The organism is Brevibacterium mcbrellneri ATCC 49030 (genome assembly GCF_000178455.1).
GTDB classification, from domain to species: Bacteria; Actinomycetota; Actinomycetes; order Actinomycetales; family Brevibacteriaceae; genus Brevibacterium; species Brevibacterium mcbrellneri.
Window position 1 is genome coordinate 57672 of sequence record NZ_ADNU01000023.1, and the last position, 57671, is coordinate 115342.

The following is a 57671-nucleotide window of genomic DNA, read 5'->3' on the forward strand; positions in this document are numbered from 1 at the left end:
TGAGGCGACTCCGGGTGGCTCAGGTAGCTCTGGGGTCTTCGTCTCACTCATGCTGGGGATGCTCCTCTGTCTTCTCGGTGTCCAGCGCGCCTGGGCATTGAGAACGAGTGACAACCATTGGAAGAGCGGAGCCGCTGCCGCAGCTTGGACGGGGGTGCCAGTTGTCTCCGATTGTCTGGATTGTGCTGATTATATTCGGTACCGTTTTGTTTACGATTTCCGCGCTACCGTTCGGTGAGCTCGCGAAGTATGTGTGACCAGACCAACTATGAGGGAGCACCACAAGTGCCTTACGAGCAGCGCCAGAATCCAGTAAAGGAGACGACCGCACGCTACTGGCAGGTGCTCGGCGAGTGGCTGTCGCAGTCGGCAGTGCCTCCCGGCCGGCCATCTGCTGGCCTCATCGCAGGCGTGATCATCTGTTCCAGTTACCAGACCTTCTTTATTGCGCGTCTTCTGTTCGTCGGTACGCCCGCGGATGGCACCGCCTTCCACCTCAGTGGCGTCTGGTACGGCGCGATAGTGCTCGCCGTGGCTGTCATTGGCTCCGCTGCTGTCCTGATAGCCTCATCTCGCGCTCCACTTACAGTGCTGGGGGTTGAGTGTGTCTTACACGTTGTGGGCTCGGCTCTTGGAATGGCGAACTATTTTGTTTTCCCTCTGTTATTCGCTCTGTTTAGCTGCATCACCAGGTCATTGGCGTGGATTGCCGCAACTGGGATTCTGACGGTCCTTGTCGCGATGGCCGCCAGCTCTCTCATAGTCGCACGTCCGGGAACCTTCGGTGCCGAACTCGTGGGCCAACTCATCACTGCGGCCGCCTTCGCTGCCGTTGGAATTGCGACCCGCAGCGTCCGTGCGTGGCGTAGCTCAAGTAGAAGGGTTCGCACTGCGCAGGCCCAGGCTCAACATTACGAGTACGAAAGAGATGAGGCCATCGTTCGGGCACGCATTGCGGAAGAACTGCATGATAGCGTCGGCCATGGTTTAACCACCATCGCCGCGTTGGCTGAAGGACTAAGTGGCGTGACCGGTGACGCCCGGTTCGACGAGGTATTAGACGGCATCAATCAGGTAGCGCGCGAAAGCCTGGAAGATACCCGTCGCGCAGTACATCGGCTTTCAGCAGCTACTCACGTATCCGAATGCCTCGACGTCGCACATATCGAGACGGGAGCCATCGTCGATGCAGGAAACGGTGAGAGCCGGTTCCGGTACCGTCACTGGGACGACATAGTACCGATCCTCGACCACGTACGGTCCCTCGGCGTGACCGTCATATTTACAGAAACCGGACGTCGTCAGGAACACCTGGAACACTCGCATCTGTGTTTTTCGATTACCCGAGAAAGTCTGACTAATGCCATACGCCATACCACTTGTCTCGAGCGCGTGACCGTGTCATGGGACCATTCAGAAAAAGCAACACGCATTACTGTGAGGAACGACGGAGTTGAGCGGTCGCTACCGTCGCGAGTCGGCTCCCAGCACGCGCCCGGGACCGGGGTCCGGAGGTTGCGACGACAGGTTGAGCAAACTGGGGGTTCTCTATCCTCTGGCTACGAAGACGATGCGGACTGGGTACTAGTGGCCGACGTTCTAGTTCCCGACAAGGAGGTCGGTCACCCATGAAGGATTCAACTATGACCGCAATGCACCACCGGACGTTGAAGGTTATGATTGTTGACGATCAGCGGCTAGCTCGCACCGGATTCTCCTTGATGCTGGCGAAGACGGGAGCGGTCAACGTGATAGCGGAGGCCTCCGATGGCCAGCAAGCAATTCAGGTGCTGGATTCGCGCTACCGCAGTCGCGACCCCCTCCCCAACGTCATACTCATGGATGTTCGGATGCCAGTTATGGACGGCATCGAGGCAACCAGACGCATCACGATCGATTACCCCAGCGTAAAAGTACTCGTACTGACGACTTTTGACGAGGATGACTATGCGTTCGGAGCACTCGCCGCAGGCGCTTCGGGCTTTCTACTCAAGGATGTTCGAGCCACCCAGCTTGCCACGGCGTTGCAGGCTGTGGCGCAGGGGGACGCGATCTTGACTCCACGCATCACGCGCCAAGTCCTCGAACGTGGCATAGTTAGGGCTTCTTCCGCTGGCGAGAAGCGCGCCCGGCAAGCGCAGTTCGCACAATTAAGCCCTCGCGAATTCGATATTGCACGTTTAATAGCCGATGGCCTTTCAAATGCTGAAATAGCGCAGAAACTCGTTCTTCAGCCGGCATCGATCCGCCGAAATGTAAGCCGAATCTTGGCAAAACTGGAACTCCGCGATCGGGTACAGATCGCTGTCGAATGGTATAAGTCAGGCATGTGACTTCTGTCCCCTGCGTCTATGTTGCAACCGGCTACAAAGGCGAGCCGCCGAGTTACGCCATGCCTATCCGATACGAATATCAACATTGTAGGTACGCAATGAAACTCCGTCCCGGGGAGTGACAAGTTGAGAGTATTCTCTCGACCCCACATTCCTCGACTTCGTCACTTACGACTCGCGTACCCGTCATGTTGCGCCTAAGGTCTACGCCGGCAACGGTCTGCCCTGGTAAGGAGCTCAGGCACAACTGTGAGCACCGTCAGAGCAGGATCTGGTCCGTAGCTTAGGGCTTCCTGAGACCGGCCTCAGCCATAATCACACCGGCGCCTACCGATCTCGGTCATGAGACCACTAGGAGGGGCTCGCCCAGTGGCCATCTGGAAAAGGGCTAATGACACTCCTCTTGCGCTTGGCGCATACTCGCTACGCTTCGAGATGGAAGCCCCATTCCCCGGCATGCCCCGTATCTTCAACACGTGGGATGGTGCGAGACGACCGGCACCGAGCTGAGCCAGGTGGCGCACGACAACCTGCGCTAACCGACCCTGCTCTCCTATCGGGAGAGATCCGAATCATTTCAGTGCATTCGTGCCCTGCTGAAACGCCCGCAACGACTTCAAGTATCTGCGCTCAATATCGACGCGCTCACAGGCGTGCTGGTCACAAACAGCCGTGGACGCTACACCGTGTCATCAATCGTTCATCATCGTGCCTGATGGGCCAGCAAGCAGACAAGGGCCATCGTCGACATGGGGCCGCGCCCTCGCCGTTCACTCTCTTGGCGGGACAGACGACGGTAGCTAGACGAACGCGGGTTGGGGCGGAGGCACTGGGTTCCCATTGGGTCAATCCCGCTTCAGACTGTCATTTCGCGATGACAGTTCCAGCCATCTCCTGGTCTAGCTACTGCACGCGTGGTGAGCTTGCAACAACAGGGAATTCACAGCGGAGCCATAAACGACGAGGAGGTCATCTCGTGCCAATCGATCTGAGATATGTGCCGTATTGCCACCCGGAGTTCGCATTTTACACTCCGATTGATAACGCACCGTCAGCGCGCTTGGACTCGAACGTGGTGATTCCCAGTTCATGGGAGATCATCAACGGTCAACCTTGGACTCACGCCAAGCCTCGGAACGTCGACCTGCCGCGCCAGGGCTGGAAAGTGCACGTTTCTGCCACACTGGCCAACAGAGAGCATGTTCTCGAGACCGTAGCAACATTCTGCGTTGACCGCGAGATTTCCTTCAAATATCTCTCGACGCACGCTGATTATCTTGCCTTGAACGGCAAATACACAAACCGCGGTTCTGCCGGAAAATTCGTGACGATCTATCCGTGCGATATCGATCAGTTCGAAGATACGTTGCTGGGTCTCGAAGACTGCATTGGAGCAGAGGAGGGACCCTACATCCTTTCTGATCGGAAATGGGGATCGGGCCCCGTCTTCTACCGCTACGGTGCTTTCTTGCCACCCGAGCAGCCTACTCAGTTCGAGAGCACGCTGATCGACCCACAAGGCAACGTAGTGGAAGACGTACGGCGACCAATTTTTACCCTGCCCTCATGGGTTGAAGAGCCAGCATTTGTCAAGGAGAGGAAACAGAACGCCGCCATTGATGCGCAGTTCCCCTTCGACATGAAGACTGCCCTACACTTTTCCGCCGGAGGTGGCGTCTACGTTGCCGAAGCAAACTCCTCTGAGTATGTGCCAGAAGGAACGCGTGTAGTCCTGAAGGAGGCAAGGCCCTTTGCTGCGCTCGATACAGAAGGCAAGGACGCGGTCGCACGCCTCCGGCATGAACACCGCGTACTTTGTGAACTTGCACATACGTCATATGTGCCTCGTACATACGCGCTTTTCAAGGCATGGGACAACTTGTACCTGGTAATGGATTACGTAGACGGCTCAAGCCTAAAACGTGAAACGATGCTTCGAACACCAGTACTTAAGCCCGCTCCGTGGAAGCTAGAAGATGCAGCTTTCAATACATGGCTCACAGGTGTGGTGCAGGAGACCGACAAAGCAGTCCAAGCTTTTCACGAGGCAGGATGGCTTCTAGGCGACATTCACCCGAAGAACATTGTTCTGGAGGGAGGCACACGACCGGTCTTTATCGATTTCGAATTCGCACATCCGGTGGACCCTGACTGGCGCATAGGTCAAGTCGCACCTGGGTATGGACCCCGTAAGGGTTTATCGGGGAGCGACGCCGACCTGTGGTCACTGGGAATCACGCAGTTGGACATGGTCCTCCCTCAGGCTACGACAGCAGATCAGGGCAATGAGGGGCTTTTATACAGGCTCCTTGACGAAGCAGATCAGGAGTTGTCGCTCCCAGCGAGCGTGAGTCATTCGATCTCCCAAAAGCTTCCTACCGACGATGACGGAGGGGAGCAACAGACGTTGCAGGCTGCACCGCTGGACACGGTTCTGAATCTCCTGGTGTCAGGCGTTGAAAGACACATTAGGTTTACCGATGACAGCCCAGCGTTGCCAGGAGACATTGAACTCTTCGGCCGGGGAGGCGTGGAGGCGGCACTCTCATACCCGTACGGGATCGCGGGAGCTCTCGCCGTCACAGCGAAAGCCGGGCGTCCGTTAGACCAGAGGTATGTCGAGCTCTCCGTCCCGTGGATCGAGAAGAACCTTTCGCACGTGAGCACACCAGGATTCCGGGGACGGGATGGCCTCGACTACGGCCTCCGGCAGGCCGGAATGCGCGAGCTCGCCTTGGAGGTTTCATCGTTATCTGTCGCGGACCCCGTCGACCCCACGTATTGGTCGGGTTGGGCCGGATTAGGGCTCAATGCCCTGTCGTCGAACGAAACTGACAAGGCTCTCAGAGCCTCTGCAGGCCTCAGGCGGATGTTGCGTGATGGGCTACACCACGGAGTCAGCAGGTCTCCTGTATGGATGGTCCGGCGCGGCTATTTTCTGGTCTGAGCTCTACAAGAGGTCAGATCAAGAGGGTGAACTTGTAGACCTGGCTAAAGAGGCCATTGATCGCGAATTGCGCCGGTGCTCGCTGACGCAGAACGGAACCGTCGAGTACGACGAAGGATGGCGGACACTTCCGTACCTGGGTACGGGATCGTGTGGTATCGCCCTGGCGATTCACGAGCTTAGAGCTGCAACTGGTACGGATCTTTACGAAGACGAGTACCGCAAATTAATACGCGCGTGCACGTACTACCAATGTGCGCAAGGCACGTACGGATACGGGTTGGCAGGGTTTGCGACAGTGCTGAATCGGGCCAAGGCCTCACTGTCGCCTGATGCAGCCATGGCACTAAAGAAGGCCCCAGATACGTTGCGGCTCTTCCTTGTACCAAGGGATGGCTCTGCCTTCGTCAGGGGCAACCAAGGCCTCAAGCTTTCATGTGACTTCCTGACCGGGTCGTTGGGAGTAGTCGCGGCGCTTTCCGCACTACGAGGCGACTGGTCAGGGGTTCCGTTCCTCCCCGGGGGCGGAAACGACGCGAATGAACGAGAGGAGGTGTATTAGTCATGATGGAGCAGATTCTGAACTTTCAGACCATGTCCACCGATGGTGAGCGTGAGGACTTCGCTCGGGTGAGCACGTTGAGCTTCAACGGACCGTGCCCCGGTCTGCCGAGCGCTTTCACCTACAGCAACTGCTGACCCAACTGGTTGGGTGGCGACTGTAAGGCTGCCCTTGCAGTCGCCACCCTAACTGTCGCACGACGATTTGCACTGGGTCTTAGAACACGGTTTTCAGCACCATCAGTACAGATCGTAAAATGAAGGAGTCCTGTGAGCAGAATCGAGATTCCTAGTTTCTGCGTCGATGCGCGCGAGCTTCAGCCTGTTCTCAGCCCGCTTGTAGAAGAGTTGAAGGCTTTCGAAATAACGTCGCAATCGGTCCGGCCTGACGACCGAGGCGACGCGGCTTCTAAAAAGCCGAAGGTATCACCTGCTGTTGTTGGTGGACGCTTACTTTTGCGGATCGCTGACGAGGGCTCTACACGTGAGATTGTGTTGCCGGATGTGAGCGTACATCGAATAACCGGCCTTGTGGTGAGCACAGAGAACACCCTTGTAGCCGCAGTCCAGCAAGCAGTCAATGGTGACGACTTCGAATTGTACATATTTGATATTTCCGGAGAATCAGCTAAGACCCTCACCCAGAGCTCTAGCTCGGGTCGAGTCGTGACTCAGCTCGGCTCGAATATCGCGTGGCTGGAGCGCAATACAGCGCGGCACCCGGTACGACTTGTCATGTGCGATGAACAGGGGCACCGGTCCACACTCATTGAGATGACTGAGCCCGATCGGTGGCTGTCACTTCAAGCCGTGGACCCGGAGTTGCTTGTAGTCGCCGGCCACGGGCCGGATGGGACCGAACACTTCGTCATTGACATTCGTTCACGCGAGACCGTTAAGAGATTCCACTGCAGGCTAGATCCAGATGACTGTATTACCGCATGTGACGGATCTGTATGGACCATCGATTCAACTCGCAGGCTACTTCTCCGATGGGCAATGGATGGTACGCAATGGACAGACGCAAGCACGCCGCTGCCTCCGGGCTTCCTTCCGACCGACCTAAATTCCCGTGGCGGCGTGCTCTGGGCAGCAGGCCGGGTTGATGGTCGTGCCGCCGTTTGGATCCCACAGCTCGGTAGCGATAGTGTCTGGACGGCACCTCCGAGCGGCATCATCCGACTCATTGAAGTCCGCGACGGTTGCCCAGAGTTTATCGTTTCTTCCCCCATTCATCCTCCGGAACTTGCCAAAGGTTCCGACGGAGGCGCGTGGAGGCGCCCTCTTGCCGGTTTGCCCGGGGTATCTGCCCTTGAGGTTCGAGACATACCTGGCAGGCCCGCTGCCGTGGGTGCGACCCTTTTCTTCCAACAAATTCGGGCGCGGGAACTTCACTCTTGCCCTGTGCTGGCTCTCGTGTATGGGGCATATGGCCTTCCCAACGAAGGCGCTTTTGACCCTCAGCTCGCGGCGCTACTGACCTCGGGCGTCACTGTGGCCTTCTGTCATGTGCGCGGCGGAGGAGAATACGGGCCCTCATGGCACAAGGCCGGCAAAGGCGAAAAAAAGCAAAATAGTCTCGACGATTTCGTCGCGATCCTCGAGCATCTACGAAGCCAAGGACTCTGCGAGCCGACCCGGATCGGAGCAAGTGCGTCCAGCGCGGGCGCGCTAGTAGCGGCTAGTGCGGCCGTGGAACATCCAGATCTCATCGCGGCGGTGTATCTAAACCACCCATTCTTAGCTCCTGAGGTCCTCTCACACTGTCCTGGTGGCGTGTCTGCACCCATCGACTGGGACGAGTTCGGAGATTCAACGATCATCGGTCATCCAGTGCTTTCCGCGCTGATGAAGGCAGAAGAGGCGGTGCATCGGTCTGGGCGTCCCAAGGTGTGGATCACCGCTGGAGTGTCTGATCGCAAGGCACCTCTCTCGTCAGTTATTGAGTGGGCTGAAGCGTACTCCGACATCGCAGGCGACATGGATGTCATCTTGGATCTCAAGGACGGAGGGCATACCGCGCCCAGAGACCAGACGAGGAGTTGGCTGCCGATTGCATGGGTTCGGCAACAACTGACCGCGCCGGTCCCCACGGAAGGAGCGCCCCGTTGACTCCAAGGCTTAAACGGGCAGCCAGGCCCGCCCAGAGGTTGAACCTCGTTCGTCATCAAAAGGGGCGGGTGGTCGTCGGCGGACTGCTGACCCTCGCTGGATCAGGCGTTACACTTCTTCAACCTCTTATAGCTGGCCAGGTGATATCCGCAGTTGAGAGACAGGTCAGTGTTTGGGGATACGTCCTCGTGCTGGTCGGAATTTTCTTTGTGCAGGTGGCCACCCAGGCCGGTGGACAGTATGCGCTGGAAGTCGCGGGAGAATCTTCATCCAGAGCACTCAGATCCGACGGAGTAAGGAGAGTCCTTCATGCGAGTATGGACGCTGTCTCTCGCTTTAGAAGAGGAGACTTCGTATCGCGCCTAGTGAACGACACCACGGCCGCTCAGGAATTCGTCGCCCATGGTTACATCGGCGTGATCCTCGGGGCAACGACTCTCCTTGGAGCCGTTATCTTCATATACTTGATCAGCCCCATATTGCTTGTGACTATCGTCTGCGTTTTCCTGGTGGCAGGAGTGGGAGCTTTCTTGGTCCTCTCCCAGCTCGAATGCGTAGCAACCCGTCGGCAACAGGCCTTAGCGTTGCTGACAGCGGACCTTGAAGGAACCTTGCAATCACTGCGAACTGTCAAGGTAACGAACGCTGAGACGCACGAGCGGGAGCATCTCAACAGCTCTATCGAGTCGGTATTCACTGCGGCAAAGCGTCAGGCGGCGCTCGGTGCAATCATCACACCAGCCGCCCAGTTAGCTGCGACGGGATCACTCATCGCTGGCGTCGTCATCGGAGGCGCACAAGTCGCGAGTGGACACCTCTCACTTGCGGGCCTCGTCTCCGTCCTCCTTTACTCCACCTCAATGGTTCTGCCCCTCGCCAATCTTATGAAGGGGTACTCCGCGGTCATGACGGCACGAGCATCTCTAACCAGGCTGGAGGAGGTTCAAAGCCTTCCGTCTGAGCGCGCACGGAGGGACGATATCCGGCCGCACGTGGTGGCGAAAACGACATCACCGGCTATTGAGTTCGACGACGTTTCCTTTCGATACTCGCCTGATGCTCCGGCGATATCATCGCTAGACCTGTCGATCCCACGAGGATCGCGCTGCCTGTTGATCGGGCCGTCGGGAGTAGGAAAGTCGACCATACTCAACCTGATCTCTGGCCTCTATGTACCGAGTGCTGGCTCGGTCCGGGTCTTTGGGGAGCAGATGTCAGCGCACACGGTCTCGGCGTTACGTGACCACATGGCCCTCCTCGAGCAGTCCGCGCCCGTAATGTACGGTTCGGTTCGTGACGCCGTTGCGTACACAACGCCTGCAGTCTCAGATGATCAGGTGTTAGGAGTTCTTCACACTGTGGGACTTCGAGAGAAGTTCCCTGACGCGCAATCCCTCGACACGCGGATCAACGATTCAGGCGAAAATTTGTCAGGGGGCGAGCGTCAGAGAGTTGCACTTGCGCGAGCGCTCTTGAGGCGGCCCGATCTACTCCTCCTAGACGAACCGACCTCAAGCTTGGACGCAGAAACCTACGCGATGGTAATGGACGCGCTTTATCAACTGCCAGAAGACATCACTGTCGTCATGGTTTCCCACGATGCGCGTCAAAGGGAGTGGGCCGACTACACAATCGAACTCGAGTTCGGAGGTGGCGTCAACGTCTCAAGTACAGCGGACCAGCGCACTGCCGGTTAAACGCCCCGACCGCGGAACACATAACGAATGCTCGTGTTCATACATAGGTAGGAGATCATCGTCGACTTGATATATATGGATTACACTGTGCTCGATCATGAGTTCTATGGGTCGCCACCCGCTCGGTTAGGTGGGTGACAAAAGCTCCTCATCGATGTGCATTCCGACTGGTCTATGTGGGCTACCGCCGAATTCGACGATGGCGACGCTATCGTACTACCTCCACGTTGCTCTCGGTCGCATTCCCAGTTCTTTGCACCTTGCGATCTAGCGAAATGCCACTCTTTACCCGTCGGTACTCAGCAACGCGACGGCATACGGTAGGGCCACACGCTTCACCTGTGCATCGCACCATCCTGCGGCGGTGAGCTCGCCGGGGACGACGACCTGATTACCCGGCTTGCTCGCGAACGCTACTGTGGAGTGGAGAAAGGTGACGATACCACATCTACCTTCTTGCTCCTTGCCTTCAGGCCGAACTAGACGGCCGATGGTGTCCTTCGCGCGTGAATGAGAGAACCCTTGACCTAGTCAGCTGCAACAGGCGATGTCAGGTCGGTTGCCGTCACACACTAATGGACTGCGTTAACGGCATCGTCGCTTCATCTGCAACCTCTCAATAGTTCAATCTACTCGAGCTATTTGGGGTTAATGGTGATTTGTAGCCTCCCGAGCTGGAGTATGATTGAGCCTGACGTTTTACTGGCGTACTGATGGTGAGCGAGGAATGTGTCGGAACGCTCTAAAACTCGTCTTAGAACGGCGTCCTCTTCCTCAATGGAAGCCTTAGAATTCTGTGCGCAAGCCAATGCTGTTCGGGCGTCCTTAACTGCTTTACGGTTAATCCGATGCCACAGGCGGGCGCGGTTACCGCGCGCTACACAATAAATCAGAGTGGGCATAACTGCGATAGCGAGGTCTATCACCATGACTATGATTAGGTACCACCAATGTTTGATTTCAACGTTTGCGTACACGAGTCCGTACCAACTGCTTCCCGTGAGAAAGAAGAAGGCACCAAGCAGTGGCCACCCGAACCGCATGGGGAACTTGATCAATGCCGACTTGTAGACCGCGAGAGATGTGCCGATCCATCGCCACATACCATTGACATCTGCAGCCGTGTCGAGACTTTTCGTGACTCGCGATGCGTCAACTTCTTTCGCTATATTCAATGAGTGGCGAGGCATGCTACTCTCCCACTCGTCCAAGCGTTCAGTCAAGAAGTCTGGGTTGAGACACCCCTGTCTGGGGTCGTCAGAATATTCCTTTGCTGCTGCTCGTATGGCGAATGGATTATCAACCAGTTCCGAAGGATCGCCGACTCTGTTCATGACCAAACGAAGAATCACGACCAGTGCGGCCTCTGCGGCGAGAAAGGCAGCGATGCCAGCGACCAGGTGCCGGAAGAGCGTGGCTCCACTCAATACTTCGTAGAAGACTGAAGCCGAGATGCTAACTAACGAGCCTGAAATTAGTGCACCTAGGGCGGGTAGAGCGACCGTCTGGTACTGATTGGCTGCCAGTCGAATGTAAGTGAATGTCTTGTCCTCGGGAGGGCGAATTGTGCCGACTGTGGCCAGCTCTACTATACCTGCGAGTAGTTGGGCGAAGAGGAGCAGTCCGCCAATGACAATCTGTGCGGTTGTGAAGTCTTCCATGGTGCATCCCTTCTTGTTTTATGCTGCTCATATCAGATTCTGTGGCGACGCTTTGAGAGTTCTCCTGTCGGATGTCGTGATTGACTAATGGCGAGCACTCGGTCGGAGTCCAGATAATTGAGTCGATTCTCATGAACACGCCTCGGCCTTAAGCCTCGCCAGTGGCTCGGGCCGATGCTATACAGGGGAACCCGTGGACGTTTCCCGTTGACGGACGACTCCTCGGCCTCGATGACTGTGACGCCAGCAATGTGTGCCTCTGCGGTGACCCCGGGGGTGCTTTGCGTCGTGATGATGGTGCCGAGGTCGGCGATGAAGGCGGAGCGGAGGGCGGCCGTGTGGTTGAACTTGTCGGCTGTTGAGGCCAGGAGAACTCGCTGGGCCGAGGCGAAGGCCTGATCATCGTGGTCGATGAGCCCGCCGGGGACGACGACCTGATTACCCGGCTTTCTCGCGAGCGTTGATGCGGAGTGGAGAGAAGCGGCCATCCCGGACTGGCCCTTGCCTGATAGCTCTTTGGCGATTGCGAGTGCGGTGGTGCCGTTGTCGATGAAGACACTCTCTCCTGGCTCGATGAGCTCGGCGGTGGCCATGGCCAGTGCCTGCTTGAGGTCGATGTCTGAGGCTTGCTGTAGAGCGAAGGCGTAGTCGGCTCCACGGTGAGGCATCGGGGCGGCGCATCCACGGATGCGGCGGATGGCGCCTTGGTCGGCAAGTTCGACGCGGTCTCGCCGGATGCTCACGGAACTTGCTCCTGTCATTTCCGCGAGTGCGTCAATGGAGCGCGGGCCGGAGTTTACCGTCTCAATGATCAATTTCTGGCGATTTGATCGTTGCATGTGATCATCCTGGCACGTACCTTGAGCGAATGGTACTAAAATTCAGGACAGGGCCTCGTGGCGTCGCCGGTGTCGGAGTCTTCTTCATCAGTAGCGGGGCGGTCTTCGCGACCCCTGTCGACCCGGTGCCCCCCGGGATGAGGTGTCCCGCGCTCGGTCGCCTCAGACACTGACATCCACGGAGAGGACACCTACTATGTCGACGCTGCTCATCGACTACGCGCAAGTGCTCGCGAAACTGTTCCTCGATACGGCGAAGGCAGAACTCGCTCACCGTGCCGATATGCCTGTATCTGTCTTCTGACAGCGGTACTGGGATCACCGTGAACCCTACGACCGCGGCCAGTCCTCCCGTGACTACTGGCAGACCGTGCAAGGGGAACTGACGCCCAGTCAGCTCCTTGAGAAGCTGGGCTTGGGAGGCGTTCTCAAGTCGCGGGTGAAGGACCTTTCAGGTGGTCAGAAGCGCAGGCTTCAGCTGTTCATCGTCCTCATGGATGAGCCCAACGTTCTGATTCTTGACGAGCCCACGAACGACATGGACACCGACATGCTCGCTGCCATGGAAGATCTGCTCGATCAGTGGCCGGGCACGCTCATCGTCATTTCGCACGACCGCTACTTCACGGAACGCGTCACTGACTACCAGTACGCGGTACTCGGCGGGCACATACGCCACCTGCCCGGCGGAGTCGATGAGTACTTTGCCCTGCAGCAGCGGGAGGGGGCAGCACCTCGGCACGCGCAAAAGCAGGAAGCGCCCACTGAGGACGCAAGCGGGTTGAGCCCTGCTGAACACCGGCGAATCACTAAAGAGGTGCAGGCCGTGACGCGCAAACTTGAGCGGATCGACAGCGAAGTTGCTCGGTTGGACAGCACGATCGCAGAGCACGACCAATCTGATTTTGAGGGGCTGGCTGAGCTGTCTGCGTCACGCAATGAGCTGCTCGAAGAGAAGGACGAGCTGGAACTGCAGTGGCTCGAACTGTCGGAGCAATTGGAATAGAGAAGTGCCTCGGGGGAGTGGGTCCACCCGAAGCACATTTATGTACGGCCTTTTCTAAATGCTTTTGCAGAGGGTTTTCGCGACCAGGTTGAGGTGATCCGTCATTTGACTGACCTCATTGCGGTGGGACTCTGTAATGGGTTCGAGAGCGCGACCCACCCGGCGGTAAAAGTCAACGGCTAAGTGCGCAGCTTTTTCCGTGTAGTACAAAACGATGCGGCGTTTGTCAGCGGCATCGCGGTCACGCACAATCAGTTCGCGTTCAGCCAGGCGCTCAAGGATCGACGTCAAAGTCGACGCAGAAAGCGACAAGTGCTCCGAAATGTACCCCGGCGTGACAGTGATGTCTTTATCGCTTGCGGTCATCACTGACATGAGCACATAAAAGTCCGCTTGGTTCAGATCGATTTCACGCGCGAAACGGGCGCCAACGAGGCGCAGAATCGTGCTCTGGCGAACGAGAGCATGGGTAAGCCCGGCGAGTTCATCATCGTTGATGCCTGGTGAAGGGAAATCGTCGGACCCCGTTATGGCAAAAAGTTCATTAAGGGAATCAGGCAACATACGGCAATCATATGCAATGCCTGATCAGAAGGTATATCTGTCTCAATTTAAAGGACATGTGAACATGGTGTGTCTTTTCAGTGAATCCGCTATTATTGGAACTGTTGTAAAGTTTGCCAGTTGCGCCAATGTGGCACGTGGCCCCCGCTGGTAGCCCTGACGGGGCGAAGGTTTCAGTGTGCCCAAAAGTTTAGGAGAAAAGGTGAAGCGTAAGTTTCTTGCTCCCGTTACCGCCATTTCAGTTATCACCGCACTAGCAGTTTCTGCGTGTGGCCAGGCTCCCGAAGAAGGCGGGGGCGACAAGCAGGCCTCAGATTTCAAGTCGTGCATCGTTTCTGATGCCGGTGGTTGGGACGACCGTTCCTTCAATGAGTCTTCCAAGGACGGTTTCGATCGTGCTGTTAACGAGTTCGGTTTGCAGAAGGGTGAAGCAGAGTCCAAGGATGACTCCGACTACGTCCAGAACGTTGACAACATGGTGCAGCAGGGATGCAACCTCATCTACGGTGTTGGTTTCAACCTGGCTGGTGTTCTCACCGACTCTGCAAAGCAGAACAAGGATGTTCACTACGCGCTGATCGACTCGACCTTCGCAGAAGCAGATGGAACCCCCGTTGAAGTTGAGAACGGCAAGCCACTCCTCTTCAACACCGCAGAAGCCGCATTCCTCGCAGGCTACCTGGCAGCTGGTACCACGGAAACTGGAAAGGTAGCGACCTTCGGAGGAATGCAGATTCCTTCGGTTTCTATCTTCATGGACGGCTTTGCTGACGGTGTGAAGAAGTACAACGAAGACAACGGCAAAGACGTCAAGCTCCTGGGTTGGGACAAAGAAGCTCAGAAGGGCTCATTCTCTGGTGACTTCGACAACCAGTCGCAGGGTCAGGCCCTGACAGAACAGTTCCTGTCACAGGGTGCAGACATCGTCATGCCGGTTGCTGGTCCGGTTGGACTGGGTGCCGCTGCGGCAGTCGCTAAGGACGACAAAGCACGCCTCATCTGGGTTGACGCTGACGGTTACGAAGCAATCCCTGACTACAAGGACCGTGTTCTGACCTCGGTTGTGAAGCAGATTGCAAACGCTGTGTACGACACCACCGTTGAGTCCAAGGACGACAAGTTTTCGTCTGAACCATACGTCGGAACGCTTGAAAACGAAGGTGTGGGACTTGCTCCGTACCACGACTTCGAAAGCAAGATCGATGATGAACTCAAGTCAAAGGTTGAAAACCTGAAGCAGGACATTATTGACGGCAAGATCAAGGTCGAAACCCCGAACGCGCCTACGAAGTAATTCCATAGCGATACCCGGTCCGGAACTGTTCCGGCCCGGGTATTGTTGTGCTTGAGCCCTGTGAGGAGACACCGTGCAACTTGAATTACAAGGAATTACTAAGCGATTCGGGTCGTTTACTGCTAACGATTCGATTGACCTCACCCTTAAACCCGGCGAGATTCACGCTCTGCTTGGTGAAAACGGTGCAGGTAAATCTACGCTTATGAACGTCTTGTACGGGCTGTATGAACCCACAGAAGGATCAATCTTTCTTGACGGGAAGCCCGTAAAGTTTTCCGGCCCCGGCGACGCTGTCGCCGCTGGTATCGGAATGGTGCACCAGCACTTCATGCTTATCCCTGTTTTCACGGTTGCCGAGTCGGTTGCCTTGGGTTACGAACCAACTAAGGCGCTGGGACTTCTCAACCTTGACGAGGCTCGGTCCAAAGTGCGCGAAATTTCGGAACGGTTTGGGTTCGATATTGACCCGGACGCCGTTATCGGTGATTTGTCCGTGGGAGCGCAACAACGCGTAGAAATCATTAAAGCGCTGTCCCGTGACGCTCAAGTCTTGATTTTGGATGAGCCCACTGCAGTTCTGACACCACAAGAGACCGATGAACTCATCGAGATCATGCGTCAGCTCAAAGAGCAGGGCACGTCGATTGTGTTCATTACTCACAAACTTCGTGAAGTCCGCGCCGTAGCTGATGCGATCACCGTGATCCGCCGCGGAAAAGTCGTCGGTACAGCTTCACCTGAATCGACCGAATCCGAGCTCGCTGGTTTGATGGTGGGGCGTGACGTCAACCTCACAACCGATAAGCAGGATGCACAAATTGGCGATGTGAAGTTCGCCATCAAGGACCTCACGGTTCTAGACAAGTCAGGGTTCCCAGCGGTCAAAGACATTTCATTTGAAGTGCGTGCCGGTGAGGTGTTAGCAATCGCCGGTGTGCAGGGGAATGGTCAGACAGAACTGACAGAAACCATCATTGGCCTTCGAACACCGGCACAGGGATCCATATCGCTTGGCGGAAACGAACTCGTGGGCACATCGGTGAAACACCGTTTGGACGCCGGAATAGGGTACGTCCCAGAAGACCGGTCCACAGACGGCATGATCAAAAACTTCTCGATCCGCGAAAACATGATTCTCGACTGGTACAACCGCCCGCCATACTCACAAGGGCTTGCGCTGAAGCCACAGGTTATTCGCGAAGAAGCTGCGAAGAAAGTCGAAGAGTTCGACATTCGGCTCGGAACAATTGACGACCCAATTTCCACTCTGTCTGGTGGTAACCAGCAGAAAGTCGTTTTGTCGCGAGAGTTGGGACGTGAACTTAAGCTCTTGATTGCCTCTCAACCCACTCGAGGTCTTGACGTTGGGTCAATCGAGTTCGTGCACAAACGCATTATTGCGGAACGCGACGCAGGTACTCCGTGCATTATCGTGTCCACGGAACTCGACGAAGTTCGTAACCTTGCTGACCGTGTTGCGGTTATGTACCGGGGAAGCATCGTGGGGATTGTCCCTGCTGATACCCCGCGTGACGCGTTGGGCCTCATGATGGCTGGAGCGTCGGAAGAAGAAGCTATGGCTCGCGTCGCTGATGGATCAGCAGTGACGGAAGTCAGTGAGGCAGCGCAGGAGGACATCGTATGAGCGCGCCCGTAAAAGAAAAGAAGACAGAAGCGCAATCGACACCACAGTCACCTTCGGTCATGCGGCAGATTGTGACCGGGACGTTCGGTGTATCAGTCTTGTCGATTGTTCTTGCGCTTGTGTTTGGGGCATTTCTGATCGCGTTCGCCAACCCAGACGTACAGCGAGCCGCGGGGTATTTTTTTGCCCGCCCCACTGACCTGCTGTACTACGCATGGACGTCCGTCAGTGAGGCGTATGTGGCGCTTTTTCGTGGAGCGATCTTTGACTGGCAAGCGAATTCATTCACCCGCATGATTCGTCCTATAACCGAATCGCTCGTGCTGTCCACCCCACTCATCTTCACTGGTTTGGGAATTGCCTTGGCGTTTCGGTCTGGTCTGTTCAACATCGGTGGACAGGGACAGGTGATTCTTGGAGCCGTAACTGCTGGTTTTGTGGGTTATGCGATCAACTTGCCGCCGGTGATTCACCTTCTAGTTGCGCTTGTAGCCGGAACGCTAGCGGGCGCTGTGTGGGCAGGAATCGCAGGTGTCCTCAAAGCACGCACAGGTGCCAACGAAGTGATCGTGACAATCATGCTCAACTCGATCGCTGGATTCCTTCTGGCATATCTGCTCAAACAAGCGTGGTTTAGGCAAACAGGTTCAGCGAACCCCATCACTACGGAGATCCACAGTTCTGCGGCATTGTTCCCGCTTCTCCCGGCTCCTTTCCGTCTGCACTTCGGTTTCCTGATCGCGATCGCCGCCACCGTGCTCGTGTGGTGGATTCTGGAACGATCAACGATTGGTTTTGAGTTCCGCGCAGTGGGGTCAAACCCTGAAGCATCCCGCACAGCAGGTATTTCTGTTCAGCGCGTCACCATTCTGGTGATGGCGCTTGCCGGTGCACTCGCCGGTTTGGGCGGCGCGGCTCACGTGCTGGGAACTGAAATGAAGATTACAGGCGGTATTGCCGGGCAGATCGGGTTTGACGCGATCACGGTAGCGTTGCTTGGGCGGTCCAGGCCGCTTGGTACGTTCTTTGCCGGTTTGCTGTTTGGTGCTCTGAAGTCCGGTGGGTATCTCATGCAGGCACAGACTGGAACGCCCATCGACATCGTTTTGGTTGTGCAGTCAACGATCGTGCTTCTGATTGCGGCACCGCCGCTGGTCCGCGCGATCTTCCGTCTGCCAGCGCCCGTTGCTAAGGAGGCTGCATGAACACCCTAACTAAGGAAGCACAAATGCCTACGGCTCTGCAGCCCGTTGAGTGGAAGTACCCCATTGTCTACGGCGTTTTGGCTCTTCTGTCGCTTTTCGTGTTTGGGTTCGGGGCGCCTGGTGACGCTCAGACGACGTTCGCGTTTACCGCACCTGATGCGTTCATCTCTCTCCCAGATCTGGTGGTAGCTTCGAAGATTACTGCGATCGTGGTGGGTGTCATTCTCTTGGCACTTGCCGGTTTCAGTTTGTGGGCTACGCGTGCCCGGGCCGAGGTGGGAGTATGGCTCCCGCTGGCGTTCGGAGTTTTGTTTGTGTTTGCGTTCTTGACATGGGCCGGTGCGGGCCGAGGTGTCATTGCAACGACCTCGTTGTTGGCTGGTGGCCTGGCGCTGTCCGTTCCGCTGATCTTTGGTGCCATGTGTGGTCTAGTTGGGGAACGTTCTGGCATTATCAACATTGCGATTGAGGGTCAGCTTTTGGCTGGCGCTTTCCTTGCAGCAGTGGTTGCCAGTGTTGCTAAGAACCCGTACGCAGGTCTGGTTGCAGCGCCACTGGCAGGGGCCATTGTGGGTGCAATCCTGGTGTTCTTTGCCGTGAAGTACTGGGTGAATCAGATCATTATTGGTGTTGTTCTCAACGTGCTCGTGGTGGGTCTGACTAACTTCTTGTTCTCGACTCTTCTCACGCAGAACCAAGAGCTGTGGAACACGCGCCAGGCGTTGCCGGCTTTACCTATTCCTCTGTTGAGTGAAATCCCGGTGCTTGGCCCCGTGTTCTTTAAGCAGAACATTTTGGTGTACCTCATGTATGTGGTTGTCATTGTTCTGCACGTGGCTGTGTTCCACTCCAAGTGGGGCTTGCGGATGCGTGCAATCGGTGAACACCCACGGGCTGCCGACACGGTGGGTATTCACGTCAACCGTGGACGTGTTCTGAACACGATCTTCGCTGGTGCGATCGCAGGTCTTGGTGGTGCGTTCTTTACGATCGGCTCAGGTTTGGCTTTCGGTAAAGAAATGACTGCCGGTCAGGGGTACATCGCTTTGGCCGCAATGATTTTGGGTAAGTGGAACCCATTTGGAGCGCTGTTCGCAGCGGTTCTGTTCGGGTTCACCAAGAACCTGGGTAACTCGCTTTCCGCGATCGGAGCACCTATTCCGCAGGACCTTCTGTTCATGTTGCCGTATATCGTGACGATCTTTGCGGTTGCAGGGTTCGTTGGGCAGGTTCGCCCACCTGCCGCAGAAGGTATCCCATACTCCAAGCAGTAAAAGAGGTCAGGATGGATTGGGACGTTTTGCGTGAGCGCGCACGTGCCGTGATGGAGAACGCGTATGTCCCGTATTCGAAATACCCAGTTGGCGTGGCCGCTCTTGTTGACGACGGTCGCATCATCGTGGGGTGCAACGTCGAGAATGCGTCCTACGGGTTAGGCCTGTGTGCCGAATGTGGCCTCGTTTCGGAGTTGCACCGGACGGGAGGTGGCCGGTTGGTGGCTTTTGCGTGCGTTGATAAACACGGCAACAAACTGGTGCCGTGTGGCCGGTGCCGTCAGCTGTTGTACGAACACGGTGGGCCAGATCTTCTTCTGGACATGCCGTCTGGGATCGCGTCGCTGTCCCAGGTTCTTCCTGAAGCTTTTGGACCCGATCACTTAAGGAGCTGACATGATCGAACCGTTTGATGCCGTGGATGTGATTCGCACAAAGCGTGATCGTGCCGAACTCAGTGACGAACAGATCGCATGGGTCATCGACGCCTACACGCGTGGTGTTGTTGCCGATGAGCAGATGTCGTCCTTGGGTATGGCGATCTTCCTCAACGGGATGAGCCCACGCGAAATCGCCCAGTGGACGCACGCGATGATCGAGTCCGGTGAGCGGATGGACTTTTCCAGCTTGTCGAAACCCACCTCGGACAAGCACTCAACAGGGGGAGTGGGGGACAAGATCACTTTGCCACTGGCACCCTTGGTCGCAGTCTTTGACGTGGCCGTGCCGCAGCTGTCTGGACGTGGACTTGGGCACACCGGTGGCACGCTGGACAAGCTGGAATCGATTCCCGGTTGGCGCGCGAACTTGAGCAACGACGAACTCATGAGCCAGCTTGAGGACATCGGCCCAGTGATCTGTGCTGCTGGAACTGGCCTGGCGCCGGCTGACAAGAAGCTCTATGCGTTGCGCGACATCACCGGAATCGTCGACTGCATTCCGCTCATCGCGTCATCGATCATGAGTAAGAAGATCGCTGAAGGCACCCAGGCATTGGTGCTTGATGTGAAGGCGGGTTCGGGAGCGTTCATGAAGGACGTCGAACAGGCGACCGCTCTTGCCCGCACCATGGTGGAGTTGGGGAAGAACGCAGGTGTTGAGACCTCGGCGTTGATTACCGACATGTCGACCCCGCTTGGGCTCACGGTTGGTAACGCGCTGGAAGTCCGGGAGTCTGTTGAGGTGTTGGCAGGCGGAGGCCCAGCTGATGTCGTTGAGCTGACGGTTGAGCTGGCACGTGAGATGCTCGCACTGGTTGGGAAGACCGAGGTGGATGTCGAGGCCGCGCTGAAAGACGGTCGGGCGATGGACATGTGGAACCGCATGATTGAACGTCAGGGTGGCGACCCGTACGCGATCCTGCCAACCGCAAAAGAAACCCACACCGTGACTGCTGAAGAATCGGGCGTTGTCACAACCCTTGACGCGCTGAGTGTAGGAGTTGCCTCGTGGCGTTTGGGTGCTGGGCGCGCACGTAAGGAAGACCCAGTGCAGGCCGGTGCAGGTATTGAGTTGCACGCCAAACCAGGTGACACCGTGACTGCGGGCCAGCCTTTGATGACGTTGCACACGGACGAGCCGCAGCGTTTTGAACGTGCGCTCGAATCTCTCGAAGGTGCGTGGAGTATTGGCCAGCAGGCCGCGCCTCGCACTGTTATTTTGGACCGAGTTTCCTAACCGAAAGGACCCTCCCAATGATCACCCGCACTGATGTTGCACAGATGATCGACCACACGCTTCTCAAGCCCGAATCAACTCCTGATGACTTCGCTGCGCTGGTTGAGGCCGGTAAGGAACTGGGTGTGAAGGCTGTGTGCGTATCGCCTTCCGCCCTGCCAGTCACCGACACTGGTGACCTGGTGGTGGCCACGGTTGTTGGCTTCCCGTCCGGTGCGGTCAAGCCACAGATTAAGACTGCCGAGGCGGCCCAGGCTGTACGCGACGGCGCCCGTGAGATCGACATGGTGATCAACGTGGGGCAGGCAATCGCGGGCGACTTCGCCGGGGTCGAAGCTGACATCAACGGGGTAGTGACTGCCGTTGCCGAGGCGGCAAAGGACTTAGGTCTTCCGGTTGCGACCGGCCCGGAGTCAGCGACTGAAGGTGCCGCGATCGTCAAGGTGATTATTGAGTCGGCGGCTTTGAACGACGAGCAGATTGTGGGTGCGTGCGAGGCTGCTGTGCGTGCAGGAGCCCACTACGTGAAAACATCGACTGGGTTCCACCCGGCAGGTGGCGCAAGTGCTCACGCTGTCAAACTGATGCGCTCAACCGTGGGCGATGCCCTGGGTGTCAAGGCTTCCGGTGGGATCCGTGACGCACAGGCAGCACAGTCCATGATCGAGGCTGGGGCGTCGCGCCTGGGCCTGTCAGGAAGTGCTGCCGTGCTCGACGGTTTCACGGCGTAAGCACCGTAAACGGTTGAAGGGCGTTGTTTGGGTGCGCCTGGCAAGGAGGTCACCCAAACAGCGCCCTTGATTTTCTTGTAAAGGTATCTAGTCAGGGCCGTCGCAGGGAGACGATCACATACACAATCCAAAAGCTACCGAAAAGAAGGGTAAGTAGACCACTCCAAGGAAACAATAGCTCCGCTGGTGAGCCGTATATGTTTGCGTCGCGAGACATTCCTGTAATAGTTCCGCATGCAACAAATGTTGCCAAGCTCATTGCGAATGTAGCGCCCAAAACAGTGTTTGTGATAATTTTTCGCGACATAGGCTTCCTCACTTCGGGTTGCAAGCTTGTGCGATGGTCTGGGGCAAATCTGTAGGAGTGATTTTGTGCCTAGGCTTTTTATTCTTTTGCCCTCTACCACGGACTTAATGAGCGACGCTTTTGCTACTGCATAATCAGTGCGCGTGATCACTCATACCTTGCACCGCGGTGTGCGATAAGTGATATGCACAATTGTACGGTACATCAACGGCGCGTCAAGGCTTCCGGTGGGATCCGTGACGCACAGGCAGCACAGTCCATGATCGAGGCTGGGGCGTCGCGCCTGGGCCTGTCAGGAAGTGCTGCCGTGCTCGACGGTTTCACGGCGTAAGCAGCTCAGCCACGTATTACTGCAGGAACTCAGCGAGGTCTGCAGTAATACGGTCCAGCTTGGCGCGCGCTTCTGCAAGAGCCTGCGGGTACGTGCTCTCATCAGCCGTTTCAACGGCTTCCAGGTAGCACTTGAGCTTGGGTTCTGTTCCCGACGGGCGGATCACTACGCGGTCGCCAGATTCGGTTAAGAGAGCAAAACCGGGGGTACCCGGAAGGGACGCCGACCCTTCCGACAGGTCAACAACCTCGGTCACGGCAGACCCACCCAGATCAGCGGGAGGTGCCGACGCGAGCCGGTCCAACATCTTGTCAATATGCTTCAGGTTGGTGACACGAATCGTATAAGGCGCGGTGAGGAAAATACCGTCACGCACGCGAATGCGCTTCAGCTCGTCATCAACGGTGCGCCCTTGTGCGTGGAGTTCGGCAACAAGGTGAGCGATGACAACCGCGGCCGACACGCCATCCTTATCGCGCACAACCTGAGGGTCCACGCTGTAGCCCAGCGCCTCCTCGTAGCCGAATACCAGGTCGGTACCACGGGAAATCCACTTGAAACCGGTCAGTGTGGTGCGGTGCGGGACCCCGTGGAAGTCCGCGGCCTGGGCCAACGCGCGTGACGACACGAGCGAATTGGCCACGGTCCCAGGGGTCCGGGACGCAATGAAATCGCCCAGGAGCAAACCAACCTCGTCACCGGTCAGCTGACGGAATGCGCCGGGCGAATCCGGGATCGGAACAGCGATCGACACGCGGTCAGCATCCGGGTCGTTGGCGATGACCAGTTGCGCGTTCGCAGCTTTTGCCGTTTCAAACGCCAGGTCAAGAGCCCCGGGCTCTTCCGGGTTAGGGAATGTGACAGTGGGGAAGTCCGGATCGGGTTGAGCCTGCGCCTCCACCGGCGTAATACGCGTGAACCCGGCCTGCTTAAGAGCTGTGAGCGTAGTGTCGTTGCCCACCCCGTGCATCGACGTGTGGACAATCCGCAGATCAGCCGGTGCGTCAGACACTCCCAAACGCGACCTGACCTCGGCGATGCTGGCCAAGTATTCCTCGGTGACATCGACGCTTTCCCAGCCGGACTCAGCGCGGGCAACATCGGCGACACTTTCAACACGGGCAATATGTGACGCGATCTGCGCATCAAACGGCGCAACGATCTGGGCCCCTGCGCCGTGCGTGGCGCGTTCGTGAGCAACATCCTCACTCGCAGCCCCAATCCCAGCGAATGCCATTCCCGGTGCCCCCGCCGTAGCGTGAGCGACACTGGCTTGGGACACGGTTTCAGCCAGGTACACGGCTGCCTGCGGGCGGGCACCTAAGTACACCTTGTACCCATTGTCCCGAGGTGGATTGTGGCTGGCCGTGACCATTACCCCGGCATCGGCGTCGAGGTGGTTGACGGCAAACGCCAGCATCGGAGTGGGTTTGCGGGCTGGCAGCATGAGCGCACGGCCACCGGCAGCGGTGACAACGGTTGCGGTGTCGCGGGCAAAATCCTCTGACCCGTACCGGGCGTCACACCCGATCACCACGGTGAAATCTTCCCCTACGGTGTCACGTAGAAACGCGGTGAGCCCGGCTGCTGCGCGGATCACCACGGCACGGTTCATCCGGTTGGGGCCACCGCCTAGTTCGCCACGCAGACCCGCGGTCCCAAACTGCAGCATGCCAGAAAAGCGGTCGGCCAAATCATCGAGTGCCCGGGCCGACTCTTCACCCGGCTCCTGCGTCGCTTCGACCAGGTCAGTCAGCTGTTTCCGAGTTTCTGGGTCCGGGTCATCTGCGATCCATGCGCGTACAGCATCAAAGTCCACACTCATGATTCCCTCACTTCAGGATTCGACGAACAATGTCAGCCAACAACTGCGAGATCCGGGGGCCGGCCTGCTGCCCAGCCTCTAACACCTCGGCGTGGTTGAGCGGTTGTTCAGAAACACCGGCACCAAAGTTCGTCACCAGGGAAATCCCCAGGATTTCCATGCCTGCTTCACGTGCAGCGATGGCCTCCAAGGCAGTGGACATTCCCACCAGGTCAGCGCCCATGGTGCGAGCCATGCGAACCTCGGCAGGGGTTTCGTAGTGCGGGCCGCGGAACTGTGCGTACACGCCTTCGGCAAGCGTGGGGTCCATCTCTTTGGCAACTGCGCGCAACCGCGACGAGTACAGGTCGGTGAGGTCCACGAACGTGGCACCTTCCAGCGGGCTTGAAGCTGTGAGGTTGAGGTGGTCGGAGATGAGAACGGGAGTTCCGGGCGCGAAGTCCGTGTGCGTGGATCCGCACCCGTTGGTCAAAATGATGGTTGTGGCTCCTGCGGCCGCAGCTGTGCGCACTCCGTGGGCTACCGCGCGCACACCCTTGCCTTCGTAGAAGTGGGTGCGGGCTCCGAGGACTAGAGCGTGTTTGGGGCCTGCCTGCGTGTCCACCTTGATGGTGGTGAGGGTTCCTGGGTGGCCGGACACCTGCGAGGTGTGGAAGCCGGGCACCTGGTCTGCTGGCGTCGAGGCTACGGGGTCGCCCAGCAACTGTGCTGCTGACCCCCATCCCGAGCCCAGTACTAGGGCGATGTCGTGGCTGTCGATTCCGGCTGCGTCGTTGAGAACCTGGGCAGCCTGCTGTGCGCTTTCAAGCGGTGAGTCGTTCGTGCTCATACCAGTGACACTAGACGAAAACGGGTGGTGTTTTCATGTGATCTTCGCAAAAACGTGCCACGTTAGGATTTAAGCATGATGACAATCCGCCCGTTTGCCCCCGGTGATGACCTGGCGCTCAACAACATTCTGAGCGACCCCAACGACCCCGCGCACCACATGCTGCGTTCGCTTGTGTGCGAAGATTCGGATTCGGCGCCGGTGACGCGCACGGTTGTCGCCGAGGTGGCCTCCGGCGTGCTCGTGGGTGTTGCCGTGTGTGCGCAGTCGCCGGCGCACCCGCAGCGGGCGTGGTTTCATACTGAGGTGGCTCGCGAATTAGACAGTGAAGAGGCCGCCGAGGTGTCCGCCCAGTTGCGTGAAAAGCTCAGTCACGCTGTTGCCGGGACCGTTCTTGAAGGGCTTCCTTTGCGTACCAGAGTTGGTGTGGGTGCGGGTAGTTCAGACCCGGTCGTGGGTAGCGCGGGCGCGGGTAGCGCGGATGGTGGCACGGAGCTGTTCCGAACCCGGATCGTGCGCGTTGAAACCCTGGCGTTGGGTGGCTTGGGGGCTGACCGTTTGGACGACTTTGTTGTCACAGCTACCGGTTCGGTGGAGCTCACTCGCGCCTTTTCGGAGTGGTACACCGGAGTCAACAGGGCTGACCCTGCTGCGTCCATGACCTTGGGCGAGTTCAACCGGCGTTTCCTGTCCGAGGCCACCGGCGCACACGGAGCAGCCATGTTCAAACGCGACGGGCAGGTGAATGCGTTCGCCGTGTCGTACCCGCCAGAACAGTGTGGTGAAGGGGGCGCAACTCAAGAGAGCTCTGAGGCCACAGAACTCACCGTGGGTGTCATGGCTGATGCCGTTGAACCACGTCCGGAACGCGATTCGGCGGAATACCAAGCCGCACTCGGCGATGCGGGAGCACTCATTGCCCGCCTGTCCACGGACACCGATGTTGTGGTGGAAGTGACCAGCGAAATGCCGGTGCTCACCGAACTCATCGACGGCCTTATACAGGCGGGCAAAGCACACGTGCTCTACGAATACGCCACGCTGGGAAGCGCGCCACTCAACGCCTAGTCGCGCTTCTTCTGCACCCGCTGACGCGCAAAGTCCACATACCAGTCCACGGTGGCAACGTCCTCGGCGACGGTGCGGTTAACTGTGCTGGGGTCTGCTCCCTGGAAGATTTTCTTAATAGGCACTTCCATGAGCTTTCCGGTGCGTGTGCGCGGAACCGCGGGGGCCTCAATCATTTCATCGGGCACATACCGGGGCGAGATCTTGGTGCGGATCGCCTCAACAACTGCGCCCTTGAGGTCCTCATCGAGTGTGTGCCCGCGAGCCGGAACCACGAAAAGCGGCATGTAGTAGTCGCCGTCTCCCACCTCGGCGCCAATCACCATCGAGGTGGCAACCCCGGGCACCTGGTCAACAACGTCGCAAATGTCAGCCGAGCCCATACGGATGCCGCCACGGTTGATGGTGGAGTCGGAGCGACCGTGAATGATCCACGGGCCTTCCGGCAACTGGGTAGCCCAGTCGCCGTGGCGCCACACGCCGGGGAAGTCCACGAAGTAGGCGTTGTGGTACTTGCTGCCGTCCGGGTCGTTCCAGAACATGACTGGCATGTTGGGCAGAGGCTGCGTGAATACGAGCTCACCCACTTCGCCAATCACGGGCTCGCCTTGTGAGTTAAACGCGTGTGCATCGACGCCCAGCACCTTGCCTTGGAGTTCGTTGACGTACACAGGGTCGTACGGGTTGGCACCTAGGATGCCCGAACAAATGTCGGTTCCACCCGAGCTGGAGCCCAGCTGGAAATCGTGTTTGATCTGCTCATATGCCCACCGCCAGGTGGACCCGGGGAGGGTGGAGCCGGTGGACATAATGTGTTCCAGGTGAGGGAGCTTGTAGCTTTCCGACGGGTTGATGCCGGCTTTTTCGATGAGGCTGAGCAGGGCGGCTCCGGTGCCGATCTGAGTGACGTTTTCGCTTTCCGCAATGTCGAACAGGCGAGCGGGTGTGGGGTAGGCGGGCGAGCCGTCGTAGGTGATGGTGGTGGCGCCTAGGGCCAGCACGTTCACCATGAGGTTCCACACCATCCAGGTGGTGGCCACGGCGAAGTACATGCGGGTGTTTTCGTCCGACCCGTTGTGCAGGCCAGCCATCTTGTACACGTCCAGAACGATTCCGCCGTGCCCGTGCACGATTCCTTTTGGCTTGCCTGTTGTGCCTGAGGAGTACAGGATCCACAGCGGGTGGGAGAACTCGACTGGTTCAAATGCCGGGTCTTGCGGGGTGGCGGTGATTTCGGAGAAGCGGTGATGCGTGACCGAGGTGGTTGCGCTGGCGCTTTCCTGTCCGGGGAGGTCTGTGTACGTGTCTGGGTGGGAGTCACGGTGACGGTCGATGAGGATGTGGTGTTCTACCGTGGGGAGCACGCTGAGTGTGGATTCGATCTGGGGGAGCATGTTTCGGTATGTGCCGTTGAAGTCGAACCCGTCAACCGTGAGGAGGACTTTGGGTTCGATTTGGGCAAAGCGGTCAGCGATCCCGTTTTCACCAAAGTCGGTGTTGACCACCGACCACACGGCACCCACGGTGGCCGAGGCCAGTAGTGCGATGATGGTTTCAGCAATGTTGGGGAGCACGGCGGCCACGCGGTCGCCGGGGCGAACGCCCATGTCACGCAGTGCCGCGGCCAGTGCGCCAACCTTTCCGTTGAGTTCCTTCCACGTGTAGCTTTCGCGGGGGTCGGATTCGTGGAGGGCTACTACGGCTTCGCGGTCTGGCATGGTGTGGACGTGGCGTAGCAGGTTTTGAGCATAGTTGACGCTGGCGCCGGGGAACCATGTGGTTTTTTCGATTGAGTCGCCTGTGCGTACGGGGCCGTCGCCACGGGTGCCTATGACGTCGAAGTACTCCCAGATGCTTTCCCAGAAATCGTCGAGGTTGTCGACTGACCACTTGTGTAGTTCGGCGAACCCGGTGGTGTGAACTCCCTTTTTGTCGGCCAGCCACTGCTGATACGCGTACATGGGGGATTGGCGAATACGTTCTTCACTGGGCTGCCACAGCTTTTCACGAGTGGTCATCTGATCCTCCGTTGGATTCGTAACGTGTGTCACGCTACATCATGCCCGAACAATCGTTCGGTTTTCTAGTAGAGCACGGTACGTGGACGGGCACGCGCACATTCGCGTGTACGAACCACGCGCATGAGTCGTGCGGTGGAATAAACGGAAGGTCGCGCGCTACGTGCCCCAGCTCCTGTGGTGAACGCGCGCCGACGATGAGCATGGGTCCGCGGTTGCGAGCCTGTGCTAGTGGCGAGCCATACCCAGGTGTGTGGTCAAGAGGCGAGGCAACCACGGTGAGTTCCCCGAACTCCCAAGAATCTTCGTGCGCTCGCAGAACCACGACTGTGCCACGCGGCAGATGCTCAGACAATCCAGCAAGAAGCGGTGCGGTTGCGTGGTCTGGGCCTAATACGTTCAAGACTGGCCCTGTTGCCGGATCCCAGTACACCGCATTGCCCAGCGGGCTCGTCCCCACCAGGACTCCGCTGCCCACATTGGGAACTGGCTGGTGGGTAAACGGCACGTGGGTGGAAACCTGAGCGTCGACCCCGTCGGAAGCTGCGATCGACGGGGAGGAGAGGAGACCTCGGCCGGGGTCCTTCATGCCTGCGAACCGGGCGGGCTTCACTCCAAAGAAAACAGCATCCGCTGCCACGGCCGGTGGGAACGTCAAACGGGTTGAAGCTCGCGTCGCCACTGCTGAAGCCACCCCACGCCGGCCTGTCACCAGGGCAAACGGCCGGTGTGCCAAAACCAGATCCAGCCTGGCGCGGTGCGTGGGAGAGAACAGGTCGTCCGAGTCGTCCACTGCGACAAACACGGGGTGCGAACTGGGCAGTGACTCCAACAGGCTGAGTGCGGCTTCATGCATCCACTCCGTGTTCGCGTACACGTGGGCTGCCTCCATGGACGTTCCTTGCCGTCCGAATCCCACCATCACGTGCGTGTCACTCGCGTGGCCGGCAAGTACGTGGAGAGCGTGGGTCTTTCCGCACCTCGGGCCCCCGCTGATGAGCACCGCCCCGTCCCGGTCCGGTTGGTAGGTCCACGGGGTGAGTCCTGCCGAGGTGTCAAAAACTGCGCTGGCTGTTCCGTCGAATGTGCGTGGCAGTGGGGGAGGGACGATGGTGTTGGGTGTTGTGCCAAGCGAGTGGTGAGAGACCTCATCCCTGCCGGTGTTCACAGTCTGTAGCGCGCTGTTTTCGTAGCCGGGGAGAGGTACTTCTGTTTGCGGCGCGTCCTCAGCGCCGGCTGGGCGCCATCGCATGACGGCCGGTTCCGGTGCGCCCGTGTGGCCCGACCGGAATAGGGTGAGTCCGTGCGAGGTGGAGATGAGCCCGAGGCCGGGTGCGTTCGCGTCGAGGAGGGCGGCATCGGGGGAGTCGATGACGTCGTTTGAGTCCTGCGTGTCCCTCACGCGTAGGCACACGCGCATCGAAATGTTCGACTTCATCCGGGCTGTCACCACGCCGGAGGGCCGTTGGGTGGCCAGTATCGCGTGGATCCCCAGAGACCGCCCTAACGCGGTGAGCTGTTCCAGGATCTCCACGCTTTCTGGGATCTGGTGGACCAGGGCTTGAAACTCATCGATGACGGTGACGATCCGGGGGAGTGGTGCGTTGTTTTCGTTATATGCGGGCAGATCGCTCACTCCGGCGCGTGCGAACAGCTCTTCGCGGCGTGTGACTTCTGCCAGAACGTACCTCAGCGCTCTGAGTCCTAAGAACGTGTCCAGGTTCGAGACAACCGTGTCGGTGTGCGGCAGGTTTTGCAAGGGCGCAAACGCGGCACCGCCTTTGAAATCAACCAGCACAAACCGGACTTCTTCAGGTGTAAGCACGGCCGCTAAAGATTGAATCCACGCGCTTAAGAACACCGACTTCCCACTGCCTGTTGTCCCCGCAACAAGCGCGTGCGGCCCGTCGGCAAACAAGTCAAGAAACACGGCGCCGCTTTCGCTCACCCCAACCGGGACCGCGCTGCGCGAATCATGGGATGCTACCCGGGTGAGTTCTTCGACACTCATGGACGCCAACGTGACCGCGCCTGTTTCCCCAGCCCCACCCAGCACGCGCACGAACCGGTGGGCGAGCATACACCTGGGAACGATGCGGCCAGGCACAGGACCAGCGCCCACCGGTGGCGGGCAATGTAGATTCGCCGCCACCGAATCCGGGCAGTCCACAATCCACGTGTCGGCCACCTCGGCGGGGGTGAACCGGATGGTCTCACCCCAGGTGACGGTAATGACCGGCCCCGAGGCGGCCACCCCTACCCGCAGAAACTCCGGCCCATCTGGGGGCGGGTCCAAAACCACGGCCGCGCCGCACGCCCGGAGCGTGACGATGATTCCGCGGGCCACCTCGGGCGCGGACTCACCACACACAACCAGTTCCGTACGTTCCAGATCCACGGTGACGACCTGGTTGTTGGACACCAGGTGCGTGTGGCCGTCGCGGGTGATCCCAGGGACACTGACACGAGCAGCCACACGGTCAAACGGCGGTTCGTATTCCGGTGGAGCCTTTACGGTGGCGCTCACGCAACACGTCCCAACACCCACCGGGATTCTGGACAGTGAAAACGGGCGTTGGCTCTCAGCGCTCGCGGCACGGGCGCAGTTGGTGCGGATATCGGACTCGAACTGCTCAACCGCCCGCGAAAACTCTTGCAGCGCCTGGGCGAGGTCGCGGGCATACCGCCGCCGACTGCTCCACCACATCACCCCGGCGCTCAAAGGCCCGGCAACGCTGAACAACAGAAACCACCACATGTGCGTGACGAGCATGAGCACCACGCCTAGCACAATCGGGATCGCGTAGTGCGCCATGTGTGGCGCTCGCGGGGGCGTGACACGTGGGGCGGCTGGCCAGGTAAGTGGTTCCGGTGGGGTGGTGCGCTCGCGTGGGTCGTACGTCCCGAGGTGGGTTGCCCCAAGCGTGGTGAGTGCGGCTGCTGCGGCGGGGGCGAAGGGGGTTGGCGTGCGGCTCATGTGTGGATCGAACAGTTGCAAGGTGGCTTCAGACGATCTGCCCACGGTGAAATCGGAGCGGGTCCACGGGGTGCAAAATCCGGAGTCAGGGCCTGCCAGCACAGAGACCGACTTTCGTTCGACCTCGGGTACGGCGTGACATGCGGGGGCGCTTGCCTGTTCAATCACCGTCACCGGGCTGCGGGTACACCACTCGAACCATCGTTCGTGTGGCGTGGGCGCGGCGCGGGCGAAATTGCGCGCAGTGTAGGCGTTTGGGGTGTCAATGCCACGAGCGGTCATGAGTGCGGTCAACACGTCAGCAGCCGTGGCGTACCCCGGCGCTTCGACGTGCAGGGATGACAGGGAGTCACCTTCCACAATATGAACGATCGTGCTGTACATGTTCGCCATGGTGCACGTTCGTGGGCAGTGGTTCTAGACCCTGGCTTTGAGGTGTGGATAACGCTGTTTTGTCCACACCGTGAGTGGCAGGTAGTCGCAGGGCCTGTGGACGCAAGTGCGCGGCCGAGGTGGGGTGAGGCAGCGCTGTCAGATCGCCCGGATGCGTCAGGATTACCGAAGCGAGCCACGGGCTTTAGTTGTTGAGGTCAGCGCAATGCCTTTGGGAACAAAAGGCGAGATGAGGACGGGTTTATAGCGGGCGTGCGCGGTGACGTGAACATTGCGCGAATCAGCAATATGTGCGCTTACTCGAATGTGTGAGAGGTTCGAAGGGGGACTGATACGAGCCACATGCTGGTTCGCTTTCTTCTCAATTCCATGGGCGTCGAAAACGAACGTGGGTTCACCGCCTGGCACTGGCTGGTAGCTTTCCACAGCCGCCAGGGCAGCTGAATCGGCAATCGCGTACAGCTTGCGGTGAGCCGTGTAGTAGTCGGTGATGATGGTAATGATGGTGACCAAAGCGAGGACAATCACGCAGAACCCAACGGCAAGGGGCGTGATCGAACCGGCTTCACGGTGAGCCGGTGATGCCATGTGTGATGTCATGGTGTCCTCCCGTGGGTGCGACGATGTCGGTATGTGAAGCTGTGACGGTAATGCGCCCGGCTGTGTCACTGTTGAAAACGAATGGAATCCCAGGAAGAGCTACCCGGGTTTCCACATGTGCGGTGACAGTTGAACCTGGGGTGTCACATTTTTCTGAACAGGAAAATTTCACGCGGTGCGGTGTCCCGGTGAGACCAAAATCATCCAGGTGTAAAGACGCGGTAGCGTTGGCGCGGGCATGTGCAGTGTCTGGGTGTCTGGAAGCGTAACGGGCCGCGTCGATCGCAATAGCTTGCGTGGCATAGGTGCCCGCTTGCAGCGTGCTGATTGCTATGACGATGTACACGACAGGCACCAGCAACACCACCGAAGCAAAAATGAACTCAATGGCGGCGGTTCCGGATTCGTCCCTGGCGCTTGCATGACCCGCGGTTCCACGCAGGGTCTCTCTGCCAGGACCCGGGGCCGTCAACTGTCTAGTCATGTGCACTGCACCTTGGCTCTTAGGACTCATACACCGGTTCAACGAATGCGCGTCCCTGCCTGGTCATGACACCGGTGGGACCCCACATTCCAATCACGGGCACTGCAGTTGTCACTTCCACGACAGCCACGTCATCGCCGTGAACACTGTCGAATCCCACATTGATTGGCCCTGCGAACCGTTCGCCAAGGGAACTCACAATCAGAGTCCGAGTCACCTCGCGTGCGTCATCAGCGTTGCCATCTCCCATAGCAAGAACCCGGGCGCCAGCCACGGCGGCATCGGTGACGGTATTGCGCACGTGAATAGTCAGACACACTTGTAATACACCGGCGAACACCAACGATAAGAGTGCTGCAACGAGCACAAATTCGGCTACCGCTGAACCACGATCCGATTTCAGGTGTGTAAGAGAATTGCTGGGTCGCATGAGGGAATTACCCCGCGTTGCGCACCTTGTTCATTGAATCATTGAAGAAATTCGTAAACGCTTCACCGGCCAGGGCCCACAGGGCAACGACCAACGCCGCGGTCATAACAGTAATCAAAACCCAACCCGGCACATCGCCGCGATCTGAGCGTCGGTAGCGGGCACCTCGGGGGCGGGGACGGGGAGTAAACGCAAGTAAAAGGGTGGACATAAAGGCGTAGAACCGGACAAACATAGCTCCTCCTTGAGCTAAAGACCTACTTTGAGAACTGCCAACGACGGATAAACAGCGAACAGGACGGTAATGGGAAGAACGAAAAGCACAACAGGGACAAGCATCCCTACTTCCTTCTTGCCCGAAAGTTCCATGAGTTTGCGACGACCCTCCTCTCGAACATCGGCGGCCTGAGCACGCAACACCTCAGAAAGCGGCGTGCCACGGGACAGTGCAATTGCAAGCCCGTCAACGAACTGAATGAGGCTCTGGATATTGGTGCGACGAGCCATTGCGTCCAGCGCATCTACCAGTGATGTGCCAGTGCGCGCCTGAGCTAATGCGATCCGCAGTTCGTCACTGAGCTCGCCTGTTGCGGTGTGACACACGCGGTTAAGAGCGTCGACGGTTCCCTCACCAGCAGTAATGGACAGTGCTAAGAGTTCAGCAATGGTGGGGAATTCGGCCAGTATGCGCTCTTCACGCTTCTTGACCGCCTGGGTGAGGAGCCAATCGTTAAGAAAATGGCCACCTACGCCACCAAGAACAATCAGAACAACACACACCACAGGGTTGAAACCGCGCGCCACAATGATCACCGTGCACATGAGCGCACCCACCACAAGGCCGGCGATAATGAGCAACACCTGACGGGCACGGAAACTGTCGACCGTGTGTGACGGGCCCAGTTTTGAGAGTCGCAGAGTCACTGACACATCGGTCGTCATGCGCGAGTTCAGCCAGTGAAGAGCTCGGTGAGCGAAATGACGGGCAAGACCACCAAACCCAGTCTCAGTCGGGGCGGTGAGGTGGTACTTCTCTTCAGCCACTTGAGTAGTCCGCAAATACGGGCCGATGCGATCCTCTAACCGCGGACGCCGCATCACAGGCAAGGACAGTACAAAGAACGTCAGCGACAAACCAACAGAAAGCCCAAGCGCGCCAATAACAAGCGGGTGATCGATCGACATCATCGTAAAACCCGCGCCTCTTCAGGCAATCGCCCGATCCGCTTCATGACACTGTAGGCACACAGCGAAATGACCAAACCCACAACCAACAAAACAGTGCCTTGGGCAGTGTTATACGCATCCGCGGTTTCCGGGCGGGTGGCAAGGAGCCCCAACACCACCCACGGGGCAGCCACACCCAGCTTGGCTCCTGTCACAGTCCACGACTGGCGGGCTGTTAACTCAGCACGGGTACGAGCATCCTCCCGCAGAAACTGGCTCAGCGTTTTGAGCATCGCACCCAAATCCGTCCCACCCACTTCGCGGGTGATGTGCAAAGCTGCCACCATGCGGTCAGCAACCGGATCAGCCGCCGACTCTTTAAACCGATTGAGGGCCAGACTAAACGAACCGGTAGCACGGTACTCACGGGCAAAGACCTCGAACAAGGGCCGCAACGCAACTGGACCGCGGGCACTCAAGCCGCATACCGCCTCGGGCAGGGAAAGCCCCGCGCGCACCCCGGAACTCAAATGGTCGATGGCTTCCGGCCACAACGTGCGGCGGGAGACCGAGGTCTTGCGGGCCCGGATCTTCACGATCTGGTACGGCGCGACCGTTGCGAACAACCCAAAACACACGGCAATGGGTAACGCGGGCGAAAACACGTACGTCACCGAAGCAACCATCAACCCGCACACTAAGCACACCGTGAAAAGCTGTGCCGGGCTCACCCGGTGAAGCCCCGCAGCCCTGAGCTCATCGCGCGTGCGCAGAATAAAAGCGGGTGGGGACTTCTTCTGGGCCGGCGCTTCCCACATGGACCACCACACGCAAAACAGCCCCGCCCCAAGAGTGAGGCCACACAGCGCACCAGCCAACGACGTGGTCATGCCGCCTCCAAAATGTGGTGGATATCTTTGCCCACGCGGGCAAAGCGCTCGCCGAGGTGGGTAAACCCAGTGCCGCGGACTAAAGCTCCGCGCTCTGTAGCGTGGAAAACGGTTTCAAGTTCAACTGTGTTGTTTTCCATTCCGCCGGGGATGGCAGCGATTTCGTCGACCCGGCGGGTGCCGGATGGGTCGAGTTTGACGTGCACAATTAAGTCGATGCACGTTGCGACCGTGGGGGTCACGAACGCTGAGCCGATGTTGGGGCCGGCTAAAAGCGGGAGGGTGCACATTTTGGTGACCGCTGCACGTGCGGAGTTCGCGTGCAGGGTGCCCAGTGTGGGGAGGCCACTGTTGGCGGCGACGAGGAGGTCAAAGCTTTCGGCTTCGCGGACCTCGCCCACGATGATCCGTGACGGGCGCATACGCAGCGCTTCTTTTACGAGCTTGCGCAATGTGACTTCACCGGCACCTTCAAGCGACGGTTGACGGCATTGGAGCGCGACCCAGTCACGTGTGGGCAGGGACAGTTCAAACACTTCTTCGCACGTGATGACGCGCTCGCGGGCTGGGATCGAGCCTGCTAAAGCGTTGAGCATGGTGGTCTTACCCGCTTGGGTCGCTCCAGAGACGATGATGTTGGCTCCTGCGATCACTGCTGCGTCAAGAAACTCGGCTGCTGGTGGGGTAATCGTTCCGTTTTCCACCAGGTCTCGCAGGGAGCGCGTGCGCGAAATGAACTTGCGGATGTTGACGCTGGGGTACTTGCGGGTGATGTCGGGGAGCACTACGTGCAGGCGCGAACCGTCAGGAAGGCTGGCGTCGACGAAAGGGCTGGACAGGTCTACGCGTCTGCCGGTTGTGCGAAGCATCCGTTCGATCAAGTCGTAGATGTCTGTTTCGGTCAGGATGGTGGTGGTGAGTTCGGAAACTCCGCGCCGACTGATGAAAACACCTTGTGGTCCGTTGATCCAGATTTCTTCAATGTCCGGGTCGTCGAGGTACTTCTGTAAGGTGCCGAAGCCCGCGACGTCGTCGAGAATGCTTTGGAACGCCTCTTCTGGGTTGGACAGTACGGGGAGGTTTCCCTTGAGAGTGCGCTCGTCGTAGTCAGCGATGACATCTTTGATGACGTCGCGTGAAGCGGCGGTATCTATTCGGGGGTCTATTCCAGTTGCGCGAATTCGGTCACGCACTTCCGAGGTGATGATGTCGACAGCGTCCATGATGTCTCCAACCGGATTTGCGGGTGCTCAACAATTTAGCCCGCTGAATGCTGAATGGGAATACCCTTAACAAAATCTGTGGATAACTTTTCGAGGTTGTGCCGTGTAGTTGTGGCCCGAGGTTGAGTTACGGGGTGGCACCTTAGCGAGTGGAACTGCGTGGGGTTGGGTGAAGTAGAGTAGAAGCATTATGGCCATTGACTTTCCAAGCGAGATCGCTTCACTGCAGCAAACGTTTTCCTCAATTCGTGAAGTGTCTGACGTTGAACAGCTGAAGTCTGAAGTAGCGGAGCTCACCGAGGCCGCCGCCGCTCCTGACCTGTGGGACGACCCCGATGTTGCGCAGGCCATCACCTCCAAGCTCAGCCACAAGCAGGGCACGTTGGAAAAGCTCCAAAAGTTTGACCAGCGCATTGAAGACGTTGAGCTTTTGGTCTCGATGGGTGAAGACGAAGGCGATGAGGACGCTTTGAATGAAGCGGCCGCAGAGGTTGAAAAGCTTAAGTCTGAATTGGCTGCGCTGGAGATCTCGACTCTACTGTCTGGCGAATTTGATGAGCGTTCAGCTGTGATTACGGTTCGTGCTGGTGCTGGTGGCGACGACGCGACTGACTGGGCACAGATGCTCACTCGCATGTATATCCGTTGGGCTGAGAACCGTGGCTACAAGGTTGAAGAGCTGGACACGTCGTATGCGGAAGGTGCGGGCGTGAAGTCAGCGACCGTCCAGGTAAACGCGCCGTACGCGTATGGAACGCTCTCGGTAGAAGCGGGTACGCACCGGCTTGTGCGCATTTCGCCTTTCGATAACCAGGGCCGCCGCCAGACCTCCTTTGCCGCTGTTGAAGTGGTTCCTCTGATTGAGCAGACCGACCACATCGACATCGACGAAAACGACCTCCGCATTGATGTGTTCCGTTCTTCGGGACCTGGTGGTCAGTCGGTGAACACCACGGACTCGGCGGTGCGTATTACGCACGTCCCTACGGGTGTGGTTGTGTCGATGCAGAACGAGAAGTCCCAGATTCAGAACCGTGCCGCTGCGATGCGTGTTTTGCAGTCGCGCCTGTTGCAGCTGAAGCGGGAAGAGGAAGAGGCGCAGAAGAAGGACCTGGCTGGTGACATTAAGGCCAGTTGGGGTGACCAGATGCGGTCGTATGTCACGCACCCGTATCAGATGGTGAAGGACTTGCGTACGGGTTATGAAGTGAATAATCCGCAGGCGGTGTTTGACGGGGATATTGACGACTTCTTAGAGGCGGGGATCCGCTGGCGTAAGGAAGAAGAGAAGGCGGCCGAGGCGGCAGCCAACCAGCCGTGAGTCTCATCTTGCGCGGGCGCTGGTAAGATATTCATCTTGTGCCTGCAAGGAATGTGAGAGGAGGGCTGGCACGTGGCAAAAGACACTGGTAAGAAGACGATTGCGAAGAACCGCAAAGCGCGTCACGACTACCACATTGAAGACACATATGAGGCTGGTCTTGTTCTCACGGGTACTGAGGTGAAGTCGTTGCGTGAGGGACGTGCTTCGCTTACGGACGGGTTCGCGTTGATTTTCCAGGGTGAAGCGTGGCTAGAGAACGTTTATATCCCTGAGTATTTGCAGGGGTCGTGGACGAACCACTCTGCGCGTAGGAAGCGGAAGCTGCTTCTGCACAAGGCTGAGATTCTGAAGATTTCGCACAAGCTGAAAGAGTCTGGTAGGACTCTGATTCCGCTGGAGCTGTACTTTGATGGTTCGCGGGTGAAGGTGGAGATCGCTGTGGCCCGAGGTAAGAAGGACTGGGATAAGCGACAGACTCTGCGCGAGAAGCAGGATCAGCGTGAGGCGCAGCGTGCGATGTCCCTCCGCCGGAATATGTAACCGTGTCCGAAACCTCCTGTGGATAAAGGTCGTTTCTGTGATTATTCACACGTGTGGAAAAGCTGGGGATATCCCGGAATGACGCACTCTTTCACAATGTGGAATGTATGATCTACTGAATTATCCATAGGCTCTGACCTGCGACAACGCTATTTGTGCGACAAGGTGTGGAAAGTTTATCCACAGTGTGGATAGGGCTGTGGAATATTGCGCGAAGCGCAGGTGTTGTGTATAACGCACGGAAAAACTTGAGGTCACGCAGGTGGATCCCTATGGCTCCCGCAGGCTGTGTTTTTCTTGCGTTTTTGTTAGAATAGAAAGTCCCGCTTTGTGCGGGGTGTTTGGCAATTGCATATGGGGATGATCGGTTTCGACGTTGGACATTGCGTCGGGAGAAGCGGGCCGAGAATGCAGACTCAACTCGTGATGCTGTCTGTAAAAAAATAGGTGCTAAATCTAACAACCGCACCGAGTTCGCTCTCGCCGCCTAATTTAGGCCTTAATCCGCGAGCTGCGACTCCGTCAGCCTAGAGGTGCTTTCCCTCTAGATCCTGGCGTCGTTTAGAAAGCCACTGCTGCTCACACATGTTGGGGGTGTGAGTGGGACTTTTACTCAACTCCGTTCGTTGGGATAGTGTGTTCGTGCGCTCCCCAGGACCTAAGACACATTTACACGTACTGCGCCCGGAGAAGAATCGACAATTTGCCGACGGACGCGGGTTCAATTCCCGCCATCTCCACAAAAGCGAAGTCTCGGGACATCGTTCACTCGATGTCCCGAGACTTTTTATATTGGGGCGTTGAGTCATGTGGTTTTCTCTACACTCTAAGCTCTTTTTCTCGAGGGTTGTAGAGTAACAGGGCGATTTTCGCGCGAAAACGTGAACAAAACGAACAAAAAGGGTGTTTACTCTACAATCCTGATCGAGAAGTGTAGAGGAAATCGCTCTTGCGTGTGCGCCAACTGTGTCGAAGGTGAGAGACTTCTCTGGCTTGTGGGAAACTTTGAATGTGAATGAGATCATATGGGGATTTTCTTCCGGGCAGTGGGGTGCGGTCGCTGCCATTGGAAGCCTGATCACGGCGATTATCACTTATCGGGTTGCTGCACAGAATCGAAAATTAACGCTGAGTATTCATCGCCTGAGTGGTCCGTATCCAGTGATGCGTATCTGTCGGGAGAGAAGTACGAGCCTGAGCGAACCGGCGCACTTGATGATTGTGAGAGTCGAGAACATAGGCCGAATTGCTTGTGAGGTTTCTCCGCCCGTCATCGACACTAATCGTATTGGGAAGCGCGTGGTAGTGGATCCACATCTCCGGTTCGAGGGGCCGATCCGGCGGGTGCGTATCGAGCCTTCCAGGCATGTCGATTGGACACTCAATATTGACAAGCTCTCAGAAGCTGACAAGAAGAGGGTCGTCTATGTTCACCTTGAGACCCGTGCCACCGGCGGCAATGTGAAGCGGCAAAAGGTCTTATTGGGTGACTCCTCGAGGCTCATCGATCGGCTGCCTTTGCTGTGGCACTAAGAACTATTGAGGTGGGTGCATGAGATCCGGATTTTGCACCTACCCGCTCCGGTTTTGCACCCGCCCTTGCTGAAAATGCACCCACATAGAACACTCGTATCAATACCTACGTGGTGACAACCCATGTGAAGTCTCGGGACATCGTTCACTCGATGTCCCGAGATTTATTGTGTTAATGGGTGTTGGTGTGTCGGGTCATCGTTCCCTTTTTGTGGGTGGGTGTGTCATGTGGTTTTCTCTACATCCCAAGTCCATTTTTCTCGAGGGTTGTAGAGTAACAGGGCGATTTTCGCGCGAAAACGTGAACAAAACGAACAAAAAGGGTGTTTACTCTACAATCCTGATCGAGAAGTGTAGAGTAAACGGTTTCTGTTTGAGTGGTCGGGGGAGGGGCTCAAGAGCGTAGGGTCTACGGTGTGAACAATATCGGTCACTCGGTGCCTCTAGACTTTTTCTTATTCGCTCTCTTTTCTACTCTGCGTTGACGTGCCCGGGCACGTTTGGTTTTGCGGATTTTGACAACCCAACGCGGAACAAAGGGCCACGGCAGTGGAATCCCGAGAGCGCCGGTGAAGCCGATGACTCCAACGAGGAATGCAATAACGATAGGCACCTGGAATACCGTTTGGATAGGCTCGGAAAGGCGAAAGGCCTCGACTAGTCCTGCGGCGCCTGCTGCGCCCATGATCAGCGAGCCGTAGGGGAAATATAGAGTGCGCCATCACTGTCTGCGCCTTGCGCATCGCCGGTGTCGTACCAGGCCTCCGATTCGGGAGTCCTCCGCACGCCCAAGATGTAATAAATCCAATAGAGGATCATGAAAAGGAACAACCCCAGAGCAACGAGTAACTCGGTTGTATCCATTCTCATAGACTGTGCCCTCCGGTGGACGCTTGTGGCGGTACCGAATAGAAACGTACCAGCCTTCGGTTAGGTCGGGCATGTAGTGAAACTTAGACCATGCGAGTTAATCCGAGCTGCGATGGTGGCATGTACGCCTGTCGGGCGGGATTGTAGAGGTAAGGCGGTTCCTCAGTATTTCCACAAGGGCAATGTGGCCCAATCGGTGGGGACTCCCATGTGGCTAAGAGGAAGAATCTTTGTTTGTGGGTAAGTTGTCAACACTGTCGGAAGGGTCGTTCTGTCGCCAATGCCGAGTTCGGCCAAGAGGTATTGAATGAGCGTGAGCTGACCGAAGGATCTGTTGATTGCGTTTGCCACTGGGGCGAGTTCAGGAACGTCGTGCTTGGCGGGCAGCTTCGGCTTCAACGTATAGACCCGATTGAACATGCGGTTGTGATGTGCTGAGTAGTTTCGAACAATATTCAATGTTCTAAGCCACGAACCAAACTGTGATGCAGATAGTCTGATCTGGGATGCAATGGTGTCTCGTGCGTCTATTGGCGCGAGTTGGTAGAGATATGACAGCGCGCCCCAGTCGATGATCTCAACAGCCGCCCAAATGGGCAGTTGCCCTGAATACTTCTTCTTGTGATGAGCAACGAAGTCTTCGCGCGACCGCGACAACTCCTTGTCAAAGATGCCCCTCCACTCCGTGTAGGTTCGAGACGGTTTAGCGGACGGCTTTTTATTTCTGGCAACCGGGCCAAGTAGGTCGGGTTTCAAATGAATCAGAGGATCGATGCGCCCGAGTTCGTGTCCCAAAGCTGAACGGAGTGCCAGCTCGATGGGAATTAGGCAGGTGAACACACCTGCCCGAAGTCGTTCATCAAATTCATACAGCGCAAATACTTCTTCAAAGGAAGTGCCATTGACGAACGTATCGAGTCGCTGCCTGCGGTTTGGAGACATTTCACGGTATGGGTACCAGTACCCTGAGAGTCGGTAGTAGCTCACGTGTTCGAGTGTTCGACGGGCCTCGACCTCATCCTCAAACTTCATACCACGCGAGCGCAGGATATCGATCTGTTGTCCATGTGACTTGAAGATTTTCGACGCCTGCGACATCTGATTTCCCTTCAGAAGTGCGAAGAAAAATGAGGACCGGCCCTGGACTGCCACGAAGAGCAGCGGAACCGGTCTTGGTGGTGTAATTCTACCGTATTCAACGCTTGCGGGCAACGGCCAGACGAAACGGCGCTAAGTGAGCGTCTCGCCCCAACGCTCCCAACACTCGACCGAAGTGCCGCAAAACTTGTACCACCCCGCCTCCGCCTCCAGCACCCCGCACAACCACTCTCACCAGGCCTCATGTGACGAAAAGTGGCAAAGATAACAATTTGAACGCGCCTTTCGTGTCGCCGCCTCAAAGTTGTGAGGAGACTCACAGGTGACGCTATAGTGAAGCATTACGTGATCCATAACACACTGGAGGAAGCATGCGGTCTGCATGGAAAAAGAAGGCGTTCGGCGCTGTTGCCGTTGTCGCCTCAATGGCTTTAGCCGTAACTGGATGCGCCAAGTCGCAACGTGGCGAAGGTGGCGGGGGAGACGTCGACGGCCACTTTATTTTTGCTGCGTCATCTGACCCCAAAACGCTTGACCCAGCGTTTGCAAGCGACGGTGAGTCATTCCGCATTACTCGCCAGATCATGGAAGGGCTGGTGGGTACTAAGCCTGGAACGGCTGACCCAGCTCCTCTCTTGGCCGAATCATGGGACACCAGCGAGGACGGCCTGTCCTACACCTTCCACTTGAAGGAAGGCGTGAAGTTCCACGACGGAACCGACTTCAACGCTGAAGCAGTCTGCGCAAACTTTGACCGTTGGTACAACTTCACGGGCATCCAGCAGTCTGAAGCAGTTGCGTACTACTACGGCAAGCTCTTCCGTGGCTTTAAGGACAAGCCAGAAGACGCTGTGTACAAGTCTTGCGAAGCTACCGACGAGAAGACCGCAAAGGTCGACCTGGCCCAGCCATTCGCTGGATTCATTGCTGCTCTGTCACTCCCAGCATTCTCCATGCAGTCGCCAGAAGCCATGGAAAAGTACAACGCTGACAAGATTGGTGGAAGTGCTGAAGCTCCAGAAATGAGCGAATACGCTCGCGAACACCCAACGGGCACCGGCCCGTTCAAGTTCGAAGCGTGGAACCCTGGTCAGGACATCAAGCTGAAACTCAACGAAGACTACTGGGGCGAAAAGGGACAGATCAACCAGATCACGTTCCGTGTCATCGACGACCCGGTTGCCCGTAAGCAGTCCTTGGAAGCAGGCGAAATTGACGGTTACGACCTGGTTGCACCTGGTGACGTCAAGCCACTGTCTGACGCAGGCTTCAACGTGATGAACCGCGACCCATTCACCATCCTGTACTTGGGCTTCAACCAAGAAGTCAAGGAACTCCAGGACGTCAAGGTGCGCCAGGCGATCAGCTACGCGATCGACAAGGACGCCCTCATCAAGCAGACCCTTCCTGAAGGAACCAAGCCCGCTGTCACGTTCATCCCTGACAGTGTGAACGGTTACACCGAAGACGTCGAAAAGTACGAATACAACCAGGAAAAGGCTAAACAGCTTCTGAAAGAAGCCGGCTACGAAGACGGTTTCACTATCGACTTCAACTACCCGACTGGCGTTTCACGTCCGTACATGCCTACTCCTGAACAGGTGTTCTCCAACATTTCTGGTCAGCTTGAACAGGTTGGCATTAAGACCAAGGCTGTTCCGGAAAAGTGGTCTCCTGACTACCTTGACCGTATCCAGGGTGGCAAAAACCACGGCATCCACCTCTTGGGATGGACCGGTGACTACAACGACACCGACAACTTCGTAGGTGTGTTCTTCGGGACCGAGAAGCCAGAGTTCGGTTTCAACAACCCTGAACTCTTCAAGGCGCTTTCGGACGCCCGTAAGGAACCAAAGTTGGAGAAGCAGACGCCACTGTACGAAGACATCAACAAGAAGGTTGCTGAGTTTGCACCGGCCGTGCCTTTGGCACACCCTGCTCCATCGCTCGCGTTCTCAGAACGCGTGGAGGACTTCCCGGTCTCACCTGTCAACGATGAAGTCTTCAACGAGATCAAGCTGTCTAAGTAAGACCGCGCCCGAGGTGTCAGCCCGGTTGGTCTGATACCTCACCAAAAGGGGTGGAGCGACTCCGCTCCACCCCTTTGGCCGGTCATTTTGACGCTGAAATACAACTGAAAGGCATCTGCCCGTGCTTCGACTTATAGGCAAGCGGCTCTTGCTGCTTATCCCTACGCTTTTTGGGCTTTCAATTCTCCTGTTCTTATGGGTGCGCGCTCTACCAGGTGGCCCTGCAACTGCACTGTTGGGTGACAAGGCCACGCCCGAGGCCGTTGCGGCTGTGAATAAGGCGTACGGTTTCGACCGCCCCATATTAGAGCAATACTTCGTGTACATGAGCAAGATTCTGACAGGTGACTTTGGAAGGTCAATCCTTACCAATAGGCCTGTTCTTGAAGAGTTTGCCGCTCGCTTTCCCGCAACGCTTGAACTGTCAATTTTTGCAATCATCTTTGCGGTCGTCGTGGGTATTCCATTGGGCTACTGGGCTGCACGCAACGTAGGGAAGTGGCAAGACCACCTGGCTGTTCTCTTCTCGCTGTTTGGCGTGGTTATCCCTGTGTTCTTCCTGGCATTCCTCCTCAAATGGGTGTTTGCCGTTGAACTGGGTTGGCTACCCACCGATGGTCGACAAGACCCACGTATCGACGCCACCCACTACACCAACTTCTACATTTGGGACGGAATCAGCACGGGCGAATTCGACGCCGCCTGGGACGCCTTCCTCCACCTCATCCTTCCGGGAGTGGCACTGGGAACAATACCGTTGGCCATCATCGCGCGTATTACACGCGCAGCTGTTCTCGAAGTGCAAAACGCGGACTACGTTCGCACAGCACAAGCAAAGGGCCTAGCACCCCGTCTTATCCGTAGCCGGTTCGTGATCCGCAACTCAATGCTTCCTGTGATCACTACCATGGGTCTACAACTTGGTTTGCTGATCTCTGGTGCAGTTCTTACAGAAACAGTGTTTGCGTTCAACGGGATCGGCTCGTTCTTGTGGGGCGCGATCTTTAACCTCGACTTCCCAGTCTTGCAAGGCTTCATCATCTTTATTGCGCTGATCTATTCGATCATCAACTTGATCGTCGACGTGTCTTATGGACTCATCGACCCGAGGGTGCGTGTGTCATGACAATGAATCTTCCTCCAAAACCAGGCGGCGCAGCCGCCAACAACGCTGACAATCTCGCTGCGAGCCCTGAACAGGTTCAAGCAGGACTCACACAGACAACATCGGAACCCACGATGGACCAAAAAGGTACGTCGGTGTGGAAAGATGCTTCCTTGCGGCTACGCAAGAACCCTGCGGCAATTGCGGGCTTTGTGATTGTGGCTCTGTTCGTTCTGGTCAGTATTCTGGCTCCTGTTTTGGCGCCACATCCTGGCACTGCGGTCCCCGGGGCGCGCGAAATCACCCCCAGCCACATTCCTGGACCCGGTGAGCTGTCAGAGTTTCCACTAGGGCTCGACCGCTTTGGTGGCGATGTCCTATCCAAGCTCATTTGGGGTGCGCAGTCATCCTTGGTCATCGGTGTCGTATCGACAGCATTGGGCCTCTTGGGAGGTATGCTCCTTGGCCTGCTCGCCGGCACGTTTGGCGGATGGGTAGACGGCCTGGTGATGCGTATTGTCGACATCTTGCTGTCGGTTCCTAACCTTCTGCTGGCGGTCTCAATCGCAGCTATTCTGGGCCAGACTCCGTACGCGGTCATGATCGCAATCGGTGTTTCCCAGGTTCCGATCTTTGCGCGGCTTTTGCGGTCTTCCATGCTCACGCAGAAGGGACAAGACTACGTGCTGGCCGCCCAGACTCTGGGGCTTAGCCGGGGAACCATCACCATGAGTCACATTCTTCCTAACTCCCTTGGCCCTGTGATCGTGCAGGCGACGCTGACTCTCGCCACCGCCGTCATTGACGCTGCCGCACTGTCGTTCTTGGGACTTGGTGGTGGACGTCCAGAAACCGCCGAGTGGGGCCGAATGCTGACCTATGCGCAGTCGGAACTTGGAACAGCGCCCTGGCTTGCGTTCCTCCCAGGCATTTGCATTGCGCTGACGGCTTTGGGCTTCACGCTTATGGGCGAATCGCTCCGCGAAGCTCTCGACCCCAAATCACGGGCAAGGTGACACCATGACTCAGACTCCTAAAGAAACACCTAACCTCCTTACGATTCAAGACCTCGAAGTCTCTTTCACCACCATGCACGGCAAGGTGCAAGCGGTGGAAGGCGCCAGTATGGAACTGCCAGCAGGTGGAACACTGGCAATCGTGGGGGAATCCGGATCAGGTAAATCCACCACCGCAATGGCAACCATTGGTCTGCTGCCCGGCAGCGGAAAAGTGACCGCTGGTTCTATTGTTTTTGACGGTCAAGAACTCGTGGGGCTGGCAGAACCAAAAATGCGTAGCATCCGAGGTCGTCAGATTGGGTTGGTTCCGCAGGACCCCATGAGTAACCTCAACCCGGTGTCACGGATCGGAACCCAGATTTCTGAAACCCTTCTCACTCACAAACTGGCGACCAAACAGACGGTGCAGGAACAGGTTGTGGAAGTGATGGCTCAGGCCGGTATTCCGGAACCTGAAAGGCGTGCTAAACAGTTCCCGCACGAACTTTCAGGCGGGTTGCGTCAGCGTGCGCTCATCGCGATTGCTTTGGCATGTAAGCCCAAACTTCTCATCGCAGACGAACCCACCTCGGCGTTGGACGTCACTGTTCAGCAGGTGATTCTTGACCAGATTGACTCGATGACCGCAGAGCTAGGAACCTCGGTTCTGCTCATCACACACGACCTGGGACTAGCGGCCGAACGGGCCCAGAACCTGGTGGTCATGCACCGGGGGAAGGTTGTGGAATTCGGCTCATCTCGTCAGCTTTTGGAAGACCCGCAACACCCGTACACGCAGTCGCTGGTCAAAGCGGCGCCGTCAGTTGCTGCGGCTCGTCTGCTCACCCAGGAGCACACAACGGGAGAGACCGGCGCGGAGGCGAAAGAGGAAGAAAAGCCCCTTGTAGAGATTTCTGGCCTCACGAAGGTGTATCCAATTCGTGGGCAAGACGATTTCTACGCTGCAAAAAACGTGAGCCTGGAAATCCCTCGCGGAAAAGCGGTCTCGATCGTGGGGGAGTCCGGCTCGGGGAAAACGACCACCGCTCGTATGCTTTTGAAGCTCATCGAGCCCACTGAAGGTTCCATTACCTTTGAAGGAAAAGACGTTTTGGCGCTCAAAGGTAAGGACCTCAAGGACTTCCGGCAACGTGTACAAGCGGTGTTTCAGGACCCATACTCGTCGTTGAACCCCATGTTTACGGTGGGCAAGATCATTGAGGAACCTCTAGCGGCCTACAAGCGGGGGAATGCCGCAGAGCGTCGCAAACGCGTTCTTGAGCTGATGGAACAAGTAGCACTGCCACAACACTTCTACCGCAGATACCCGGCCGAGCTCTCCGGAGGGCAACGTCAACGTATCTCAATCGCTCGCGCACTTGCGCTCAACCCCGACCTCATTGTGTGCGACGAACCTGTCAGCGCTCTTGACGTACTGGTGCAAGACCAGATCCTGAACCTGCTGAAGAACCTTCAAGAAGAACTGGGGCTGTCCTACCTGTTCATTTCGCACGACCTCGCCGTGGTTAGGCTCATCTCTGACTACGTGTGCGTGATGAAGGATGGTGAGCTGGTTGAAGCCTCAACTTCGGAAGAAGTGTTCACTAACCCGCGTCACCCGTATACGCGCAAACTCCTCGCTTCAATTCCCGGCAACGAACTCGGAATTGACGAAGCGAGCTGAAACCAGGGGCCGTTCCTTGTCATGTAAGAATGACAAGGAACGGCGCTGAAACAGTCGTAGTATCAGATCTGAAACAAAGTAATAGTCGAGACATTCAGTAGTTCTCAACGTTGCTATGGTTGAAGAGTTCGCGCTCAAGCAAAATGAGAACGTGTAGTCATGAGCGTGAGATGTGAAAGGGGGCCACGGTGTCGGTGCCGTTTGGATCAGGGCCGGGTGGTAATCCATTCGGAAGTTCACCGGTGAACCAGCCGGGAGGGCCACCAGCACAGCAACCAGGCATGGCGCCTCAACCTGGAATACCGCCACATGCACCTCAACAGGGCCACGCCCCTCACACCTCGGACTCTTCCAGCCCTTTTGGATCCCAAAACCTAGGCAGTCAACCAGGCGCGCAACAGGCCCCTGACGCACCGTTCGCAGCAGACTCCGGGCCCAGCGACCTCACCGTCGCCGGACCGCCCATGCACATTCTCTTCATCGTTCTTGGATGCGCAGCCCTGGGGATTATCATCGCGATACTGCCGTGGGGCTTCACCGGAATCATCGGATGGCTGATCGCCGGACCAGTCGCGATCCTCATGTTGGGGAACTTCACCACCACCGATGTGCGCAGGCGAGCCGCCGGCATGTACGCCTCACGCTCAGCCGCCACAACCTTGTACTGGATGGCCGCGATTCTGACATTGATCGCTGTGATCGTGACCGCAATTCTGACAGCACTGTGGGTGGGACGCCTGTGAAAAACGTTCGTGTGCACGCTTTCAAACTTCTCATCGGCTTTTTTGCCACCTTCTTTCTTCTCGCACAAAGCCTGGCAGGTTTTTCAACCCCCGTTCACGCTCAGCCAAGTGAGGATCCCTCACAGGACAGCGGTGACTCACAGCAGTCAGGTGGGAGTGACCTCGGCAGTGCCAAACCACTCCCAGAACAGTTCTCAGCCTGCGCGGCAGCAGGAGGCAACATTGACGTTCTCATTCTGGTAGACGAATCGGGAAGTCTGGTCGACAGCGACCCCAACAACGCGCGCGTGACCTCGGGGTTACACCTTGTTTCACGCATGTCTAAACTGACCAAATCAGGCAATCTCTCCGTGGCGGTCAGCGGATTTGGCCACGAGTATTCCACTGTCCGTGACTGGCAAGAAGTCAAGAATGACGGTGATGTCGAAAGCCTCCGCGGAGCCATTAACGATCTGTCCAACCGCACCAACGGAATCGACACCGACTACTGGACAGCCATGGACGAAGCGCGCAAGCAACTCGCGAACCGCGCGCACGAACGCGGAAGCGACGCAAAGAGCTGCCAAGCGATCATCTGGTTCTCTGACGGTGAACTCGACTATGAAGTTCGCAAAGGCAACATGGCCAGCAAGTATGGTGAAACCAAACCGTTCGCGCCAGACATCAGCCTGAAAACTGAAGACGGCGCTAAAAAGGTCGAAGAAAAAGCACGCGAGGACATTTGTCGCTCTGGTGGTCTAGCTGACCAGCTACGTAGCTCGCGTGTTGCCATGTTCGGTGTTGGGTTGGGGTCGAAAGACGGAAAAGAATTTGACCTCATGCGTTCAATCGCAACCGGTAAAGACAGCGGTGGAAAGTCCTGCGGTGACCTCACCGACCCTGTTCCCGGCGAGTTCTACCTCGCATCAGACATCGACAGTTTGCTCATCGCTTTCGACTCGATTTCCGGTCTGGGACAAAAACCTATCACCAACGACCACGGGGTGTGTGTCAAGGACTTCTGCCAGGACGAAGCCCACACGTTCGTCTTAGACAACACCACCCTGGACGTTGACGGTTTTGCTACTGCCACAGCAGACGGTCTTCGCGCCGCGCTTCAAGGACCCGACGGGAAGATCGTCGACCTGAAAAAGGACGCAAAGAACGAAAAGACCGAAGTTTCTGGCGTGCCGTTGACCTACTCATGGGAAACCGGCAGAAGCCTGAGCTTCCGACTCGACGGCACATCTAAAGGCAAAATTGGTGACAAAGGCCCATGGGTAGGTGTCTGGCGGCTGGCATTCATCGCCGACGAAGGCGCAGACTCACAGGCAAAGTCCAAATCAAACCTCCACATCACCCCAGGTATAGTCCCAGCGTGGCCTGGCAAAGACAACGCTGATGTCCGTGCCGGGTCAACACTGAATGACGTCACCTTTGCGCTGCATGACCGCGAAGGCAACGACGTGCCCGTAGACTCCATCACCAGCACAGGTAAGTTCACTGCGACATTTACCGACTCTGCTGGCAAACAGAGCACGTTGACTGATACCAGCACATTCGGGGACATCACCAAGCCATTTAACTGGGACCTCGGAAGCGCACCCACGGGAGGCGGAACCCTCAACCTGTCGCTGGAACTGACGACGGCCTCGGCGAAAGACTCTGACGGCAACGACGTCCAAGGTACCAAGCTGAGTCCTGCTACCGTGGCTCTTCCTGTCACGGTGCAACCGCCTCTGGACTACCCCACAGTGCCCACCAAAGTGGACTTTGGTGAAGCTAAAGGCAAGATCGACCTGAACTCAGTTTTGAAACTGGGTGGAAAAGGTTGCGCCTGGGTAGAACCCGACTCCACAGAAGTGATCGCTTCGCCTGCCGGACTGGACAAGGTCCAGGTGTCCTCCGATGCCTCGAGCAAGGACAACTGTGTGAAAGCCGGTGAAGACTTGGGTCTGACGCTGGCCTCTGACCAGCAGGGCAACGGGGCGATAAACGGAACGTTCGTCGTCGCGTCGGCGCCCGAAAACGGCCAGGGCGAACCGGTGAAAACCAAGGTTGAATTCACCGCTAGCGCCGTCAAACCGCTCAACACGCTCAACTTCGTGACCACCCTGATCATCGCTTTGTTGCTGGGCCCGGGAATCCCGCTACTGATCCTGTACTTCGTCAAATGGCGAGGAGCGAAGATCCCGTCGCAGCCACTGGTCGCAGTGCGTGCGCAGATCGAAAAGACCTCCACCGGGGTGACCCGTGACGGTTCACGGTTCGCGTTCAACCAGGGCGATATGCGCAACACGGTCATGATCGGTTCGGGCGGTTCCCGCCAGATCGACGCCGCAGGTGTAACGCTCAAGACCAAGATGGGCGGATCACCGCTGGGACCAGGTTTTGTGGTCGCAGAAGTGCCAATGAGCGTGTCGAAGCACGACCCGGCACGCATACCGGCACGACTGCCTTTGGCGGTTCACAACCACTGGTTAGTCATGCGTAGCGAAGGTATGAACGAGAACCAGGCTGAGATCGTTGTTTTGCTCGCCGGCAACATTGATGAGAAGCAACGCGAAAAGATGGAAGACGAAATCGCTCGCGAAGCTGGTGACCTCATGGACCGTTTGCCGTTCACGGGAGCACAGGCCCCGGCTGGGCACGACTCGCCGTTCGGCGGGCCGTCTGAACCGCAGGCCAACCCGTTCGCCGAGGCGGACGCACCTTCACCTGCTCCGTCCAGTCCGTTCGGCGGACCGGGGTCGGCAGGGCCAGGTTCTGCCCCTCAAAGCCAGCCGCCAGCTGGTCCTCCGCCAGCGGGGCCCGGTAGCCAACCTCCTGCCGGACCTGGTGCTCAGCCCCCAGCAGGGCCGGGTGTACCTCCGTCAGGTCCACCTCCAACAGGTCCAGGTTTCCCGGGCCCAGGTGGCGGACCCGGCGCTCCCGGTCCTGACACCTCGGGACCCGGTGGCCCTGGGCAAGCTCCAAACAACCCCTTCCAGAACGGCCCTGGGCAACCTGGCCCCGGTCACTCCGGTCCAGGACAGTCCGGCCCTGGACAGCCAGGGCAAAACCCTTTTAGTTTTGGCCAGTAGCCGACTCACCCCTCGAAAGGTATAGATCATGTACAAGTTCCTCGTCGTCGGTTGTGGTGGATCCGGTGGTGAAACACTGGCACGGATGATGGACCAGTTGCGGTCTGAGCTCATGCCACACGGCATTTCGAAGCTTCCAGATGGCTGGCAGTTCGTGCACGTCGACGTTCCGACTGTCCCTGACACTGACGTCAAAGGCGTGGGTAACGTGCGCGACCAGGGCGGTACGTACATTGGAACTGCGCCTTCCTCGGGTTCCTACTCCGTCCTTGATTCGGCTGTGAGCCAAAAGCTCCAGCAGTCGGGAGACTTGGACCAATTTGTGACGTGGGCACCTCGCAAGCCCGCCTCAGTGACCACGCCGTTGAAGAACGGTGCTGGTCAGATGCGTGGTGTGGGTCGTGTGATTACGCTCAACCGTGCCCCCGATGTGTTCCAGGGTCTGCAGCGTGCGGTCAACAAGATGAAGACCACGGAAGCGAATGCGGAAATGGCCGAGGCGGCCCGCGCCATCCCTGGTTCCGGCGGCTTTGATCCTGAAGGTTCGCCCATGGTTTTGGTCGTGTCGTCGATGGCCGGTGGCGCCGGTGCGTCGATGGCGCTGGACGTGTGCCGTCTGTTGGGTCAGGTGCAGGGTGTTTCGGTCAACGACACGTGTGTGTACATGTACACCTCGGATATTTTCCCAGACCGCCTTGAAGGTGTGCGCCCTAACGCTCTGGGAATGTTGGGTGAGATCGTCTCAGCTCAGTCGGTGTCGTCCGAAGAGCACGACGTGCGCATTCTGGAAGCCTTGGGTCAGCACATTGACCGTTCTGGTGGACCGTCGTTTGCGCGTGTGTTCCCGGTTGGTAAGTACCAGGGGTTGGACCGCACCACTTTTGGTGATGGAACGCAGCAGGGTGTGTACCGTGGTTTGGCCCGAGGTCTCGCAGCCCTCATGGTGTCCGGTTCGGCTTCGTCTTCGTTTAGGCAGTACGACCTGACCAACAAGGACGGTCTGTCGCCTAACCGTAGGTACTTGGGTTGGGGTGTTGAAGCGGGCGAACGCCTGTCATGGGGTACGTTCGGGTTCGGCTCGCTGAACCTGGGCCGTGACCGTTACCGTCACTACGCATCCCAGCGGCTAGCACGTACGTCCGTGGACCGTCTGCGTGAAGGACACTTGCAAGAAGGTTCAAGTGCGGGTGCTCAGCAACAGCTCAACCGTCTCATCGACTCCCAGTGGGACACATTCTTGAGTCGCGTGGGCCTGCCGAATGAAGTGCAGGTTCGCGACATCAACCAGTTGGCAACGTGGATCCGTGGAGCAGCCGGTGGGCAACAACTTGACTCTGCTCTGCGCCAGTTCGTTGAACACCAGGCCGGTTCACAAATGCCACGTGCACAGGGACAGTCTGGGCCAAACTGGTTGGCCAGTTTGGAGACGTACCTGCGCAGCGCTAACCCGCACTTCCGCCAGTTTGCCTCGCAAACGGTGGTGCGCACCACGTTCGACTGGATGCTCAACTTTCAGGGTGCTTTCCTGGGTTCGCTGGAAGACGCTATTTCTGACTACGGTCTGCCGTATGCCCGCGGGCTCATGGAGAGGATGAAGTCCTTCCTCCAGCACGAACTCACCGCCGCATGTTCCAACCTGGGTGCCAACCAAGCTCCTGACATCATGCGCCCAAGCCAGCAGGTTTCCACCTCGGTTTCGGCAGTCCGCGGAAACATTGTTCAGGGTGACCAGTTTGAACGCCAGGTCATCAACGACCTTCACGTGGGTCTGCTCAACGGGTGCTTTATTGAAGCGAGCAAGATCTTTGCCGACGTCTTGAGCGAAGCACCGCGTGATTTCATCCAGCCACTTCTGAAGACCATTGATGAGTCGATCCAGGCGCTTGATCTGGTCGTCAATGAGACGAGCCGCACGGTTGGTTTGGCAAATGTGGAAACCGATGTCTATTCCGCGTGGCCGTCGGATCAGGATCAGCGCGTGCCTGAACGGTTCTCGACCGCTCATAACGAAGTGCTCATCACTGCAGCCGAAGACTTCCAGAACCTGTACAACAGTCACCTTCCTGCCACGATCGAAGGTGACAACGGATGGGATGCTGCCCGCCAAAAGGGAGCAGCTCACGTCATCTCTGGACAGTGGCCAGCAGCAGAAGGTTCCCGCGCACCTGGTGGACTCTTGGAAGTCAACTCAGACTGGCGCCCCACCTTCTACAAATTTGACCCACGTAGCCAGGAACAGCGCACCATTACACCCACCTCGGGACGCTATACCTTGCACGTTAAGGCGAACGAATTGCGTTACCGTGCCCTGGAATTTGTCAACCGTCGCAACGAAGCGTTTGAGCACTACTGCGCTTTGTCGCTCGAGGACTACATTCTGGGTCACGACGGTGCCGCTCCACACGAAATCGACCAGCGTAAGAAAGACGTTGCTGACAAGTTCCGCAAGACGCTGACGCGAGCACTTCCACTGGCAAGTGTCCACCCGGATGTGGTTTCGAGTGTCCACTCCTCAGCAGTGCGCTACCAGTACAAGTTCTCGTCCGTACCCTTTGGTGCGGCCCCGGACCTTGTCGACGCTCTGACCGAAGTTCTCACGTCCCAGCAGTCGGTTGACACGCAAACGATCGACATCTTTGAGAAGGTCGTTTCGCAAGGACAGACTGCCGCAGGTATCACCCACGTCGACATCTTCGGATCGTTTGGAAACTTGAGCCCCATCGCATTCGACGGGGTTCTGCAACCGGTTTCTGACCGGTGGTCACGCTTGACCTCGGCTGGTCAGCGCCGTGATTTCTGGACGTTCCGCCGCGCACGCCCACTCCCAGCGTCGCTGCCCATGAGCGACCTGGAGCGCCGCGCCATGATCGCCGGTTGGTACGTGGCTCAGCTGACCGGTCAGTTGCAGATCCCTGACCGTCGTAACTTGAGCCGCCCGGTACGTGTGTACCGCGCAGAAACCCAGCAGTGGATCGACTTCCCCAACCCGCTTCTCACACCACCGTCTGAGTTCGTGGGGGAGACGTTCGACTGGTTGCCTGCAGTCCTGGAGTCGTTCCTGTTGGCTATCGCGAACGCTCACCAGAGCCCAGTCCTAGGTTCGCTCATTCCGTACCAGACTCTGCGCTCCATTTATGACGGCAGTGAAGAAGAACCGGCCTCGGGTCTGCAGATCGTGTCCGCACGTGACTTCCTCACCGACTGGATGTCAACGGGTAAGACCCCGTCCGGTGCACCATCGCGAGCCGACGCTGATGACCTTGAAGGCCGTTACACCAACGCCCGCCAGTTCCTCGAAACGGTGCACACATTCGCGGCCAGCAAGCTCGACACCTCAGCGAACAAGTCGACCCCAAGTGTCCGTGTTGATTCGCGTGCGCAGGGATCAGTGACCCCGATCTTCTGTGACTTGGTGCCTGACATTGTGCAGGTGACCGAAGAACTGATGACCCTTCTTGACGAAGCCAAGTCCGACGCTGAAAGCAGCGGCGGTAACAGTGGTTTCGCAAACGATCTACCTGAAGGATTTGGAGCCTTTTAAATGGAAACGAATCTGAGTCTTGTCGTGGCTCCTGCGCACCTCATTGGTGTGCGTGAAACGTTGCGTGACTGGCAAGTGAGTGGACTTGTTTCCGACTTCATTTGGATTCCCGTTGAGGCTCAGGATATGGGGCGCAATCTCAACGCGCAGCTGGTGTCTCACGGGGCACTCAAGCCAGTTGACGTGCGCTATTTGTCTGGCCAGGTTCAGTACTCCCGTATTGGGGTGTTGGTCTTGGGCGCTGTCACGGGGTCCGAACGGGACGCTGCACGTCTGTCGAAGACAGGTGAAGTGGGTTCGTTCGTCCGTGATGTGGTCACCCAGGACTTTGGTGCGGCGCAGGTTTCCGCGATCCGTGCCGTGTTTGCGACTGAGGATTCGTCAAACAAGGTGGAGTTGCCGGATTCTAATGGCTGGGTTGATGTCGTTTTGAGTCCGTCGGATTCGAAGGGCCCCCGGGTTGGGTCCCGTCCGGTGAATTCGTCGAATATCGCCGAGGTGTGTGCTTTCTTGGCATCCCAAGTTGCCCCGTTGGCGGGTATGTGGGATTCGGTTCCGCAGGGGACTCTGGACGATCTACCACCGTCGTACCAAGGGTACCGAGGTCGTTTAGTCCGCTCGTTTTTCCGCAGGCTTGACGGCACCGCAGTTGAGGACGCGTTGCGTGACAAGGCATTTGAAACGGCCACCGGATATCCGCTACCTAACTTCAGCGGTACTCCAGCACGCTACTTTGATGACGATGGAGTAGTCGTTGATCAGGCACTTCAGCATTTCTGGGCAAAGCACGGCTACCTGGTAACCCCTAACCGGGAACAGTATGTTTCGCCTGAACCTCAACCGATCTCAGCCGGTGAAGCTCTCAAGATGTTTGGCACGTTCTTGGGGAATGCGATCAAGGGCACGCCTGGCGCATTAGCAGCTGGGCTCGTTGACTCCACAAAAGCCGCGGTTGCACAGACTGTTCACGGCCTGGTTTTTGGCGACCGAGCTTCTGAGTACAACGTGGTTGTGGGTGGTATCGACGCAAGCGGTCGCCCAGTGGGTTGGCAAGAGTCGATGAACGCGGCCCAGCGGATTGAAGGTGCGCTGGGGGTAGACCGTCACAACATCGACATGTCGGGTGTATGGCGCTCCATGGTGCTGAGTTCCCTCACGCTCCTGGACTATGGGACGGCTGGCCGTGACATGCCGACTCTTTCCCCGCAGCCGGCGATTGTGCGAGACCCAGCTGTTGTCGCTCCTGACCCGGAGGACATGTTCACCCTCAAAGGGTCGGTTGCCGGGCGCCTAGGTGCGATGAGTGTTCAACCGGCCGATCTGGTTCACGCCCAGGAAGTGGGTCGGCAGATCAAGACGGTTGCACAAGACCCCAACATGCAGACCCCTGACGCCGACGCGCAGCTTAACGAGATGACGGACTGGTACGACCGAAGCCGGAAGTCGTTTGTCAGCCGGATTGGCGAAACTATTTCGACTAACTTCGAAGCTCGTCGCCAAGAAATCGCCGAACGGATGAAGAACCTGGGGCGCAATACAGAAGAGCAAGACGACTCGGAGCACCTGCTGGCTGAAGCACACCGCATTCTGAGTGTGAAGCTCAGGCAGCTGTTTGGCTACTCAGCTGCTTTGACCGTTCTTGTGTTCTTCCTTGCCGGAATGGACTGGGCGCCGTGGTGGCTCGCGTGGACCGTTTTGGGGCTCAGTGTCGTAGGAAGTCTGGCAGGTGCTTTTGGCCTGTTCATGCGGTCTCAAACCGATATTTTCCAAGTGATTCACCGCAGGAAAAAGGACCGGGAAGATCAGGAGATCGATGTTCGCAACCTCAAAGCGACAATCTCCGAATTTACTCGCCTCGGTGAAGCCTACTCCCAGTATTTGCGATGGGCAGACATTGTGGGGGCTTTTGTCCACCGGCCGTTCGGCTCCCGCACACAGCTGGCGCGTGGCGAACAGCGCCGCTTCGATGATCTCCCTATCAGCATGGGTAGTGCAGAATACGTAGTTGATTATGCGCAGGTTGAAGAGACCGCCAGAATGCTACGCACCGAAGTGTTTTACACGGGGTGGGCATCTGAGCAGTTCTACAACTTTGCCAACGTGAGTCTCCAGCGCGCTGGAATCAACAACTTCCCACTGAGCTCGGACATGCACTCCCTGTTCGCAGAACAGTCCACCGCTGACGACTCGGTTCTCACTGTTCTGGCCCAGTCACTGAGAAACAACGGGGTAGACCCTGTTCTGGAAGCCGATTACTGGGAACAGATGCGCAAACGCATCGACCACCCAGGAATGGAAGCTGCCCGCAGCTCTCTTCTCAGCCAAATCCACATCAGCGGAGAACACGCCAGCCAAAGCCTGGAAGACTTCCGTGGAACCGTTGGCCTAGAAGACAACCAAGAAATCAGAGAAACCCTGGACGACGAACTCCTCACAGCAAACGCCGTGGGATTCGACAAGAACGCAGTCATTGCGAACAGCGTGCGCAAACAGCCAGCCGGTTTTGGTGAAGTGCTCGTTCACACACAGATCACAGGTGACCTCACACCTGATGACCTGAAGTTCGCACAAAGCTACAGCGGTGATGTCAACTGGGGTAACTCGGAATGGTCGGTCTCTGACCCGGCACAAAACGTACAGCCTGCACAGGACGAACAACCCACAACGTGGAATAACCCATTCGGAGGTGACGCCATCTAATGTCCTCCTTCGACTTTAACGATCCGTTCGAAATCCCAGAGCCACGTATCGACGTGCCACCACCTCGGGCGGGGAACGAAACCCAGGAGCCAGCCTGGGAACCACCTGCCCCGTATGTTCAGCCTCACGGCGCTCAGAACCAGGACGTCGAGCAGGCAGGCGACACCCAAGAGGAACCCCAACAGCTACAGGGGATCCGGTTTGCGCCGTTTAACTTTGGGCAACAACCAACGCCACTCACCATGAAGGCGAAACCCCAAGAAGACGGTGTTCACCTGGCATGGAAGCCCAGCGAAACCCCGTGCGTGTACCGCGTGGTGGCGCAAAACGCCGGCGAACCGCACTCGCCAGA

General features: G+C 57.5%; 43 protein-coding genes, 1 other RNA gene and 1 pseudogene (1 of these 45 only partly in view). 30 read left to right on the forward strand and 15 right to left on the reverse strand.

Going from position 1 to position 57671, the window contains the following annotated elements:
* Nucleotides 1-285 precede the first annotated feature (285 nt).
* The 7 genes from HMPREF0183_RS04325 to HMPREF0183_RS04350 all read left to right on the forward strand — a co-directional run bounded on the left by HMPREF0183_RS04325 (nucleotide 286) and on the right by HMPREF0183_RS04350 (nucleotide 9650).
* Nucleotides 286-1632: a sensor histidine kinase gene (locus HMPREF0183_RS04325; protein ID WP_050775342.1), complete on the forward strand. Its 1347-nt coding sequence runs from the start codon at nucleotides 286-288 to the stop codon at nucleotides 1630-1632.
* Nucleotides 1629-2333 carry a response regulator transcription factor gene (locus HMPREF0183_RS04330; RefSeq protein ID WP_005883181.1) on the forward strand — a complete coding sequence of 235 codons (705 nt, stop codon included), beginning with the start codon at nucleotides 1629-1631 and terminating at the stop codon, nucleotides 2331-2333. Before HMPREF0183_RS04325 ends, HMPREF0183_RS04330 begins: the two co-directional genes overlap by 4 nt.
* Nucleotides 2334-3309: 976 nt before the next feature.
* Entirely contained in the window at nucleotides 3310-5280 is a 1971-nt protein-coding gene (locus HMPREF0183_RS04335; protein WP_040348018.1) for a class III lanthionine synthetase LanKC N-terminal domain-containing protein, read from the forward strand.
* Nucleotides 5213-5842: a lanthionine synthetase C family protein gene (locus HMPREF0183_RS04340; RefSeq protein ID WP_005883185.1), complete on the forward strand. Its 630-nt coding sequence runs from the start codon at nucleotides 5213-5215 to the stop codon at nucleotides 5840-5842. Before HMPREF0183_RS04335 ends, HMPREF0183_RS04340 begins: the two co-directional genes overlap by 68 nt.
* Nucleotides 5843-5844: 2 nt before the next feature.
* Entirely contained in the window at nucleotides 5845-5979 is a 135-nt protein-coding gene (locus HMPREF0183_RS13380; protein ID WP_005883187.1) for a hypothetical protein, read from the forward strand.
* Between the two features lie 132 nt (nucleotides 5980-6111).
* Nucleotides 6112-7953, forward strand: a complete 1842-nt coding sequence (locus HMPREF0183_RS04345) for a prolyl oligopeptidase family serine peptidase (protein ID WP_005883189.1) — start codon at nucleotides 6112-6114, stop codon at nucleotides 7951-7953.
* On the forward strand, nucleotides 7950-9650 hold the full coding sequence (locus HMPREF0183_RS04350; RefSeq protein ID WP_005883190.1) for an ABC transporter ATP-binding protein: 1701 nt from the start codon (nucleotides 7950-7952) through the stop codon (nucleotides 9648-9650). The genes HMPREF0183_RS04345 and HMPREF0183_RS04350 overlap by 4 nt, the downstream gene beginning before the upstream one ends.
* 638 nt (nucleotides 9651-10288) lie before the next feature.
* Here HMPREF0183_RS04350 and HMPREF0183_RS04355 read toward each other — a convergent pair.
* Together HMPREF0183_RS04355 and HMPREF0183_RS12055 are read right to left on the reverse strand one after the other, a co-directional pair.
* The gene (locus HMPREF0183_RS04355; protein WP_005883192.1) at nucleotides 10289-11311 is read right to left on the reverse strand and encodes a hypothetical protein; all 1023 of its coding nucleotides are present in this window, start codon (nucleotides 11309-11311) and stop codon (nucleotides 10289-10291) included.
* 32 nt (nucleotides 11312-11343) lie between these two features.
* Nucleotides 11344-12150 (reverse strand): DeoR/GlpR family DNA-binding transcription regulator, encoded by an 807-nt coding sequence (locus HMPREF0183_RS12055; protein ID WP_005883194.1) that lies wholly within the window; start codon nucleotides 12148-12150, stop codon nucleotides 11344-11346.
* Nucleotides 12151-12520: 370 nt separating this feature from the next.
* On the opposite strand from HMPREF0183_RS12055, the gene HMPREF0183_RS04365 reads away from it, so the two are divergent.
* A complete protein-coding gene (locus HMPREF0183_RS04365) occupies nucleotides 12521-13156 on the forward strand; it encodes an ATP-binding cassette domain-containing protein (protein WP_005883196.1) in 636 nt (211 codons plus the stop codon).
* A gap of 54 nt (nucleotides 13157-13210) precedes the next feature.
* Here the strand turns inward: HMPREF0183_RS04365 and HMPREF0183_RS04370 are convergent, their stop codons facing one another.
* Nucleotides 13211-13720, reverse strand: coding sequence for a MarR family winged helix-turn-helix transcriptional regulator (locus HMPREF0183_RS04370; protein ID WP_005883198.1), 510 nt, complete (start codon nucleotides 13718-13720; stop codon nucleotides 13211-13213).
* A gap of 202 nt (nucleotides 13721-13922) precedes the next feature.
* Between HMPREF0183_RS04370 and HMPREF0183_RS04375 the strand changes: the two genes are divergently transcribed.
* From HMPREF0183_RS04375 to HMPREF0183_RS12785, 8 genes and pseudogenes are all read left to right on the forward strand, one after another.
* Complete coding sequence (locus HMPREF0183_RS04375; protein ID WP_040348021.1) at nucleotides 13923-15014, forward strand: BMP family lipoprotein; 1092 nt, start codon at nucleotides 13923-13925, stop codon at nucleotides 15012-15014.
* A gap of 73 nt (nucleotides 15015-15087) precedes the next feature.
* Entirely contained in the window at nucleotides 15088-16662 is a 1575-nt protein-coding gene (locus HMPREF0183_RS04380) for an ABC transporter ATP-binding protein (RefSeq protein WP_005883202.1), read from the forward strand.
* A complete protein-coding gene (locus tag HMPREF0183_RS04385) occupies nucleotides 16659-17867 on the forward strand; it encodes an ABC transporter permease (protein WP_005883205.1) in 1209 nt (402 codons plus the stop codon). Before HMPREF0183_RS04380 ends, HMPREF0183_RS04385 begins: the two co-directional genes overlap by 4 nt.
* On the forward strand, nucleotides 17864-19141 hold the full coding sequence (locus HMPREF0183_RS04390; protein WP_005883206.1) for an ABC transporter permease subunit: 1278 nt from the start codon (nucleotides 17864-17866) through the stop codon (nucleotides 19139-19141). The genes HMPREF0183_RS04385 and HMPREF0183_RS04390 overlap by 4 nt, the downstream gene beginning before the upstream one ends.
* 11 nt (nucleotides 19142-19152) lie before the next feature.
* On the forward strand, nucleotides 19153-19536 hold the full coding sequence (locus HMPREF0183_RS04395; RefSeq protein WP_005883208.1) for a cytidine deaminase: 384 nt from the start codon (nucleotides 19153-19155) through the stop codon (nucleotides 19534-19536).
* Nucleotide 19537: 1 nt separating this feature from the next.
* Nucleotides 19538-20818, forward strand: coding sequence for a thymidine phosphorylase (locus HMPREF0183_RS04400; protein WP_005883210.1), 1281 nt, complete (start codon nucleotides 19538-19540; stop codon nucleotides 20816-20818).
* A 17-nt stretch (nucleotides 20819-20835) separates the two neighbouring features.
* Nucleotides 20836-21549 (forward strand): 2-deoxyribose-5-phosphate aldolase, encoded by a 714-nt coding sequence (gene deoC / locus HMPREF0183_RS04405; protein ID WP_005883212.1) that lies wholly within the window; start codon nucleotides 20836-20838, stop codon nucleotides 21547-21549.
* A gap of 518 nt (nucleotides 21550-22067) precedes the next feature.
* Nucleotides 22068-22187: pseudogene (locus HMPREF0183_RS12785) on the forward strand (2-deoxyribose-5-phosphate aldolase); the annotation flags it as partial.
* Between the two features lie 16 nt (nucleotides 22188-22203).
* Here HMPREF0183_RS12785 and HMPREF0183_RS04410 read toward each other — a convergent pair.
* Nucleotides 22204-24012 (reverse strand): phospho-sugar mutase, encoded by a 1809-nt coding sequence (locus HMPREF0183_RS04410; RefSeq protein WP_005883215.1) that lies wholly within the window; start codon nucleotides 24010-24012, stop codon nucleotides 22204-22206.
* Nucleotides 24013-24019: 7 nt separating this feature from the next.
* On the reverse strand, nucleotides 24020-24841 hold the full coding sequence (locus HMPREF0183_RS04415) for a purine-nucleoside phosphorylase (protein ID WP_005883216.1): 822 nt from the start codon (nucleotides 24839-24841) through the stop codon (nucleotides 24020-24022).
* A 75-nt stretch (nucleotides 24842-24916) separates the two neighbouring features.
* Between HMPREF0183_RS04415 and HMPREF0183_RS04420 the strand changes: the two genes are divergently transcribed.
* Nucleotides 24917-25909 carry a hypothetical protein gene (locus HMPREF0183_RS04420; protein ID WP_005883217.1) on the forward strand — a complete coding sequence of 331 codons (993 nt, stop codon included), beginning with the start codon at nucleotides 24917-24919 and terminating at the stop codon, nucleotides 25907-25909.
* Here HMPREF0183_RS04420 and HMPREF0183_RS04425 read toward each other — a convergent pair.
* From HMPREF0183_RS04425 to HMPREF0183_RS04465, 9 genes are all read right to left on the reverse strand, one after another.
* Nucleotides 25906-27927, reverse strand: coding sequence for an acetoacetate--CoA ligase (locus HMPREF0183_RS04425; RefSeq protein ID WP_005883218.1), 2022 nt, complete (start codon nucleotides 27925-27927; stop codon nucleotides 25906-25908). The two genes, HMPREF0183_RS04420 and HMPREF0183_RS04425, sit on opposite strands and share 4 nt — an antisense overlap.
* 34 nt (nucleotides 27928-27961) lie before the next feature.
* Entirely contained in the window at nucleotides 27962-31288 is a 3327-nt protein-coding gene (locus HMPREF0183_RS04430; protein ID WP_169309661.1) for an FtsK/SpoIIIE domain-containing protein, read from the reverse strand.
* A 171-nt stretch (nucleotides 31289-31459) separates the two neighbouring features.
* The gene (locus tag HMPREF0183_RS04435) at nucleotides 31460-31897 is read right to left on the reverse strand and encodes a pilus assembly protein TadG-related protein (RefSeq protein ID WP_083801443.1); all 438 of its coding nucleotides are present in this window, start codon (nucleotides 31895-31897) and stop codon (nucleotides 31460-31462) included.
* Nucleotides 31863-32381, reverse strand: coding sequence for a TadE/TadG family type IV pilus assembly protein (locus HMPREF0183_RS04440; protein WP_005883221.1), 519 nt, complete (start codon nucleotides 32379-32381; stop codon nucleotides 31863-31865). The genes HMPREF0183_RS04435 and HMPREF0183_RS04440 overlap by 35 nt, the downstream gene beginning before the upstream one ends.
* A 19-nt stretch (nucleotides 32382-32400) precedes the next feature.
* The gene (locus tag HMPREF0183_RS04445; protein WP_005883222.1) at nucleotides 32401-32811 is read right to left on the reverse strand and encodes a TadE/TadG family type IV pilus assembly protein; all 411 of its coding nucleotides are present in this window, start codon (nucleotides 32809-32811) and stop codon (nucleotides 32401-32403) included.
* Nucleotides 32812-32818: 7 nt separating this feature from the next.
* A complete protein-coding gene (locus tag HMPREF0183_RS04450; RefSeq protein ID WP_005883223.1) occupies nucleotides 32819-33046 on the reverse strand; it encodes a hypothetical protein in 228 nt (75 codons plus the stop codon).
* Nucleotides 33047-33060: 14 nt separating this feature from the next.
* A complete protein-coding gene (locus HMPREF0183_RS04455) occupies nucleotides 33061-33999 on the reverse strand; it encodes a type II secretion system F family protein (protein WP_005883224.1) in 939 nt (312 codons plus the stop codon).
* Complete coding sequence (locus HMPREF0183_RS04460) at nucleotides 33996-34868, reverse strand: type II secretion system F family protein (RefSeq protein WP_005883225.1); 873 nt, start codon at nucleotides 34866-34868, stop codon at nucleotides 33996-33998. The genes HMPREF0183_RS04455 and HMPREF0183_RS04460 overlap by 4 nt, the downstream gene beginning before the upstream one ends.
* Nucleotides 34865-36091, reverse strand: a complete 1227-nt coding sequence (locus tag HMPREF0183_RS04465; protein WP_005883226.1) for a TadA family conjugal transfer-associated ATPase — start codon at nucleotides 36089-36091, stop codon at nucleotides 34865-34867. The genes HMPREF0183_RS04460 and HMPREF0183_RS04465 overlap by 4 nt, the downstream gene beginning before the upstream one ends.
* A 190-nt stretch (nucleotides 36092-36281) precedes the next feature.
* On the opposite strand from HMPREF0183_RS04465, the gene prfB reads away from it, so the two are divergent.
* The 4 genes from prfB (at nucleotide 36282) to HMPREF0183_RS04480 (ending at nucleotide 39488) form a co-directional block, all read left to right on the forward strand.
* A complete protein-coding gene (prfB, locus tag HMPREF0183_RS04470) occupies nucleotides 36282-37412 on the forward strand; it encodes a peptide chain release factor 2 (RefSeq protein ID WP_005883227.1) in 1131 nt (376 codons plus the stop codon).
* Between the two features lie 72 nt (nucleotides 37413-37484).
* A complete protein-coding gene (smpB, locus tag HMPREF0183_RS04475) occupies nucleotides 37485-37955 on the forward strand; it encodes an SsrA-binding protein SmpB (RefSeq protein ID WP_005883228.1) in 471 nt (156 codons plus the stop codon).
* 356 nt (nucleotides 37956-38311) lie between these two features.
* Nucleotides 38312-38698, forward strand: a transfer-messenger RNA (tmRNA) gene (ssrA, locus tag HMPREF0183_RS12465).
* Between the two features lie 268 nt (nucleotides 38699-38966).
* A complete protein-coding gene (locus HMPREF0183_RS04480; RefSeq protein WP_156798133.1) occupies nucleotides 38967-39488 on the forward strand; it encodes a hypothetical protein in 522 nt (173 codons plus the stop codon).
* A gap of 1032 nt (nucleotides 39489-40520) precedes the next feature.
* On the opposite strand, the gene HMPREF0183_RS04490 is transcribed toward HMPREF0183_RS04480, so the two are convergent.
* Nucleotides 40521-41456, reverse strand: a complete 936-nt coding sequence (locus tag HMPREF0183_RS04490; protein ID WP_040348024.1) for an Abi family protein — start codon at nucleotides 41454-41456, stop codon at nucleotides 40521-40523.
* Nucleotides 41457-41827: 371 nt separating this feature from the next.
* On the opposite strand from HMPREF0183_RS04490, the gene HMPREF0183_RS04495 reads away from it, so the two are divergent.
* From HMPREF0183_RS04495 to HMPREF0183_RS04535, 9 genes are all read left to right on the forward strand, one after another.
* Nucleotides 41828-43486 carry an ABC transporter substrate-binding protein gene (locus tag HMPREF0183_RS04495; protein ID WP_005883233.1) on the forward strand — a complete coding sequence of 553 codons (1659 nt, stop codon included), beginning with the start codon at nucleotides 41828-41830 and terminating at the stop codon, nucleotides 43484-43486.
* 121 nt (nucleotides 43487-43607) lie between these two features.
* Nucleotides 43608-44612 carry an ABC transporter permease gene (locus HMPREF0183_RS04500; RefSeq protein WP_005883234.1) on the forward strand — a complete coding sequence of 335 codons (1005 nt, stop codon included), beginning with the start codon at nucleotides 43608-43610 and terminating at the stop codon, nucleotides 44610-44612.
* Entirely contained in the window at nucleotides 44609-45607 is a 999-nt protein-coding gene (locus tag HMPREF0183_RS04505; protein WP_005883235.1) for an ABC transporter permease, read from the forward strand. The genes HMPREF0183_RS04500 and HMPREF0183_RS04505 overlap by 4 nt, the downstream gene beginning before the upstream one ends.
* Nucleotides 45608-45611: 4 nt before the next feature.
* The gene (locus HMPREF0183_RS04510; protein WP_005883236.1) at nucleotides 45612-47273 is read left to right on the forward strand and encodes an ABC transporter ATP-binding protein; all 1662 of its coding nucleotides are present in this window, start codon (nucleotides 45612-45614) and stop codon (nucleotides 47271-47273) included.
* A 281-nt stretch (nucleotides 47274-47554) separates the two neighbouring features.
* Nucleotides 47555-48016, forward strand: coding sequence for a hypothetical protein (locus HMPREF0183_RS12940; protein ID WP_040348026.1), 462 nt, complete (start codon nucleotides 47555-47557; stop codon nucleotides 48014-48016).
* A gap of 11 nt (nucleotides 48017-48027) precedes the next feature.
* Nucleotides 48028-51078, forward strand: a complete 3051-nt coding sequence (locus tag HMPREF0183_RS04520; RefSeq protein WP_169309662.1) for a vWA domain-containing protein — start codon at nucleotides 48028-48030, stop codon at nucleotides 51076-51078.
* Nucleotides 51079-51106: 28 nt separating this feature from the next.
* The gene (locus HMPREF0183_RS04525) at nucleotides 51107-54619 is read left to right on the forward strand and encodes a tubulin-like doman-containing protein (protein ID WP_005883239.1); all 3513 of its coding nucleotides are present in this window, start codon (nucleotides 51107-51109) and stop codon (nucleotides 54617-54619) included.
* Nucleotides 54620-57319, forward strand: coding sequence for a DNA translocase FtsK 4TM domain-containing protein (locus tag HMPREF0183_RS04530; RefSeq protein ID WP_005883241.1), 2700 nt, complete (start codon nucleotides 54620-54622; stop codon nucleotides 57317-57319).
* A protein-coding gene (locus HMPREF0183_RS04535; protein ID WP_005883242.1) for a SaeA-related protein crosses the window boundary here: on the forward strand, nucleotides 57319-57671 show its 5' end (the start). It continues 1582 nt past the right edge of the window; 353 of the gene's 1935 nt are visible here — the first part of the coding sequence; it begins with the start codon at nucleotides 57319-57321; its stop codon lies off the right edge, out of view. Before HMPREF0183_RS04530 ends, HMPREF0183_RS04535 begins: the two co-directional genes overlap by 1 nt.

What these genes read in the sequence shown, in the direction of transcription:
- HMPREF0183_RS04420 (WP_005883217.1), top strand. Translation starts at nt 24,917, where the DNA reads ATGATGACAATCCGCCCGTTTGCCCCCGGTGATGACCTGGCGCTCAAC.
- HMPREF0183_RS04465 (WP_005883226.1), bottom strand. Translation starts at nt 36,091, where the DNA reads ATGGACGCTGTCGACATCATCACCTCGGAAGTGCGTGACCGAATTCGC.
- HMPREF0183_RS04340 (WP_005883185.1), top strand. Translation starts at nt 5,213, where the DNA reads ATGGGCTACACCACGGAGTCAGCAGGTCTCCTGTATGGATGGTCCGGC.
- HMPREF0183_RS04450 (WP_005883223.1), bottom strand. Translation starts at nt 33,046, where the DNA reads ATGTTTGTCCGGTTCTACGCCTTTATGTCCACCCTTTTACTTGCGTTT.
- HMPREF0183_RS04525 (WP_005883239.1), top strand. Translation starts at nt 51,107, where the DNA reads ATGTACAAGTTCCTCGTCGTCGGTTGTGGTGGATCCGGTGGTGAAACA.
- HMPREF0183_RS04460 (WP_005883225.1), bottom strand. Translation starts at nt 34,868, where the DNA reads ATGACCACGTCGTTGGCTGGTGCGCTGTGTGGCCTCACTCTTGGGGCG.
- HMPREF0183_RS04530 (WP_005883241.1), top strand. Translation starts at nt 54,620, where the DNA reads ATGGAAACGAATCTGAGTCTTGTCGTGGCTCCTGCGCACCTCATTGGT.
- HMPREF0183_RS12055 (WP_005883194.1), bottom strand. Translation starts at nt 12,150, where the DNA reads ATGCAACGATCAAATCGCCAGAAATTGATCATTGAGACGGTAAACTCC.
- HMPREF0183_RS04440 (WP_005883221.1), bottom strand. Translation starts at nt 32,381, where the DNA reads ATGACTAGACAGTTGACGGCCCCGGGTCCTGGCAGAGAGACCCTGCGT.
- HMPREF0183_RS04495 (WP_005883233.1), top strand. Translation starts at nt 41,828, where the DNA reads ATGCGGTCTGCATGGAAAAAGAAGGCGTTCGGCGCTGTTGCCGTTGTC.
- HMPREF0183_RS04395 (WP_005883208.1), top strand. Translation starts at nt 19,153, where the DNA reads ATGGATTGGGACGTTTTGCGTGAGCGCGCACGTGCCGTGATGGAGAAC.
- HMPREF0183_RS04355 (WP_005883192.1), bottom strand. Translation starts at nt 11,311, where the DNA reads ATGGAAGACTTCACAACCGCACAGATTGTCATTGGCGGACTGCTCCTC.
- HMPREF0183_RS12940 (WP_040348026.1), top strand. Translation starts at nt 47,555, where the DNA reads ATGGCGCCTCAACCTGGAATACCGCCACATGCACCTCAACAGGGCCAC.
- HMPREF0183_RS04490 (WP_040348024.1), bottom strand. Translation starts at nt 41,456, where the DNA reads ATGTCGCAGGCGTCGAAAATCTTCAAGTCACATGGACAACAGATCGAT.
- HMPREF0183_RS04400 (WP_005883210.1), top strand. Translation starts at nt 19,538, where the DNA reads ATGATCGAACCGTTTGATGCCGTGGATGTGATTCGCACAAAGCGTGAT.
- HMPREF0183_RS04410 (WP_005883215.1), bottom strand. Translation starts at nt 24,012, where the DNA reads ATGAGTGTGGACTTTGATGCTGTACGCGCATGGATCGCAGATGACCCG.
- HMPREF0183_RS04330 (WP_005883181.1), top strand. Translation starts at nt 1,629, where the DNA reads ATGAAGGATTCAACTATGACCGCAATGCACCACCGGACGTTGAAGGTT.
- HMPREF0183_RS13380 (WP_005883187.1), top strand. Translation starts at nt 5,845, where the DNA reads ATGATGGAGCAGATTCTGAACTTTCAGACCATGTCCACCGATGGTGAG.
- HMPREF0183_RS04385 (WP_005883205.1), top strand. Translation starts at nt 16,659, where the DNA reads ATGAGCGCGCCCGTAAAAGAAAAGAAGACAGAAGCGCAATCGACACCA.
- HMPREF0183_RS04370 (WP_005883198.1), bottom strand. Translation starts at nt 13,720, where the DNA reads ATGTTGCCTGATTCCCTTAATGAACTTTTTGCCATAACGGGGTCCGAC.
- HMPREF0183_RS04430 (WP_169309661.1), bottom strand. Translation starts at nt 31,288, where the DNA reads ATGTACAGCACGATCGTTCATATTGTGGAAGGTGACTCCCTGTCATCC.
- HMPREF0183_RS04445 (WP_005883222.1), bottom strand. Translation starts at nt 32,811, where the DNA reads ATGCGACCCAGCAATTCTCTTACACACCTGAAATCGGATCGTGGTTCA.
- HMPREF0183_RS04425 (WP_005883218.1), bottom strand. Translation starts at nt 27,927, where the DNA reads ATGACCACTCGTGAAAAGCTGTGGCAGCCCAGTGAAGAACGTATTCGC.
- deoC (WP_005883212.1), top strand. Translation starts at nt 20,836, where the DNA reads ATGATCACCCGCACTGATGTTGCACAGATGATCGACCACACGCTTCTC.
- HMPREF0183_RS04455 (WP_005883224.1), bottom strand. Translation starts at nt 33,999, where the DNA reads ATGATGTCGATCGATCACCCGCTTGTTATTGGCGCGCTTGGGCTTTCT.
- HMPREF0183_RS04435 (WP_083801443.1), bottom strand. Translation starts at nt 31,897, where the DNA reads ATGACATCACACATGGCATCACCGGCTCACCGTGAAGCCGGTTCGATC.
- HMPREF0183_RS04415 (WP_005883216.1), bottom strand. Translation starts at nt 24,841, where the DNA reads ATGAGCACGAACGACTCACCGCTTGAAAGCGCACAGCAGGCTGCCCAG.
- HMPREF0183_RS04505 (WP_005883235.1), top strand. Translation starts at nt 44,609, where the DNA reads ATGACAATGAATCTTCCTCCAAAACCAGGCGGCGCAGCCGCCAACAAC.
- HMPREF0183_RS04510 (WP_005883236.1), top strand. Translation starts at nt 45,612, where the DNA reads ATGACTCAGACTCCTAAAGAAACACCTAACCTCCTTACGATTCAAGAC.
- prfB (WP_005883227.1), top strand. Translation starts at nt 36,282, where the DNA reads ATGGCCATTGACTTTCCAAGCGAGATCGCTTCACTGCAGCAAACGTTT.
- HMPREF0183_RS04390 (WP_005883206.1), top strand. Translation starts at nt 17,864, where the DNA reads ATGAACACCCTAACTAAGGAAGCACAAATGCCTACGGCTCTGCAGCCC.